The sequence below is a fragment of the Paraglaciecola sp. genome, from assembly GCF_039942875.1.
Taxonomy (GTDB): domain Bacteria; phylum Pseudomonadota; class Gammaproteobacteria; order Enterobacterales; family Alteromonadaceae; genus Paraglaciecola.
Genome location: NZ_JBDVBQ010000015.1, coordinates 1 through 57,671, shown reverse-complemented (window position 1 = coordinate 57,671; position 57,671 = coordinate 1). Strand labels below are relative to the sequence as shown.

The following is a 57,671-nucleotide window of genomic DNA, read 5'->3' as shown; positions in this document are numbered from 1 at the left end:
CCCGCAGATACACAGGGGGCGAAGTTGACTCACCTAGCCGTAACTTAGCCCGTTACATAGATTTAATGGCTGACCGCTATATTCCTAATTTAGATACTATGGTGATATATCGTTTAGATAGATTTAGGCGCGGCGGTCATCACCGCCCTTTTAACGACTTAGGTTATCCTGGTGTGCGTATTATGGAAACCAACGAGCACTATGACAGACAACACCAAGACTTAAAAATAGCGAATGGGGTTACCTACGGGGATACCATTGATGGAGTAGACTTTGATTATGCAGCCAAACTCACCTCTTTAAACGCCGTATCTCTAGCGGGCATGGCGTGGGCTCCCTCTCCACCGGCACAGGTAAACATTGGGGGCGCAGTACAACCTAGCACCAGCTTAGGTTGGCAAGCACTAGATAAAACACAAAACTCCCAGTTAGCAGGATATAAAATTTACTGGCGTTATACTGACGCGCCCCAATGGCAATTTAGTAAATATGTGGGGAATGTAAATGAATACACCTTAGAAAATGTGGTGATAGACAACTACTTCTTTGGTGTGGCAAGTGTCAGTAAAGACGGGTTTGAAAGCCCTGTAGTCTTCCCTGGTCCTGCGGGAGCATTCGGAGAATAATTGAATGTAGTACAAAAATCAAAGTTAGTAGAGAAGTCTATTATCTTGTTTTTTAACGATTTGTAACGAAGAAACAGCGCCTAAGTAAAAATTGAAAAACATATGAAAATAGTATTAAGTTTAATTATTTTATTTATCTCTCAATATAGCTATGCAATGAAAATTGTTATGGTAGTGCCAGTCAAAAAGCACGATGTATTTTGGGAAACAGTACACCAAGTCAGTGTAGTCTCAGCAAAAAGCTTAGGAGTAGAACTAGAAGTAATCTCTGGAGGCATCGATCGTTTTTCTACATTAGAATTGATTGATAAAATTACCTCACGACAAGATAAACCCGACTATATTATTTTTCGTCCTTTTCACGGCAACGCCATACCAACCTTTAATAAAATTGAAGCGAGTGGGATATCATTTATTACCTTAGAACAGCCAGTTTATGGGGATGAAGCCCTACAATTAAAAAAGCCACAACAAAAATATAAACACTGGATTGGAGAGGTCGTTTATAATAATAGTAAAGCAGGTCAACAATTACTTGATGCACTGTTTAGTGAATTTGCATCGAACGACGCTAATGCAATGCCCTCGCTAATAGGTATTGGAGGGAACCTTGATAATTTATCTGCATCTAGAGAATTTGCACTAACTAATTTAGCAAGTAAGCATGATAGTCGTATAAATCAAATTTTTCCTACCTATTGGGTACACCAAAATGTAGCAGTAAATTTTAAAGCCATGATGGCTCGTTACCCTAAAACAAACATCTTTTGGTGTGCGAGTGATAAATTAGCACTTGAAGTGCTTAAACAGCATCAATTGCAATTTGGGAAATCAGCGATCATCGGTGGCTTTGATTGGCTACCAGAGGCGTTGGAAAAAATTAAACAAGGTCAACTCACTGCGTCTATGGGTGGCCACTTTTTAATGGGGGCCATATCCATAACCAAAGCTTTCGACCACCACCACGGTATTGATAGATTTGATCATCCTCCTTATGATTTTGAGTTAATAACAAAGCACAATGTTGAAAATCATTTAGATTTCATGCAAAAGAAACAATGGCATAATGTTGATTACAATCAGTTCTCAGCCTTTAAATCAGGAAAAGAACCTATTAAATTAACAATGAAAAACCTACTCAAAGCAACGACCGAGTAGTGAGAGCAACATTTCAGTAGCTCTCACTAATATAATAAGACCAAGGTTAAATTATTACTTCACTTCCATATTAGGTGAGCGATACACCAAGTCATCATTCAACTCTATACCTATTCCCGGCGTCTCAGATACCTCAAAGAAGCCATTTACAGGCTGTGGATCTTGAATACACAACTCTCTATTCCACTCTTTAATGGCGTAGGTATGGTGTTCATGTATTAAAAAGTTAGGAATTGCGGTTTCTAAATGTAAGCTTGCGGCTGTCGCCACAGGACCACCACATACATGGGCTTGTACTCTAATGTCGTACACATCTGCATAATCGCAGACTTTTTTGGTTTCAGTAAATCCACCACATAAGCCTACATCAGGTTGTAGTACGTCAATACTTTGATCTTCAAAGTAAGGACGCACATCCCAGCGGTGATAAAGCCTTTCACCACCCGCAATAGGGACACGAACATTTTCAGCTACTTTTTTATGTACTGCAGAGTTCAAGTAGTTTACTGGCTCTTCGTACATCATACAGCCTACTTCTTCGATAACGTCTCCCATTTGAATGGCAGAAGCTGCGCCCATTAGGGAGTGCGATTCAAAAATAATATCGACATCTGCTCCTACTGCACTGCGGATAGCCCTTAACCTATCACCGAATAGTCTCATTTGAGGTTTAGTGAATAACTTAGTGCGATCAAAAGAGGAGTTACCGTCTTTATCATAAACAATAGGGTCAACTTTTACGGCATCATACCCTTCTGCTACTGCTTTTAGCGCAGCTTCAGCATACTGTTCAGGTTGAGTTAGTTTAGTGCACTCTTTATCCCAATCAAACTGTAGTTGGCTAGCATAGGTTCTTAACTTACCGTTGGTTTTACCGCCAAGTAATTGATACACAGGCACGCCAAATACTTTACCTTTGATATCCCAAAGTGCTGTATCTATTGCACTCATAGCAGAGTATAAAACTGGGCCTCCGCCTAGTCCCCAAAAACTTTCACGCAACATACGTGTCCACAGTAATTCTGTGTTCATGGGGTCAAAGCCAATTAACATAGCTTCAGCAATTTCTTTAATCATATGAGCAGCGGCACTATGACCTAAGTCATAAGCGAGCCCCGCCTCACCGACCCCAGTTATTCCTTCATCTGTATGAATACGAATAAATACTGGGTTCCAAGGTGGCCTTTTAGGGCAATGTATGTCGAAAATTTCAACACGAGTAATTTTCATTTATAAGTCCTGTTTTAAATCTCTAGTAATTTGAATAACAAATAATATGACTATTCACAAAAAGTAGGGTCAAGCTTGTAAGCTCGTCTTAGCATAGCTGGCCAGGCTTTTTGACCGCCGGTTTCACCACTATGCACAATATTAGCTTGCTGTTGAATGCCATCAACAATATCTTGGGGGATCTCAATAACAGGCTGGCCACTTTGCAATAAATCCATTTGAATTTCGCATGCTCGTTGTAGATCATAAAAACGCATAAACGCATCTCCCACAGTAGGCCCTACAGTCAAGCCTCCATGGTTATGCAATAACATATGATTAGTAGTGCCCAAATCAGATTGAAGCCGGGCTTTTTCTTCATCGTTTACTGCTAATCCTTCGTAACCGTGATAACTAAGTGAAGCCAACGAGAACATCGCATATTGGCTCCAAGGTTTTAAGCCCCCTTCAACTGTAGCCACACCAATGGTGGCTTTAGTATGCAAATGGATCACGCATTGGGCATCATGACGTACTTCATGGATAGCACTATGAATTGTAAAACCTGCTGGGTTAATAGTGTATGGTGAGCCATCTAATATATTGCCATTTAAGTCTACCTTAACCAAATTTGAGGCCGTCACCTCATCAAAGGTTAACCCGAAAGCGTTGACTAGATAATGGTCGGTATTAGGAATACGAGCCGAAAGATGGGTATAAATCAAATCACCCCATCGGTGGTCTGCAACCAAACGATAACAAGCGGCGAGATCTACTCTGACTTGCCACTCTTGTTCGGACACTTTGCCCTGTAAACTAAATTTTTCTAGCTGAAACACTAAGCCTCCTACTGACTCAACTTTCACTTTTTTGTTTGGGCTCTATTCTACAGAGTTTACCTGTAGTTTTAGGCCCAAAAAGTAACCTCATATAGCCTTAGGTTATTTACCCATGACAGTAAATTACAGTCGACTAGGGGTAGCTTGTAACCAGTTTTCTTTGGCGTATTCAGTATTTCCACAGGTAATATGTAAGGTATAAGCATGCCTAGATTTATCAGATATATTGGGAGCACTATAATGTGGTAACTCGCCATTAAATACCACCAAAGCCCCCTTTTTAACTTCTAAAGGTTTGGCGCAATCATCTTCAGGCCATGGCATATCATGCAATTGCTTTAACTCAGTTTTATCATCGGGGTAACGTAAAAACTGCTCTTTAAGAGGGATAGGCTCACCTCCAGACTGAACTTGTAAACATCCATTTTCGATAGTGGCATCTTCAACCGCAAACCAAAAGGTAATCACAGAGATAGGTTTCGTTAAAAAATAAGTCGCATCTTGATGCCAACGAATGACACCACCAATCTTGGGTTGTTTGAAAATATACATAGATTGATGAATTTGCGGTTGTTGCTGTCCTAAATCCATTGCAATCGCTTTTATGGTGTCGCTATGGCTAAAAGCGTTAAATTCTGGAGAAAGCATATGTAATCCATGACCAATTTTATTGATACTCAATGATTTAGCTTGTTTTAGCTCTCCGTTGTCATCAAAAGCGTCTTCTTCAAAAAAGCATCTGATCTTGTCACCAGAAGATAAAAAGTAGTCATCTCTGGTTTTAGTTTGATCTTGTGTTGAGAAAACAGAACGGGTCGAATTGGGGTCAAAGTCATCGACTATCTGCAGCGCAGCTTGTCTTAACGTGTCCATTTGTGTTGCAGTGAAACAATCTTCTAAAACGAGGTAACCACTTTCTTGATAGGTGGCTTTTTGGGTATTTGTTAACATGCTTAAACGCTCATGAGCTGATATAAAAAAAACGAGCAAGCAAGATGTACGATATGAAAGAAAAATTCAAGGAGGTAGCGCATTAAAGCGCATATTTACGTAGAAACTACGAAATTAATAATAGAAAACACCTGAGCAAGCTCAGGTGTTTTCCACATCAAGTAAATTAACTTTCTCTAATGATGTAATCAAAGGCTGACAACGAAGCTTTAGCCCCCTCGCCCATCGCAATAACAATCTGCTTATATGGAACCGTTGATACATCCCCAGCAGCAAATATTCCAGGCGTGGTAGTGTGACATTTCTCATCAATAATGATTTCACCATGCTTAGTTCTATCAACTACACCGTCTAAAAATCCACTATTTGGTACTAAACCTATTTGAACAAAAATTCCCGATAAAGCTTGCTCTTTCACTTCACCAGTCACTCTGTCTTCGTATGCAAGAGCGACGACTTTCCCATCGTTAGCAATCACTTCTTTAGTCGCTACATTTTTAATAATGGTAATTTTGTCGTGAGCTTCTGCTTTATCAACCAATACTTTATCTGCTTTAAGGTCAGGTAAAAACTCAAATACAGTAACGTGGTTTACCATTCCTGCTAAATCAAGTGCAGCCTCAATACCTGAGTTGCCACCACCCACGACGGCGACATCTTTGCCTTTAAAGAATGGACCGTCACAGTGCGGGCAATACGCTACACCAGAACCTACGTTTTCTTTCTCACCGGGTATGCCTAGCTCTCTCCATTTAGCACCGGTGGCGATGATAACGGTTTTAGACTCGATCACTTCACCACTGGACAAATACAGAGTCTTGGGTGCTTTACTGTTATTTACATCATGTTCGATTTTATCAACACGTAAAAATTCTTTAATATTGATGTCATAGTCGCTCATGTGAGCTTGCATGTTACCCGTTAGCTCTGTACCAGTGGTTTTAGGCACAGATATTAAGTTTTCTATACCTACCGTATCTTTAACTTGCCCCCCGATACGATCTGCAATCATAGTGACATTCAAACCTTTACGAGCCGCATAAATTGCTGATGCCACACCGGCAGGGCCAGCACCAATAACGGTTACATCTTGTAAAGGTAGTTGCTCAGAACTGTCTCCGTTAACTATATCAGGAAAGCGTTCAATTAATTTATCAACCAATTGGGCGGTATCTATTTTACCATTAGCAAATAGCTCGCCGTTCAAGTAAACACTTGGCACACCTTGAATGTTGCGCTCTTCAATTAACTCTTGGAATAAACCGCCGTCTATCATCTCAGAACTAACTTGGTCATTTAACAATGCAAACTGATTTAAAGATTGCACAACATCAGGACAGTTATGACAGCTCAAAGAGATAAATACTTCAAAGTGTAGTTTCTCTTGAATTTTTTCAATCATGCCTCTTAAGGTCTTATCAAGCTTAAGCTCCGTGCCTGAGGATTGTAATATCGCTAAGATAAGCGAGTTAAATTCATGGCCGCTCGGAATACCAGAAAAATGAATACCATTGTTTTTACCCTCTACTTCTAAGTAAAAAGTAATAGGGCTACGTAAATTTTCATCACGCTCAACTAAAGACAAATTATCTGAAACTGAACATAACTGAGTTAAGAACGCTTTAAGCTCTGAACGTTTTTCTTGTTCACCCGTTTGTAAAACAAGTGATACCTTATTCGTCATATTTTGAGTATAAGATTTTAGTGCATTTAAAATATCGTTACTTAACATAGTGCTACCCTTTGATTTTAATTGATGAAAGCTTATGTGCTTTCGATGTAGGTATATTAAGGAACACACTTTGATTAATAAAATTAATAAAATCTAAGTTAACATTCTAAAATACTGAACATTGTGATGAAAGTTACGATATATGAGTGACTTTGAAATAGTAAACTGAAATGTCAAAGTTACTGTTTTGATTTATTACAGGCACAAAAAAAGCGAGTTAATAACTTGCGTTGTCAACTCGCTTTTAAAGGGGTTAAAAATTGTCTAGTTACACTTAGATTTTACCAACTAAATCTAGGCTTGGTGTCAATGTAGCTTCACCTTGTTCCCAAGCAGCTGGACATACTTCACCGTCGTTTTCACGAACATATTGTGCAGCTTTAACATTACGTACCATGTCTTTAGCACTTCGGCCAATACCACCCGCATGAATGTGTGCAACTTGGATAACGCCATCAGGGTCAGCTAAGAAAGTACCACGGTGCGCCATGTGATCTTCTTCTATCATTACGTCAAAACCACGTGTAATAGTACCTGTTTGGTCACCAATCATTGGAAATTGAATTTTTCCAATTGCATCTGAAGAGTCGTGCCATGCTTTATGAGAGAAATGTGTATCAGTCGATACTGCATATACTTCAACACCTAGCTTTTGAAGTTCTTCGTACTGGTTAGCCATATCTTCTAATTCAGTAGGACAAACAAATGTAAAATCTGCTGGGTAGAACAAGAAGATTGACCACTTACCTTTTACGCCTTCTGATGTAACTTCAACAAACTCGCCGTTATGGAATGCTTGAGCAGTGAATTCTGGTATAGTTTTGCCGATTTGAGCCATTTGTATTTCCTCGTTTATTTAGTTTGTTAACTCTATAAGTTAGTCAGTTTCCAAAAGCATGTTTGCTTTCGATGGGGGTATATTAGATGGAAATTATAAATTGGTAAATTTGGTTAAATTGATTATTACGTTCACTTAAATAGAATAATGAAGCGCCCTAATTAGAGTAGCAAACTGAATAAAAAACTAGTCAATTCTAAAATACTGGTTAAAATCAACATTACGTTCGATAAAATAAATAATTAGAAGTATGATTTCACTTAAGCAATTACATTACGCACTAGCCGTTGAAAAAACCCTACACTTCAAAAAAGCGGCAGAAATGTGCAACGTATCCCAGTCAGCACTCAGCACCGCTATTAATGAGTTTGAAAAACAACTTGGTTTCTCAGTATTCGAGCGCAATAACAAGCATGTATTAGTGACTGGAGACGGCCAACCCATACTTGATAAAGCTAAAAAAGTTAAATTAGAATTTGATGAGCTCTTACTGTTGTCACAAAGTAACAAAGAACCTTTTTCTAGACCTATGACGATTGGCGTTATACCTACTATAGGCCCCTACTTGTTACCTAAAGTCTTACCTGAAGTTCGCAAGCAGTACCCCAACTTCAAACTCAGAATTCAAGAAGATCAATCTCACATATTAGTTGATAAGCTCAGAGCAGGTGAAATTGACGCTGCAATACTCGCTCTACCTTACCCAATTGAAGGGCTGATGGGGTTCGATTTTTGGCAAGAAGACTTCTACTGGGTGTGCCATAAGGATGAACGCCCCTCCAAAGTTAATGAGATCACTAGTGAAGAGCTAGAAATTGATAAACTAATGTTGTTAAAAGATGGCCATTGTCTAAAAGAGCATGCTCTAGCGGCTTGTAGTTTACAAAACAAAAAACAGGACACTGATTTTGATTCAGCAAGCTTGCATACCTTGATTCAGATGGTGGCGGGAAAGTTAGGCACGACTCTAGTACCGCAAATGGCTTTAGACCAACTCACACACAATGAATCAGAGTTAACGGCCATTCACCTCAATGAACCAGGCCCTCATAGAACAATTTCATTAGTCATCAGGCCTAATTACGTGCGAACCAATGAACTGAGCATTCTAAAGGATATCTTTACAAAACAGCTCAGCCAAAAATGTGACGGCAATTAGTTCTATTTTTCAGAACAATATAATCAAAACAATTAAATATACTGAACAAAGAATAAAAAGCACAATGGTTTTGTCTTAACTCAACCAGGTAAATACCATGAAAAATATATTCAATAAATTAGGTGTTAGCTTTAGTTTATCTAGAGCAAAAAAAGAAGTGATACAGTGTAACTATTTAAACAACTATTATGGTGATCAATATTGCCAAAAAAAATAACACCTTGAGTGTCTTAATAACCGTATTCAATTAAAAGCCGTCTGTACCGACGGCTTTTAAGATCTAGAGTCTGACCAATTAATTGTGGATCTCGCCAACCTTTTAGGATTTTTTTGCGTCTAAGTATTCAATCGATCGAATAAAACTATAACTATCAGTATCTTATATTATTGGCACAAGCACTGCTTAACATAGTAAATATTGAATTTATCGCTAAACAACAAGGAATAACATGAACATATCCCGTTTAACTCTAGCAGCTGTTTTAAGCACTTTATTGATTTCCACATCGAGTTGTATCATCCACGTCAATGGACATGGTGACAAGCCAGACAAAAGTAGCGTTTTTGGTGGTTTTGATATTGCTGAAGACCGTCAAGTTGGTGATTTGTCCTCAGTAAATGGTGAAATAGAGCTACAAAATGGAGTCATTGCTAATGACGTCAGTACCGTCAATGGTGGGATAAAGTTAGGAAAGAATGTTCAGGTATCAGATGTATCCACAGTTAATGGCAGCATTAAAGTAAAAGAAAACTTAAACGCCCTAGGTGATATCAGCACAGTGAATGGCAGTATTGAGTTGCTAGAAAACAGCAAAGTGAGTGGCGACCTATCCACTGTTAATGGCGACATAGTAATACTAGACACGCAGGTAAGTGGCGATATTGAAACCACCAACGGCGACGTAACACTCACGCTAAATACAATAGTTGCAGGAGATATAATATTTGAATCTACAAATGACAAGAGTTGGTGGGATAAGGAAGACAATAACAATGATCGTACCCCTCCCACTTTAACAATTGATGGCTCATCTGTGGTAGAAGGTAAAATTATTTTAAAACGGAAAGTTATCTTGAATATTGAAAATGCCAACCTACTAAAAAGAGTAGAAGAGCGATTCTAGAGATAAGTGGCCTTAAAGATACATCAGACTCTTAAATAAAAGACAATTTAATACGGCTTAACGACTAAGTCGTATTGTTTTATTTTGTAAAAAGATAACCCACCAAATAGCCAGACTTACCAGCTATTCTGCCTATAACAGGGAAACCACCCAAAGTGCTCCCAATAGTTTCTGATTAAGGCTTGCCTGCTTTTGTAACTGTAATAAGGTGAATTCAGGCCCTGTAGATCGATTTTCAAAAGCTTTACTCAATACCATTACATTATCTTCAGGCAATAAAAAAGCCGCTTAATTACTTAAGCGGCTTTGATATATGGCGTCCCCAAGGGGATTCGAACCCCTGTTACCGCCGTGAAAGGGCGGTGTCCTAGGCCTCTAGACGATGGGGACAAAAACTTCGTGTATCGAAACATGTTTCGATAAGTTTTTGTATGGCAAGATGAGCCTGCGAATCGCGCGACCTAACTTTTGATGCTCTACAAAAACGAAACTTCTATCAAACTATTTATTAACTGGCCTAGGTGGTAGTTAATAATCCTTGTTTTCAAACTTAAGTTAAATCATTTAACTTAATCAATATGGCGTCCCCAAGGGGATTCGAACCCCTGTTACCGCCGTGAAAGGGCGGTGTCCTAGGCCTCTAGACGATGGGGACAAAAAACAGTTTTCGGAAACATGTTTCCGATGCTTTTGTAAGGCAAGATCAGCCTGCGAATTGCGTGACCTAACTTTTGATGCTTTACAAAAACACTAAATTCTTGTCTATCATTCTGTTTACTGGCCTAGGTGGTAGTAAACAACTCCTTGATATTGGTGGAGCCAGGCGGGATCGAACCGCCGACCTCTTGCATGCCATGCAAGCGCTCTCCCAGCTGAGCTATGGCCCCTAACTTATCGTTTGGCTTTCGCCTTTCTTAATAAGTAGGTGTCATTCCGTGACAGCGGGGCGCATTCTAGGCATCTGCCCTTTTCATGTCAACGCTTTTTTTAAGAATTTTCTCTGTTTGCTATATATTCCAGCGCTTTGGTTATACGTTGCTCAATTTGAGTAGGTTTTAACAGGTTTAAAGTTAAATCTAAAGAAGGCGAATTTCCAGAACCGGTAGCCGCAACACGCAATGGCATACCCACTTTCCCCATACCAACCTCTAACTCTTCAGCCGTTTCATTGATTGCATTATGGATAGACTCTGTACTCCACTCAGTCAACGCTGCTAATTTAGATTGAACAAGCACTAGTGCATCTTTTGCAACCGGGCGTAAATGCTTTTTAGCCGCTTTTGCATCAAAAGATTCATACTCTTGATAAAAATAAGCACTTATCTCAGCTAGCTCTTTCAGAGTTTTAACTCTATCGGCTTGAATTTCAATTACCTTTTCTAAAGCAGGACCTTGACTCAAATCGATGTTTTGTTGCTCAAAGTGCCATTTAGCATGCTCTGCTACTTCAGTTGCTGGCATAGTTTTAATGTAATGCTGATTTAACCAAATTAGTTTATCAGTATTAAATGCAGAGGCTGACTGGCCAATCGCATCCAAAGAGAAAAGCTCTATCATTTCTTCTTTTGAGAAAACTTCTTGATCACCGTGAGACCAACCTAACCGCACTAAGTAATTTAATAACGCTTCTGGTAAATAACCATCATCTCTAAATTCCATTACACCTACAGCATTGGTGCGCTTTGATAATTTTTTACCGTCATCACCCAAAATCATAGATACGTGAGCATACTCAGGGATCGGCGCGCCAAGCGCTTGTAATATATTAATTTGTCTAGGGGTATTATTAATATGGTCTTCACCACGTACAACATGGCTAATCCCCATGTCCCAATCATCTACAACCACACAGAAGTTGTAAGTTGGGGCGCCATCGGTGCGACGAATGATTAAATCATCTAATTCATTGTTAGCAATTTCAATATCGCCTCGTATATGGTCCTTAATAACCACACTGCCCTCTTGAGGGGTTTTAAAACGAATTGCATAAGGCTGATCAACAGGGTGATCGGTACGGTCTCTCCACGTGCCTGGATAACGAGGTTTTTCACCATTAGCCATTTGCTGCTCGCGAATCGCATCGAGCTCTTCAGCAGGCATAAAGCACTTATAAGCTTTTCCTTCGGCTAGCAATTGATCAATTAATTCATTGTAACGGTCAAAGCGCTCAGTCTGATAGAAAGGACCTTCATCCCAATCTAAACCTAACCATTGCATTCCTTCTAGAATTGCATCGATTGCAGCTTGGGTTGAACGTTCTATATCTGTATCTTCAATACGAAGTACAAACTTTCCACCTTTGCTTTTTGCGTATAACCAAGAATAAAGCGCAGTTCGTGCGCCGCCAACATGTAAATAGCCTGTAGGGCTAGGAGCAAATCGTGTTACCACTGTCATTGAAAAAACCTATTGAAATAATTGGGCGCATTTTATCAGTCAAAGAATGAAATTTACATAATGATTAAAGTAATTATGTGATTCCCTTCTTTTAACTCTACTCGAAACTAAAATATGATTATTTTTTCATCGACAACAGCAGTTTTCACTATGAAACGAACACTTTTCAGCCATACAAACAATAATTTTCATTTTAATGTTGACAGCTTAAAGCTCATACCTATAATAGCGCTCCACTTACTGACGTCAGGTCAGCAAGTCACTGGTTCAAACCAGTATAAACATATTCGGACGCTTAGCTCAGTTGGGAGAGCATCGCCCTTACAAGGCGAGGGTCACTGGTTCAAGCCCAGTAGCGTCCACCACATTACAATTGTTATTGGTGATTTATCTGTAACATATATTGACGCTTCGCTCAGTTAAAAAAGTCAGAGCATCGCCATTCTTACTACGAGAAACGGCAAAGGTCACTGGTTCAAGCCAGTATAAATATATTCGGACGCTTAGCTCAGTTGGGAGAGCATCGCCCTTACAAGGCGAGGGTCACTGGTTCAAGCCCAGTAGCGTCCACCACATCTAAGCCCTAAGTAATTATTTTACTTAGGGCTTTTTCATTTCTAGTACTCTGTCAAACCTATTTATTTTCAATTACCTCAAAACTTACATCAGCGATACATCGCCGTTCTTTTCAAAGCATGAGCCGAGGTGGTTCAAGCCCAGTAGCGTCCACCACATTAAGCCCAAAGTAACTAGTTTACTTTGGGCTTTTTACTTTCTGTAACTCAGAAAAAGCCTACCCTGTCATTTTGAACACAAGTTCACTTAGCGATGCATCGCCGTTCTTTTCAAAGCATGAGCCTGAGTGGTTCAAGCCCAGTAGCGTCCACCACATCTAAGCCCAGAGTAATCATATTACTTTGGGCTTTTTTATTTCTAGTGAGAAACGTATGCGCCATTATTTATATTATTGATTAACAAATCACTCTGGGCTTATTAATTGTTCTTAAAATATCCTTTTAATTTCCTTATTTATGTTTTTAGGCCTTATTATTTTGGTAAAAAATACGATAACCTTTAAAGATATAAGGAAAATCAGTTTTTAATGAATTTACAACTCGCACAAAATACCAAAGTTCTTATCGTTGATGATCAAGCTTTAGCTAAAGGATATATGAAGTATTCTCTCGAAGAGCTAGGGTTTAACGATATTAGCTATGTAGATAAAATAAATCTTGCACTGACCACCATTCGTAGTCAGCGGTTTGATTTAATTATCTGCTCCTATAATTTAAAACGGGAGCAAGATGGATACTATTTTTACGATGAGATAAAAACTAACGGTGAACTCCCCCTAAGCACGGCCTTCGTTTTTATCAGCGCTGATACCAACTCCGATTTAGTACAAAGTATTATCGAGTTACAACCGGATGACTTTTTAGCTAAGCCCTTCACGGTCAAAGATTTAGATCGCCGATTAAGTCGTGTATTAACTAGAAAAAACGTTTTACACAAAGTGTATTTATGTATCGAGAAGCACGATTATACCCGCGCATTATCTGAAGTAGAATTATTTCTAGCCAATCCTAAGCATTCTGAATTTTTCCCTCTTGCCCTTAAAATTAAAGGTGAAATGCTAACAGCTTCGGGTAAGTTTCTTGAGGCTAAAGAATTTTATCTTGCAGTCTTGAAGGTACAAACATTTACTTGGGCTCAATTAGGTTTAGTGAATAGTCATTTACATTTGGATGAGGATGAGGAGGCTGAAAAACTAGTGTTACGTTTAGCCTTTAAACCCGATTCACAATTAGCCGCATACGACTTATTGACGGCATTGCAGATAAAGCAGAACGATTTTGAAACCGCTTTAGAATGCGTCATCATGGCAACCGAAGTTTCTCCTAGGAGTATTCGCAGACATAAAACGGCTATGGATTTATCTCGAATTACACACGACTATGAAACTCAGTTTGAAGCCGCAAAAAAGATTGTTCGATTTGCCAAAAACTCTATTCATGATAAACCAGAAAATTACCTAAACGTTGCCAGAGCAGGTATTGACTATGCTATGACAACAGATGCCGCTGATACTGAACGTTTAATCAAACAAGCAAATGAGTATGTAAAACAATTTAATCAGGCTTTCCCTAAAGCGGAAATGGACGAGCAAATCAAAGTCATCAACGCTAGATTATTTTACCTTGAGGATGAAAAAGACAATGCCTTAGCGTTACTAGACCAGTTAGATGAAGATAGTTGGGATAACGAAGGGCCTGATGCCTTGTTAGACAAAGCTAAAATTCTCCATGATTTAGGGTTACACGAAAGGTCACAAGCTATTCTTGAGCAAATAGAGGTCCTATGTAAAAGCGACCCTGATCAGGGAGAAATATTTTTACACTATATCAATCAAGAAAAACAAGAAAAGTCGACGATTAAGCATAGTTCTAAAGATTTAAACAACACTGCAGTAGATCATTATCAGAAGGGAGACTTAGAAAAAGCAATAGAAATCTTTACGCAAGCCTTTACTATCATGCCTAAAAACACCTCTATTGCACTAAATCTTATGCAAACTATCTCATCAAAAGCGGCAAAATTTGGTTTACCCTCAGTATCAAGCAAACTATTGAAAAAATGTATTACTGCCATTGAGAACGGTCAATTAAATCAATCTCAACAGGAACGTTACCACAAGATACGCACCAATTTAGATGCGATGGAATAAAGGTGTTCCCTAAGTAACTTTCAAAGAAACATTAAAGCGGGGCGCCCTATAAATTTCGTTCTCGACTATATTCGACAATATATCTATTGCATGCCATACCTCTTCAAAAGAAGTGTAGAGTGGCGTAAAACCAAATCTCAAAATATCAGGTGCTCTAAAATCAGCTATGACCCCCTTTTCAATCAAAGCCTGGCAGATAGCAAACCCATGCTCGTGTGCAAAAGCCAACTGACTCCCCCTATGTTCAGCAGTGTCAGGTGAGCACAACTGAAGCCCTTCTAAGCTTTCTTTCTGCCTTACAAGTTCAAGACAAAGATTACCTAAAGCTTTGGACTTACTTCTGATTTGCAGCATGTCTACAGCTTGCCAAACATCAAGTGCTGCATCTAACGCACTCATACCAATAATATTAGGGGTACCAGATTGAAATTGACTAATATTTTCCGCTGCTTGATACCTGGGGTCAAAATCAAATGGCTTTGCGTGGCCCATCCAACCAGACAAAGGTTGTTTCACTCTAGTTTGATGTCGTTTGGCTACATACAAAAATGCTGGAGATCCAGGGCCACCATTTAAGTACTTATAGCCACAACCAACAGCAAAATCAGCGTTACATTTATCCAATTCAATAGGTAACGCACCTGCACTATGGGCTAAATCCCAAATGACTAAGATACCTTTTTCATGGGCAAGCTTTGTCAGCTTTTCCATGTCCAATAACTTACCGGTTCTAAAATTCACTTGTGTCAATAGCAAAACGGCCACTGATTGATTCAGACTTTGCGCTATTAAATGCTCTTCAACTAATTCAAGCTCACATAAATTTTCACCCAATAAGTCTGTTACCCCCTGAACCATATATAGGTCGGTTGGAAAGTTGTCTTTTGTAGATAATACCTTGGAGCGTTTCTCATTAAGCTGTAATGCGCTACATAATAGCTTGAACAAATTAACAGATATTGAATCACAACAAATCACCTGCCCTACGTCTGCACCAATAAGCGGAGCTATTTTTTCACCAACGGATATCGGTAAATCAATCCAAGCATGATGATTCCAGCTCTTGATTAAATCATTCCCCCATTGTTGGCTAACTACCTCTGATACTCTTTTTTGTACAGACTTTGGCAATGCCCCCAATGAATTACCATCCAAATAAATAGTATGACTTGGGAGGTCGAATTCAAACCGCTTTGAGTAAAGGGGATCTGCTTTATCTAATGCTTTTACTTCTTCAAAAATCATTTACTAAGCTCATTTAAATAAAATGTAAGGGTTTTAAAGGCTTCTGAACCTGGGTGGATCCAATCAAAATGCCCTACTCCATCTAACATTATGACTGTTCGGTTCAGCTTTTCTAAATTAAAAGCAGGCACTATATTGTCTTGAGTACCCTGCAATAAGACAGTAGTAAGATGTAATGGCTGTCTACTTGGGTTGGCTAATATATATTGCTGAGGCTTGTCTTTAGGCATCCCCCCCATAAAATCTTTGGTAACTGTTTGACAGCTATTTGAACCACGGGCGTATTCTTCTATATCGTTAATCGCCGCTAATCCAATCACTCCTTTTAACTCGCTCATTGCTCCACCTGCAAGCAAAGCTAAATGTCCACCAGCTGAGTGCCCAACTAAAACAGAGTTAGCCAGTTCGAACTCTTCGTTTCTATATTGAGCTGAAGCAAGGATCCCTGCTTTAATATCATCATATGTACTCGGCCAACCACCACCTAGATCACCAGTACGACGATATTCTACAGACCAGACATTAAAACCAGCCTGAGCTAACCCCGTACTTAAAGCGTAAGTGTGTTGAATATCGTAAGCACTTAGCCAACAACCACCATGAATCAAAACCACTAAAGGGCGCTTAACAACTTGCCCTGCGACTCTAGCTTCCCAAAATAATGCATATTGCTGAGGATTTGGCCCATAAGATATTTTCGCATCGGCAGTTGAGAAAGGTAACTCCGCGACTTTTGAGTAAGCTAGGTTATTTTCAACCGTTGGGAATGTGATTAGAGGCTTTGATGCAATTGTAAGAAATGAAACTAGCGTTAAGCTAAGACCCGCTAGGGTATTCAATAAAAGTGTCGTCATTAAATATTTGCTCAATCTTTAGATTATTTCAATAATCAATCATTTAGCAAAAGATTAAAAGACTTATACAAGACCTTACTTAAATGAAAGAATTAACTCTTGAAGGAGAATAAGTAATGTAAGAGATTTAAGATTCTGCATAATGCACCGAAAAGGAAATGTGGCGAACTTTATATGCAAAGATATTGGTATAAAACAACCCCCTCTATTTACCAAAATCCATAAAAATATTTCACCACACTCACTAAAAAATCTCCAATAAACATCAAAGCTAGATTAGATTACTTCTACGGCAATGGCAGTAGCCTCACCGCCACCTATGCACAAAGAGGCGATTCCTTTTTTAAAGCCTCGCTGTCTCAACGAGTGTATTAGCGTCACTAAAATTCGCGCCCCAGACGCGCCAATTGGGTGCCCTAAAGCACACGCTCCACCTTTTACATTTACTTTATCAGGATCTAAATCGAGCTTTTTAATTGCTAGCATAGTCACCATGGCAAAGGCCTCATTAATTTCAAACAAATCCACTTCATCTTTTGCCCAACCAGTTTTACTTAATAATTTTTCCATTGCTCCAACGGGTGCAAGGGTAAAATCTTCTGGCTTGATACCGTTACTTGCATGAGCCACTATTTTTGCTAATGGCGTCAGACCTAAAGCCTTTGCTTTAGTATGACTCATAACTAACAAGGCAGCGGCACCATCTGAGATAGAACTTGAGTTAGCGGCAGTAACCGTACCGTCTTTCGTAAAGGCAGGTCTCAAGCTAGGTATTTTTTCAGGCTTAGCTTGCTTAGGGCCCTCATCGCTATCTACTAGCACTTCGAATTTTCGTTTTTTTATAGTGACAGGCGTAATTTCATCCTCGAAGGTCCCTGCAGCTTGTGCTTCATTAGCTTTCTGTAAACTTGATAGTGCGAACTCATCCATCCCTTCGCGAGTCACGCCTTCAAAGTCTGCTGTTTGTTGGGCAAAACAACCCATAGCTTGACCATCATAAGCATTCTCTAAGCCATCTAACATCATGTGATCAATCATTTGTCCGTGGCCCATTCGATAACCACTACGTGCCTTAGGTAACAAATATGGTGCGTTAGACATGCTTTCCATACCCCCCGCAATAATCACCTCCGCAGACTCTGCTTTGATCAAATCATGCGCTAACATAACGGCTTTCATACCTGAGCCACACACTTTATTTATGGTAGTCACACCGATAGAGAGTGGTAATCCAGCACCCAGCGATGCTTGCCTAGTGGGAGACTGCCCTAACCCAGCAGACAATACACACCCCATAATGACCTCATCAACATGGGATGATAGCTTTTCATCTAGCAGGGCTTGAATTGCATATGTTCCAAGCTGAGTTCCGGATATAGCTGACAAACTCCCCATAAAACCGCCCATAGGGGTGCGCTTCGCAGCAACAATAACAATTGATTGATCAGACATAAATACTCCTTAAATTTTAAATGTTTGTAAAAATATCTGCACACTTAGCGCTGTAAATAAGCAGACAATTTTCGAGTTGTCCTAACAGAAAATTTGATTTTACATTATTTAAACCCTACATTAACATTCAGTTTACGCAAACGTTAAGTGAAGTTAGTTTTCGTAAGAACTTCCTTAAAATACAGGGCAAGCATTTATGAAAGAACAGAACTTTAGTATTGGTGAGCTATCAAAAGCTATGGATATTACCCCTAGAACGATTCGGTTCTATGAGGAACAAGGATTATTAAATCCTTCCAGAATTGGGCAAAAGCGTATCTATTCAAATAAAGATTTGGTTAGGTTGAAGCTTATCCTAAGAGGTAAACGCCTGGGGTTTTCATTATCAGAAACCAGAACTCTGTTTGACTTATACGACACACACCATAACTCTCAAGCACAGTTACAAGCCATGTTAAAAATGACAGCTGAGAAAAAATTTCAGATGCAGCTGCAATTACAAGACATAGAAATTTTAATGACTGAGTTACATGAAGTTGAAGCTCGGTGCCAGTCTGAACTAAATGCGCTTACCCAAGCAGCAGTATCATGAATATATACCCTAGCCTAAATTTTGGTCTTGGTGACAATATAGACATACTTCGAGATCAGGTATTCAAATTTGCTCAAGCGGAAATTGCATCGATTGCCGACCTAGCAGACAGCAATAATAGTTTCCCCAATGAGTTATGGTCCAAACTCGGAGAAATGGGACTTTTAGGTATTACTGTTTCAGAACAATATGGTGGGGCAAATATGGGTTATTTAGCCCATGTGATTGCTATGGAAGAAATAAGCAGAGCGTCAGCCGGTATTGGGCTTAGTTATGGAGCCCACTCTAATCTATGTGTTAATCAAATTTTTAAGAATGGAACCTCCCATCAAAAGCAAAAGTATCTGCCAAAGCTTGTAAGCGGTGAGCATATTGGCGCACTGGCAATGAGTGAGCCTAATGCAGGCTCTGATGTGGTCAGTATGAAATTACATGCCCAAAAGCAGGGTAAGGACTATGTGCTTAATGGCAACAAAATGTGGATCACTAATGGGCCCGATGCTGACACTTTTGTGATTTACGGAAAGACTGATAAACATGCTGGCGCCAAAGGATTAACTGCCTTTATTGTAGAACGTAATACCCCTGGATTTTCCCAAGCCACAAAACTAGACAAACTAGGCATGCGCTCTTCAAATACATGTGAGCTTATATTTGAAGACTGCAAAATTTCCCAAGAAAACATTCTTGATGAGGAAGGCCGTGGCGTCAATGTACTAATGAGTGGTTTAGATTATGAACGGGTCGTCTTGGCTGGTGGACCTTTAGGGATCATGCAAGCCTGCATGGATCTGATACTTCCTTATATTCACGATAGAAAACAATTTGGTCAAGCAATAGGAGAGTTTCAACTTATTCAAGGAAAAGTAGCAGACATGTATACACAAATGAATGCGGCAAGAGCGTATGTGTATTCAGTAGCTCGTTCATGCGACCGAGGCGAGACCACCAGAAAAGACTCAGCTGGAGCTATTTTATATGCAGCTGAACTCGCCACAAAAATGGCTTTGGACGCTATCCAACTTCTAGGGGGGAATGGCTACATGAATGAATTTCCAGCAGGTCGGTTATTAAGAGATGCCAAACTCTATGAGATAGGTGCTGGCACTTCTGAAATTCGACGAATGTTAATTGGTAGAGAATTATTTAAAGAATCAGCTTGATTTAATCTTTTACTAAACATTTATTGGAGCCGAATAATGCCCCGTATTATCAGTAAGTTAAACACTAAAAGTCAGGATTTCATTCTTAACAAAAAGCATATGAGTCAACTGGTTAAAGACTTAAAAGATAAAACCGCAGACATCAGACTTGGTGGTGGCACCGAAGCAAATAAAAAACATTTAGCTCGAGGAAAACTACTACCAAGGGAGCGTATTAATTTGCTTCTTGATCCAGGCTCGCCATTTTTGGAGCTATCAACGTTAGCAGCCCACAAGGTCTACAAAGATAAGGTTGCCGCTGCAGGCATTATCACAGGTATCGGAAGAGTGTCTGGTATTGAATGTGTAATTGTTGCAAATGATGCCACAGTTAAAGGAGGCAGCTACTATCCATTAACCGTAAAAAAACATTTACGAGCCCAGACAATAGCTGAACAAAACAACTTGCCATGCATCTATTTAGTTGATTCAGGTGGTGCAAACTTGCCATATCAAGATGAAGTATTCCCAGACCGCGAACACTTTGGTCGTATCTTTTTCAACCAAGCTAGCTTATCCGCACAAAATATTCCACAAATAGCAGTCGTAATGGGTTCGTGCACAGCAGGTGGGGCTTACGTTCCTGCCATGGCTGATGAGTCAATAATAGTTAAACAACAAGGAACCATTTTTTTGGGCGGCCCACCTTTAGTTAAAGCTGCGACAGGTGAACTTGTTAGTGCCGAAGAGCTAGGAGGAGGCGATGTACATTGTCGAATATCAGGGGTAGTCGACCATTTGGCAAACAATGATCAACATGCTCTTAAGATTACTAGAGATATTATTGCAAGATTAAACCGAAAAAAAATAATAGCGCTAGACACACAGTCACCAATTGAACCCAATTACCCAGTAACAGATATGCACGGCGTTATCCCCGCTGACAATCGTCACTCCTATGACGTCAGAGAAGTAATAGCAAGAACCGTTGATGGCTCCGAATTTGATGAATTTAAATCTCTATTTGGACAAACACTTGTCTGTGGCTTTGCCAGAATTTATGGATACCCGGTCGGTATAGTGGCAAATAACGGCATATTATTTTCAGAGTCGGCACAAAAAGGAGCTCATTTTATTGAGCTATGCGCTCAGCGTAAGATCCCCTTAGTGTTTCTACAAAATATCACCGGGTTTATGGTAGGTAAACAATATGAAACAGGTGGCATTGCAAAACACGGAGCAAAAATGGTTACTGCTGTAGCCTGTGCGAAAGTCCCCAAGTTTACAGTGTTAATAGGTGGAAGTTTTGGCGCTGGAAATTATGGAATGTGTGGTCGCTCCTATGATCCAAGGTTTATGTTCATGTGGCCAAACGCCAGAATATCAGTCATGGGTGGAGAACAGGCTGCCAGCGTTTTAGCTCAAGTCAAACGAGAGCAAATAGAACGAAATAATGAACAATGGAGCCACAAGCAAGAGGCTAATTTTAAACAGCCTATTATCGATACCTACGAAACCCAAGGTCATCCTTATTACGCATCTGCACGGTTATGGGATGACGGCGTAATAGACCCTGCTGACACTCGCCAAGTTTTAGGGTTAGCTATTTCTGCAAGTCTAAATAAACCTATAGAAGAAAGCCGTTTCGGCGTCTTTAGAATGTAAGGATAAATCATAATGACCTTATCAAACTTAGAGCAACTTGATCAAAAATCCGATACGTCTGAGCCGTCTGTTTTACTTGAAATAAATGCTCAAGGAGTGGCGACCGTGACATTAAACCGCCCAAATGTTCACAATGCATTTGACCACCACCTGATTAATCAACTTACCCTGATATTTCAAAGTCTAGAGTCTAAGAATTCAGTAAGAGTTATGGTGCTTGCGGCTAATGGTAAAAGCTTTAGCGCAGGTGCTGACATTAATTGGATGCAAGGTATGGCGTCATACACCTATCAGGAAAACTTAGCCGATGCGAATGCACTAGCAAAGATGTTACAGCTACTCAACACGCTAAAAGTACCTACCATTGCCAGAGTTCAAGGTGCTGCATTTGGGGGTGCCATTGGCTTGATTGCCTGTTGTGATATGGCAATAGGAAGTAAATTAAGTAAGTTTTGCCTGAGTGAAGTAAAACTTGGCTTAATTCCGGCGACTATATCTCCTTATGTAATTGAAGCCATAGGAGCCAGACAAGCAAGGCGATACTTCAGCACTGCTGAAGTATTTTCAGCAAGAAGAGCCCGTCGAATTGGGCTATTAAATGAAGCAGTCGCTGAAGAAGAGCTAGACAGAACTATTGAAAATATCATTGAACATATACTAAAGAACTCTCCTCTTGCGATTACGGCCGCTAAGCAATTAATACAGGAAGTTCAGCACTTAAATAAATCTGAAGACATCATCTCTATCACTAGTCAGAAAATAGCCAAGGTTAGAGTGTCAGAGCAAGGGCAAGAAGGTTTAAATGCTTTTTTACAAAAACGCCCTGCCAATTGGAAGCCTACCAATGTTTAACAAATTATTAATTGCCAATCGAGGGGAAATCAGTTGCCGCATTATCAAAACAGCCCGGAAGATGGGAATACTTACCGTAGCTATATATTCAGATGCTGACGAAAATTCATTACATGTGAAAATGGCTGATGAGGCGGTTTATATTGGTGCTTCACCTTCTAAAGAGAGTTATTTACAGGGTGAAAGGATCATTCAAGCAGCACTAAATGTGCAGGCAGATGCCATTCACCCTGGCTATGGTTTTTTATCAGAAAACTCCGATTTCGCCACTTTATGCTCAAAAAACAAGATTACCTTTATTGGTCCCTCCCCTTCCGCCATTCAAGCTATGGGTTCAAAATCTGCAGCTAAACGTATCATGCAACAAGCCAAAGTACCGTTAATAGCCGGTTACCACAGCAGCAATCAAGATCCTGCTCACCTAAAAGCTCAGGCTGAAAAAATAGGTTACCCAGTTTTATTAAAAGCTGCGGCTGGCGGAGGGGGTAAAGGGTTGAGGCAAGTATGGAACAGTGACGAATTTACAGACGCTTTGACAGCGGCAAAACGAGAATCCCTATCCAGTTTCAATGATGATTTAATGTTAGTTGAAAAATACCTTACTCAACCAAGACATATTGAAATTCAAATATTTTGTGATCACCATGGTAATGGTGTGTTTTTATTCGAACGAGATTGCTCTATTCAAAGAAGACACCAAAAAATAGTTGAAGAAGCACCAGCTACTGGCATATCTGAAAAATTAAGAAAGAATATGGGAGAAGCTGCTTTAAAAGCGGCCCAAGCGATTGATTATGTGGGGGCAGGAACGGTTGAGTTTTTGTTAGACACAGATGACCAATTCTACTTTATGGAAATGAACACCCGTCTACAGGTTGAACACCCAATTACTGAAATGATTACTGGTCAAGATTTAGTAGCTTGGCAATTAAGAGTCGCAAATAACGAAGTATTGCCATTAACTCAAAATCAATTGCGTATTCACGGACACGCAATTGAGGCCAGGATTTACGCTGAAGATCCAAGCAATGATTTTTTACCAGAGACGGGCTCATTGTCCTTATTGCAACCGCCTCTAGCGTCCAAATATGTGAGGCTTGATACAGGTGTCTGTCAAGGTGATGAAGTCACTGTTTATTATGACCCCATGATAGCTAAACTTATAGTATGGGATGAAAGTAGAGATAGTGCCCTACAAAGAATCACCAAAGCCTTGACTGAATACCACATCCAAGGAGTGGTAACTAATATTCACTTTTTACATAGGTTAACATCTAGCAAAGAGTTCAAGTCTGCGGCAATAGATACTAACTTTATTCAAAGAAACGAAAGCATCTTGTTTCTAGAAATGACAGAAAAGCCACCCGTATTATACCCATTAGCCGTTCTATTTTTATTATTAGATACTTTACAAAATCAGCCTATCAGGCAAGAAAGTCAAGATAGGTACTCTCCATGGTCGCAAGCCACCTCTTGGCGCAACAATGCAGAACATTCAAAAATTATGATACTCATTGCTGACCAGCTAACGACTGAAGTACACGTAAAGTACACACAACATAATATGCGACAGAGATATATACTGACCATAGCAGGAAATACTTACACCTGTTATGGGACGTTAGCAAATCGCCAATTAAAGGCCACCATAAACGGCCATAAAACCACAACAACTGTGGCATCAGACGATAATCAACATGTGATGTTTTATGCAGGTCATTCACTCTACTTCAATGAGCAACCAATAGATTTAGGAGAGGTGTTGCCCACCAACACTAATGACAATTTTTTAGCCCCTATGAATGGTACAATTGTTACCTTGTTCGTCAAACCTGGTGAACCTGTTAACCAAGGGCAAACCTTAGTTGTCATGGAAGCTATGAAAATGGTGCACAATATCAAAGCACCTCAAGCTGGAATAGTGAAAGAATTTTATTGTACAGCTGGGGACTTAGTCGATGATGGCACTCAATTGCTCAGCTTTGTTGCAACAGAAAACTAATTGCTATGTATCCACCTTATGTAAAAGTTGTAGAAGTGGGACCTAGAGATGGACTGCAAAACGAGCAGTCCATTGTTCCATTACACACAAAAATTACACTTATTGAGCAGTTAGCTGCCGCTGGGTGTCAGTATATTGAATCAGGAAGCTTTGTCTCGCCTAAGTGGGTACCACAAATGGCTGATAGCGGCCTAGTATTTAAACACATAACTCGCCATCCAGGTGTGCACTACTCAGCTCTCACCCCTAATACAGAAGGGTTTAGAGCGGCGTTATCTAGTTCGGTAGACGAAATAGCAGTGTTTGCTTCGGCATCAGAGAGCTTTTCACAAAAAAACATCAATTGCTCAATACAACAAAGCTTAGTTCGCTTTCAACCTGTATTAGACATGGCACGGGCACATCACTTGCCTGTAAGAGGATATGTTTCTTGTGTTTTAGGTTGTCCCTACGAAGGTAACATATCGCCTTCAAAGGTCACAACTGTCAGTAAATCCTTGCTAGATATGGGCTGTTACGAGATATCCTTAGGAGACACTATAGGTGTAGGAACGCCCAACAAAACCGCACAATTGTTAAATAAAATCAGCGAAGAGATAGATTTGAAACATGTGGCGGTTCATTTTCATGACACCTATGGGCAAGCACTAGCTAACGTTTTAATAGCATTACAACAAGGAGTAACTGTTGTAGATAGTGCTATATCGGGGCTTGGCGGTTGTCCGTATGCACGAGGAGCTTCAGGAAATTTGGCTACTGAAGATTTAGTCTATATGCTAAATGGCATGGCAATAAAGACAGGAATTGATTTACATAAATTGACCCAAGCCGGTCTAAATATAATGCAAGCTCTTAATAAGCCCACTCAATCTAAAGTGGCATTAGCCTTCAAAAGTCACATATGAGTATTTATAATTGCCCTTGCACTCTCCACGCTACGGCATTATCGTTTACTCTTAATTCATCAATGTGAGTACTGCTGGTGCAACCACAGACGAGTGTGAAAGCTTCCCTTCCTGCCAATGTCAGAGTCATGATAGCTTTAGTGGCGAGCCCTACTCTGCTGGTTGTAGGTATGTTGATATTCACTTTATTTACCAAAGGTTGGCGCGAAGTTTCTACAAGCATGATCATCTTTACCCTACTGTCGTTTTTTGCTTATTACATCGTTATAGTGGGGAACTTTCCTCAATTTAAGCGCTCTATCAGCACACCTTCCGCTGATAAATAATCCAAATTTTATCAAAACATAGTCTGTTTGCTGCAAGTCAATCAGGTACAATATCGTCACATAATTATCGTAAATTAAAGAATAAAAAAGGCTACATTAAATGGAGTATTTCACTTGGAACGCGAACCCAATCTTGGTTTCTTTTGCAGGCTTAACCATACATTGGTACGGTGCGTTGTTTGCAACAGCTATTTTAGCTGGCCTACAGGTCATGAAAGGAATATTCAAACGAGAAAAAGTTAATCTAGCGCTATTAGACTCTTTATTAATGTACTGTGTTTTGGGAATTATCATTGGCGCACGATTAGCACACTGCCTTTTCTATGACCCTGAATATTACTTGAGCAACCCATTAAAAATATTAGCTATTTGGGAAGGAGGCTTAGCCAGCCATGGCGGTGGCCTAGGCGTCATCATAAGCGTGTATCTTTTCCAAAGAAAATTTAAAGTGGGTTACATCTGGTTATTGGACCGACTAGCCATTGCTACACCATTGTTTGGTTTCTTTGTTCGAGTAGCAAACTTTGTCAATTCAGAAATTATTGGACACCAAACTGATGTCAAATGGGCCGTTATTTTCGAACGCATAGATTTAGTTCCTAGGCATCCAGCACAATTATACGAGGCATTTTCATACCTCGCTATTTTTGCCACCTTATATTGCTTACATCGGTTTACAAAGATCAAACACTACACAGGTGCATTACTAGGGGTATTCTTATGTCTAGTATTCACCGCTAGATTCTTTATTGAATTCGTTAAAGTAAAGCAAGCCGCTTATAACAGTGATATTTGGATAAATACTGGGCAAGCTTTGAGTATTCCATTCTTTGTTTGTGGCGTTTTTCTATTAATACGTGCCATAAAGAATGGTAATCAACTCATAAAGAAATAATAGTAAGGTTCAAAGCAATATTAAATTTGGCAAATTTTTAATATTGATAAATATTTTACTTACCTAAGGTTGGCCTAAAACAGGCCAACCATTACAATTTCATAGGGCTCGAGTAAAAAGCATATATAGTGTGAGTAATGACTCAATTTGATTTAAATTGTGATTGATATTGACTAGGGGCTACTCCCACATATTTATTGAAATTGAACCTTAAAGTAATACCGTTATCGTAACCAACTCTATTAGCCAGTTGTTCGATTGAAAGTGTTTCAACTTCTAGTATTTGTTTCGCTAAATTAATTCTTTGCTGGTTAAGCCAGGCCTTTGGGCTAGTTCCTAATGCTTTTTTAAAGTGACGATCAAAGCTTCTTCTAGACATACATGCTTGCTCAGCCATCTCAGCAACACTGATAGCTTCGCTAATGTTTTCAATCGCCCAATCTAATGTTGCACTGAAAGAGCCTGCATTCTTAACGATAGGTGTTTCTACATATTGAGTCTGTCCGCCACTCCTGTGTGGAGATATAACCAAACGCCTTGCAACTTGGTTAGCAATGCTATGACCAAAGTCTTTACGAATAATATCGATACCTAAATCTAATGCTGCAGCACTACCGGCAGAACAACTAATATTTTGGTCATGGGTGTAAAGTACATCGTTTACAAAGTTTACTTTTGGGAACCTCTCCTGAAACTGGTCACTATAGCGCCAATGTGTGGTCGCTTTTCTGTGTTGCAATAATCCTAATTGCGCCAGTAAAAACGCGCCAGAGCAAAAACAAATAATGCGTTTTCCTTGTTCTGCAAATTCATTAATTTTCTCCGCCATGTCTAAGCGAACATGTTTACTGTTAGTCGTCCAACTTGGAATAACTAAAGTGTCATACCTATACAAACTTTTAATTGGTTTTGCTGTAATTTTTATACCGCCAGTGGCACTCATGGGCGCACGCTCAAAGCAAACCACATCAGTCTGATACCAGGTTTTATATTCTCTTGGTAATGCAAAAATTTCGATAGCACAGGCCAATTCAAATGTGGCTATTTGCTCATATGCCAAGATAGCTACTTTCAACATAAACAGTCCTCTTAAGTTGGCCTATTATTGTCTATTGTCGTACATAAAGCCATTACGCAGAGAGATTATTTTAACTTTTTATTCACATTTACTTATCATTGATTGAATATACTTTTCTGTCGTGTACACTCGATTATGGTACTCGACAAAGGTAGTAATGGATTAAGTACATATTTTACAAACAACCTTAATTTTGATGGAGCACGACTTATGGCAAAACAACCATCTCGCTATATTAGTAATTTAACACGTGACACTTATGCACTTATTTTAGCGGGAGGACGAGGTTCAAGACTCTATGAACTAACCAATTGGCGAGCCAAGCCAGCGCTATACTTTGGTGGTAAATTTCGCATCATCGACTTCCCTCTATCTAATTGTATCAATTCAGGTATCCGCAACGTTGGTGTCGTTACTCAATACAAATCTCACTCACTAATACGCCACCTTGTTCGAGGTTGGGGCCATTTTAAAAAAGAACTTGGGGAGTCTGTTGAAATACTGCCAGCTTCACAACGCTTCTCAGATAACTGGTATGAAGGCACAGCTGACGCTGTTTTTCAAAATATCGATATTATTCGAGACGAGCTACCTAAGTTTGTAATGGTCTTGTCTGGCGACCATATATATAGAATGGATTACGGTAATTTACTGGCTCAACATTCAGAATCAGGGGCGAAAATGACTGTTTGCTGCATGCCAGTCCCCTTAGAAGAAGCTGCCGGGCAGTTTGGCGTTATGTCAGTTGATGAAAATTACAAAATAATTGGCTTTGAAGAAAAACCAGAGCACCCTACTCCACTGCCAGATGATCCAACTAAATGCTTGGCTTCTATGGGCAACTACGTTTTTGATACTGAATTTTTGTTTGACCAACTTAAAGTAGACGCCGACAACTTAGGCTCAGAGCGAGACTTCGGCAAAGATATTATACCTTCTATTCTTGAAGAATATGATGTCTATGCATTTCCATTTAGAAGTGACGAGGATACCGAAGCTTACTGGCGTGATGTTGGCACCATAGACTCTTTCTGGCAAGCTAATATGGAAATGGTGTCTCCGGTTCCTGCACTTAATCTTTATGATAAGAAATGGCCTATATGGACTTATCAGGAACAGCTTCCTCCAGCAAAATTTGTGTGGGAAGACGAGGACAGGTTGGGTGCCGCAATCAATTCGGTAGTTTCAGGTGGCTGTATAATCTCAGGTGCCACACTCAGGCGAAGTCTGTGTTTCTCAAACGTTCGGGTACACTCTTATAGTGAGATTGAAGACTCAGTTATTCTCCCTGAAGTCGTCGTTAACCGTAATTGTAAAATCCGCAAAGCTATCATCGACAGGGGTTGTGAAGTACCTGAAGGTATGGTGATTGGCCATAACCGCGATGATGATTTAGCTAGAGGTTTTAGAGTCTCAGATAAAGGGGTAGTTTTAGTAACCCGAGAGATGCTTGGCCTCAAAGTAGGCTTTTAATCAATGTAAGAAGCCGCTGTCTTAAGTGCCCCCAACTTTATGGGGTCACTTCAATTAGCCGCTTTTGGTTTTGTATTCTTGTTCCCACTGCAAGAGTTTCCCGTTAATGATATTAGCTACCTTCAGAGGTTGTTCTAAAGGAAACATATGGCCTCCTTTTCTCAGTACTTTTTGCTCAGCTCCGGTATTTTTTAAAAATGAAGAAAGGAAAAATGTTGAATTAAGTTCACTTTTTTCACCACTAATAAGTAACGTAGGTACCTTCAACCGTTTGTAATATTTATGAATATTATCAGGCACATTCCGATAAATTTCAGTTTCTATATTTGCATCATAGTTAAGCTGTAACTGGCCCTCTTTTTCTGTAATTACAGACGCCACATAATCCTGAATACATTCTTTTTCAAAATTTTTAAACAAAGCCTTACCTTGAAAGTAAGCTACCAAGTCAGTACCTAATGGCCAACTCTTACAGCGATTTTTAGATTTTCCTGCTGGGGTAAATCGATCCGTTTGGCCAAATAATTTCATTGCCTTAAAAAGTAAACTAGCCATACCCGAGGCAATGGGCGGATCGAGCATGATCAATCCTTTAACCAAATCAGGTCTTTCACATGCAACCATAAAAGACACCACAGCGCCCATTGAATGCCCCACAAGATAAACAGGTTTGCACACATGGCTTTCCAAGTGATGGATTAACTCTAAATTAAGATTTGCGAAGTTTGCATTTACAGGAAAAGATTCAGAGTGAGCAAACTTAGGCAAACCAAACACTTCTATATCATCTGCCAATCCATCAAATAAACGGCTATAACTCCCCACAGGAAAACCGTTTGCATGGGAAAAATGTATTGAAATAGTAGGATCTGAAACCAAGATATAGGCGCCTTTAAATAATTTATGTAATCTGTGCCATGGTAATGCTCTGGCATTGATAATATCAAGCAACTCCAGTATATTTTTGCAAATATAACAATAACTTATGCCTTAACATAACGATATGAAATTGTGACTTCAGCATGAAAAACTATGATAATCACTATAGAGTAGCTAAAACGTTACTTATACAAATCGACTTTCAAACACGGACACATGATGCACATAGACAGCTTCTTTGATTCTATTAAAAATCAAATAGAACAAAACACAACCGAAATACTCCTCACATTAGACAAGTCTTGGACACAAGGGAGAACCATATACGGCGGTATATCAGCCGCCTTAATATATAAGGCTATTCGAGAAAGTATCCCGCTAGAAAATCAAATGAGATCTTTTAACACCGCATTTATTGGCCCGCTAGAAGCGAATAAAGAATTTACAATACAGGTGGAAATATTAAGACAAGGGAAAAATGTCACCCAGGCTATGGGCAGGATCATTCAAAATGGCAACACAGCGGTTCTCAGTCAGGCTAGCTTTGGCGTAAATAGGCAATCAAAGATACGTGTCCACAATAACTTGGAGCATGGTTTAGAAGGCCCAATAAAGGCAAACTTTCTGCCAGCTATTCCTAAAGTGACCCCTAAATTTATTAGTCAGTTTGAATTAGCCAAAACCGATGGAGGTTGGCCCTTTACTGGCAGTAAAAACAACCATACTTTTGGTCGTATGCGGTTTAAGGTCGCTCCTAAAGCGTTTACAGAAGCTCACCTAGTGGGTTTGATTGATGTGTGGCCCCCAACAGTTTTACAGCAGTTAAAATGGCCTGCAGCAGCTAGTACAGTGAATTGGAATGTAGAGTTTATTCACCCACACCAACAATTTAACCCCACCGACTGGTTTGTATACAAAGCTAAAACCCGACATGCTCAAGATGGGTATGCTAATACAGAAGCAGAAATTTGGGATAGTAGTGGAGCTTTAGTTGCATTAAGCAGGCAAACGGTAGCGGTATTCGCCTAACCCGCCTTAAAATAATGCGAATGACGAAGGACTAAACAAGGCTAAAGCACTCATAAGCTGTAAATTACTAAAATCTACAGCATTATCTATGCTTTCTTTATCCAAGTTTAAAACACCATACATTTCAGGGGTTATGCCATCAAATCTAGAGAAATGCTCATTATTAATGTTATTTATTGCCAACAAGTATCCTAGTTGGATGACTTGTTGTTCTAGAGTCATAGGTTCCTGCTGGCCACCATGTGTAGACGCAACTATGCAAACTATGTCTGAGGGTATTCCCCAAAGTTCGAGCAAACGACTAGAGATATCAACATAAGAAAACCCTAGATGTTGTTTTTGCTGTTGCAATGGACGTTTAGAAGAAATATCCATGCATTTCTTGGCGTTCTCTGGATTTAATTGCACCATTACCAGCTCACCTAAATTATGCAATAACCCACACACAAATAGTTTTTCCGGCTCTTTTAGTCCAAGTTCATCCGCTAAGTATTTACACAACAACCCACAAAAAACTGACTCTTCCCAATACTTATCTAAATCGATCACATCAGTTGCGATATCTTTAAAGGCGCTAGCAACACCATAAGCTAGCACCAAATCATAAATAGAGTGAGTGCCAATTACCTGAATGGCTTTAGATACAGTCGTTATAGTATTTGGAAACTTATAAAGAGCACTATTCGATATTTTCAAGACTTGGGTCATTATGGCAGGATCATAATTTATGACCTCTGCAATATCATCCAAAGAAGCAGCGTCATCATCGATTAATTGTTTAATTTTAATAACCGCTTCGGGCAAAACAAATATATCACCAGCATTGTCTACGTAATCTTGTAAATCCATCTATCTTCTTCGTTGCAAAGTGTCCGATCAATTGTAAATGAAGAATGCTTCAAGTTCATGTATAAACAATAAAAACATGTATATTAGTTAATACTAGTCAAATATTTATAGAGAATAATAGTTACCAACATAAAAACCTAATTAAAGAATACTCTAACAAACCAAATAGAGTTACAAAGTGTCAGAATGCTCAAGCTATTTGGCATTTTCTTCTAGACGCTTTAGTTCTCTCATACTCAGCCAGTGTTACAAAACTATAATTAGATTCAGATAGAAAACTGCATAGAGTGCTAAAAGTCGCTTAATCATGCTATCTAATAAGTAATAAAACTTTAAAAATGATGTGGGCAAAGCGGGAGTTTTAAGAACGAAGTTCCGCTCCGCTTTGAAATAAGTCAAGGATGTCTTATTTGGGTGCCGAACATAATGGGCGCATGATTGAATTGCCTGAAAGTGAATTTACCACCTTGATTCTTATCTAACACGACTTAATTAAAATATTGAGATAAATTTGGATTTTGAAGTGTTAGGTAACGTTAGGAATAAACTAAGAAGATGGTGGGTCGTGCTGGATTCGAACCAGCGACCAATTGATTAAAAGTCAACTGCTCTACCAACTGAGCTAACGACCCATCTAATTGAAAACTTTACATAAACGCGGTGAGATTTGGAAATTGGTGGGTCGTGCTGGATTCGAACCAGCGACCAATTGATTAAAAGTCAACTGCTCTACCAACTGAGCTAACGACCCTTTTCCGTTCGCCTCACTGCGAAGGCGGCATATAATACTCAATTGAAAATTCTGTGCAAGCTTAAAATTAATTTATTTTAATAATTTCAACTGTTTGCTGAAAAAGCGAACGATACTTGTATAAAGAATGAAACATTGGCGCTAATTAATAATTTAGCGCACAATTTTTATAGGCTATTTAATCTCTTACTCGCCAACTTTGCCGAAGAAGAGTCTGGGAATTCGCTCAATAATTGTTCCCATAATTGTTTAGCTCTAGCTGCATTTGATCTTTCTAGTTCCGTAATCCCAAGTTTTAATAAAGCATCCGCTCTTTTATTAGAATCTGGATAATTACTTACTAGCGACTGAAATTGCTCACCGGCCCCTACCCAATCTTGTTTATTAAACAATACTTGACCTAACCAATATCGAGCATTTGGAACATAGTCAGAAGTAGGATAATTTTGTAAAAATGCCTCAAACTCTAAAATAGCTTGATCATACAACCTGTCTTTTAATATTAGGTTAACCGCTTTATCGTAGGCCTCGTTATCACTTCCAGATATCGGAGTAGCAACACTAGGCGTATCGAGCTGCGTGGGCACAGTGGCAACCTGTGCACTTGGCTGGGCCTTTACTTCTTCAATACGTTTATCAATTTCAAGGTACAACTCACGCTGTCGCTCTAAAATTTTCTCTAATTGATAACTTTGAACTTCAATTGCACCACGAAGCTCACTCACTTCACTTTGTAACAGGTCCAATTGTTCTTGTTGACGATGTTGAGCCTGAGTACGAGACGCAAACTTCCTTTCTAGTTCCACAAGACGTTCTTTATCACTACTGTCATTTACATCTGCCACAGGCGCAGGAGCCGCAATAACTGCGGCTCCATATAGCCCTAGCAAACTTAGCGCTAAGGTGCGTTTTATCATGTTTAAAATCTACTATTGGTAAACTAATACACCACGACGGTTTTCTGCGAAAGCCGCTGCAGTACTGTAATAATTAACTGGCTTTTCTTCACCATAAGAAACAACAGAAATTTGCGAAGAGCTGACACCAGCATTTAATAGATAAGTCTGCACTGATTTGGCTCGAGACTCACCTAAAGCAATATTGTACTCTGGTGTTCCACGGCTATCAGTATGGCCTTCGATAACAACAGTCTGGCTGCTATTTTTTACTAAAAATGCAGCATGTAAATCTAATACTGAATAAAACTCAGGCTTGATGCTAGCGCGGTCAAAGTCAAAATAAACGGTTTGACTTTCTTGCAACTCATCCAATTGCTTTTTCATTTCTTCTTCTGGTGACATTAAAGGTGCAACAGTTCCAGTTTGAACATTTGCATCTTCTGCAGCTTGGGCATCAGCTGCTGCTTGTTCTTGCGCAATTCTCGCTTGCTCAGCGGCTAAAGCTTCGTCTTCACTTGTAGATGAACAAGCCATTAAGGTCACAACTGGCAAAGCTATGAATAAACCTTTAAAAATTTTATTAAGCTGCATTCTTTTTTTCCTATTTTTATCGAATTTAAATTAAATATCTCAAAGCTACAGTAAAAATGGCGACCAACTTGGTGCCTTTACTTGTCCATCGGCTGCTGGTAGACGAGCCTTAAATCTTCCATCAAGGGAGACCAAAGACAAAACTTGTTTTCCTTGATGCAATGTACTGTATATGATCATACTTCCATTTGGAGCAATACTTGGCGATTCATCTAAATAAGTTTTAGTTAAAACCATTAGATTACCATTATCAAGATCTTGCCTTGCAATATGATAGTTACCTCGGGTCCGATTCACCATCACCATCTGCTCGCCATTAGGGGTTACCGTACCACCTAAATTCATTTCGCCATCAAACGTTAGGCGTCGAACCTTGTTCGTAGCTAAATTTACTCGATATATCTGAGGTTTACCACCCCGTTCTGAACTAAATATCAATCCTTTACTATCTGGCATCCAACTAGGTTCAGTATCTATCGCTCTATTATTTGTGAGTCTACGAATTTGTTTACTCGCTATATCCATAACATATAATTCGGGATTCCCATCTTTCGACAACACCAGAGCTAATTTTTTACCGTCTGGTGAAAACTTAGGTGAACCATTTATACCAGGAAAGCTTGTCATTTGAGTGCGGCTCATAGTGTAAATATCTTGGATATAAATCTGTGGACGTTTATTCTCAAAACTAACATAAGCTAGCTTTGTGCCATCAGGAGACCAAGAAGGTGACATCAATGGCTCTTTTGAACGTAACAATACAGTCTCATTTACACCATCATAGTCAGATACTACCAACTGATATGGAAACTCATAAGCTTGCCTATCACGTACTAGCACATAGGCAATCCGGGTCATAAATGCCCCTTTTTCACCCGTAAGCTTTTCATAAACCACATCACTAATTCTATGGGAGTATTGTCTAAATTCGTTTCCTGAAATAGTTGATCTTCTGGTTTCTAATATGTGCTCACTACTACTAACTAATTTACCACCCACTAGAACTTGTGAATCACCACCGGTAATTTGTCCACGCAGTACATCAATTAACTCATAAGATACGGTATATCTATCAATGCCAGCGAGTTCGATAGTCCCCACTAAAACGGCTTCAACACCTTTTGCGGCCCAAGCACTATAATCGACCTCTGCATCAGTAGCAGGATACTGAGGCATATCTATTGCCTTAATAGGATTAAATTTACCACTACGGCGCAAATCGGCACCAATTACTTCAGTAAGTTTTTCAGGCATTACACCGTCGCCAACCCACTTAAATGGCACAATACCAATAGGTCTTGATGTATCCACCCCTTCAGTAATGACAATTTCTAGGGCAGAGAAACTTTTAAAACTCATTAGGGACAATAATAAAGGAAGGAGTACAACTCTAAGTTTGGGCATTACAATTTTGGCTCTACAGTTAAGTTAATATCACGTAATTGTTGATTTACGTCTGCTTCTTTTGAAACTGGCAATGTATCTGATTTATATACAGCTGCTTTAGCGGCACGGCATAAAATAGCATTACCACCTAATTCAGTAACTTGTATGACTAATCCATTCGATGCTAAACGGATATTTAAGCGGCAAGATTTACCTTTCATAGCATCATCTACTATTAGGTTTCGTTCAATAGTCTGTTTGATTAACGCTTGGTACTTTTGAACCTCAGACAAGACTTGTTTATTTCGTCTCTGCTGCCTTGCAGCTTGTTCTGCTTGTAGCTGCTCTTCTAAAAGCTTCTGTTGCTGTGCTTGTTCTTTTTCTTGTTGCCGCTTTCTCTCTAACTCTTTTAAGGCGGCTTCTTCTTTATCCCGTTTTTCTTTTGCTTGACGAGCAAGTTCATCCGCTTTTTTCTTTTCTAATTCTTTGCGCTTGCGCTCAGCTTCGAGCTTTTCAGCTTTGGCTTTTTCTTGTTTCTGTCTTTCACGGGCGGCAGCGGCAGCTTGTTCTGCTTTCTTTTTATTTTGCTCTTGTTGACGGGCCTGCTTCTTCAATTCAGATACTTCAGACTCTTGCTGTTTTCGCCTTCTTTCAGCCTCAGCAGCTCTGCGTTCTAAATCTTTAACCCTTTGCTCTTCTTTTTGTTGCAGGGCTTTCTTCTGGTCTTTTATTTTTTGAACCTGTTGTTGTAATTGCTGCTCATCTACTGCTTTAGCTTCAATAATGGGGGCGGGGGCAGAATACTCTGGCGTCTCCTTAGATGAAGAAAAGTCAGCACTCAGCCACACCATAACCAACACAGCTAAGTGCAGCAAAAAAGACAATGAAAAACTAGTGGAAAGGTTCATTGCTAGCCTAATTCTCCGGTGGAGTCGTCATTAATCCCACTGACGGCGCGCCAGCTCTTTGTAACAACACCATTAATTGCACCACCTCACTATAGGGCACAGCACCGTCACCTCTAACAACTACAGGAATATCGGGTTCAACTTGTAATTGTGCAGCCACTAACGTCGCTAAATCGACTGCAGACATGGGTTCGTCTTGGGTATCTCCCACATTTAAGAAATATTGACCTTCGGCATCTACCGACGCTACAATCGGGGGCTTAGCTTCTTCATCTAAAGGTTGCGAGTCAGCTTTCGGTAAATCTACCTTTACACCTTGGGTAATTAAGGGAGCGGTTACCATAAAGATAATCAACAATACCAACATTACATCGATATAAGGAACAACATTAATCTCAGAGACAGGACGTCTACGTTTTCTTACATACATAGTTTAACTACCTATCCAGCAGCTTGGTTAGTTTCGGCACTAGATGACAAGGCTTGTCTATGCAAAATACTTGAAAATTCTTCCATAAAATTGCCATAGCTATTTTCTAACTTCTCTACTTGATGACTGAAACGGTTGTACGCTATAACAGCTGGAATGGCTGCAAATAAGCCCATTGCAGTAGCGATTAGCGCTTCAGCAATACCTGGGGCAACCATAGCTAAAGTAGCTTGTTGTTGGCCACCTAATGCAATAAACGAATTCATTATGCCCCAAACGGTCCCAAACAAACCAATATAAGGACTAATTGAACCTGTTGTTGCCAAAAACGGTAGGCGACTTTCTAAACTGTCTATTTCTCTCGATAAAGAAACACGCATGGCACGGGATGTACCTTCCATAATGGCATCAGCTGGAGTGGATGAACTCTTTCGCAATTTCACAAACTCTTTAAAGCCAGAACAGAACATACTAGCCATCCCCCCTAAAGATTCTCGGGCAGCTAGCTCTTGATAAAATTTATTTAAATCAACGCCAGACCAAAATTTGTCTTCAAATTTCTTCATTTCACTACGAGCAGCATTCAAAGCTCGGCTACGTTCAATGATGAAAGCCCAAGAAGCGATAGATGCAGTGATCAACAACAACATAACCAGTTGAACTAGTAAACTAGCTTCTAAAATCAGATCGATAAAAGATAACTCAGATGACACGTGAAAATTCCCCTAATATTTTTTCTGGAATGGCTTGTGGTTTCATATTTGATATATTTACACAGGCGACTCGTATTAAAGCACTAACCAAAGGTTTATTGGCTGGGCTGATGATGACTTGTTTAAACACTAAACTGGCACGCTTCAATTCTACTATTTCGGTTTGAATACTCAACAATTCATTGAACCTTGCAGGGGCGTGATTATCCATTTCGACCCGTTTGACGACAAAACCCACAGAATGTTCCAAAAGAATATCTTGTTCTGTCCCCATTGCTCTCAACCACTCTGTTCTCGCCCTTTCCATAAACTTTAAATAGTTAGCATAATAAACAATGCCACCAGCATCTGTATCTTCGTAATAAACACGAATTTTATGTTCAAAGCTCATTTTATTTTCAACTTTTTAATGTCAATAATCTAGCAACTAAAAAAACTTTTCGAATCGAGATTAACCATCAATATTTAATAGTTATGCTACCAACTAATAAATATACAACCCCTTAAAATCACCTTTCAGTAACTTAAAAAACCATATTAATCAGATAATTACCTATAAAAGCAAAAATTACAGGTTAAAAACATCCATTAATACACAATAACATAGTGAATAAACATTCAAGCTAGGCTAATACCCATTAAGTTTACTAATTTTTTTTTGGAATCAGAAAAAATAATAGAACAATAAACAACCAAAATAAAAAATCCATTATAATCAACAAGATAAAATCAATATACGCCTAAAGTCTAACATCTATTTATTTTGAAAAACCAATTCATTAGTTTTTCTAATGCCTGATATCAATTTTATTCAGTTGTACAAACCTTAATAACTCTTAGAATAGCACCTGTTCCTAGAGCTACAGAGTAATTTAGACGCCAAACGGTTGAAAAGTGAAAATAGTTTTTTGACATGTTCCTTGGATTTATTCCCTTTAACTAATTTTTTAGTTGCTTGCCCACACTTTGTGTGGGCTTTTTTTTGCCTAAAAATAAGCATTAATCTGGAGTGTAATCTATTCCAAAATGCAAGAATGCTCTTTGTGAAGCTATGCGTCCTCTCGGGGTACGCTGCAGAAAACCTTGTTGAATTAAAAACGGCTCAATTACATCTTCTATGGTGTCACGCTCTTCACCAATAGCGGCGGCTAAGTTATCTAAACCTACTGGACCGCCCATAAATTTTTCAATAATGGCCAATAATAATTTTCGGTCCATGTAATCAAACCCTTCTTTATCTACGTCCAACATATCTAAAGCTTCTGCCGCCACGCCAGCGGTGATCTTGCCATCGGCTTTTACTTCAGCAAAATCTCGTACTCGGCGTAATAAACGATTACTGATTCTTGGGGTTCCCCGTGAGCGTTTGGCTACTTCAAAGGCCCCTTCTTCTTCCATAGTTAAATCTAAATAACTGGCAGAACGTTTTACGATTTGGGTGAGGTCTTTCACATTATAAAACTCTAGGCGCTGCACTATGCCAAAACGATCTCTAAGTGGAGACGTCAAAGAGCCCGCTCTTGTGGTTGCACCAATTAAGGTAAAAGGAGGTAACTCTAACTTTATTGAACGTGCGGCTGGCCCTTCACCAATCATAATATCGAGTTGGTAATCTTCCATGGCGGGATACAATATTTCTTCTACTACCGGACTCAAACGATGTATTTCATCAATAAACAACACATCGTTTTCTTCAAGGTTTGTTAATAGCGCCGCTAAATCACCGGCTTTTTCTAAAACAGGGCCAGAGGTGGTTTTAATATTTACCCCCATTTCATTAGCCACTATGTTAGCCAAAGTAGTTTTACCTAAACCGGGGGGACCAAAAATCAATAAATGGTCAAGTGCATCACTACGCTTACGTGCTGCTTGAATAAAGATTTCCATTTGCGAGCAAACATGATCTTGCCCAGTGTAATCAACCAACATTTTAGGTCGAATGGCGCGGTCAACCACTTCATCTTCATGACTAGCGGTGGGTTTTATTATACGGTCGGCTTCAATCATTGTGACTTATTACTAATAGCTTTAGTGTTTTTTTATACAGTATCAAATTTATTGCCAGCCGTCTCTAATTTGCCATCGCTCGTAACGCTTCTCTAATAAGTACTTCGCTACTCATATCTTCTTGATGCACTGAATTAATGACTTTAGTGGCTTGAGGTGCTTTATATCCTAAAGCAATTAACGCACTTAAGGCTTCTTCTTTGGCGTCGGTGCGTTGTACAAAGGTGTTTTCAACAGGTAAATCTGGGGTCAAATGAACGGTTTCAGCATACCCTTGATCTTTCGCTAGTTTGCTTAATCGGTCGCGCATTTCTATGACCAAACGTTCGGCTGTCTTTTTACCTACGCCTGGTAATTTAGTCAATCCAGTGACATCTTCCATACTCACACACTGCATAAACTGTTGGGCATTCATACCCGACAAGATCGTCAACGCCAATTTAGGCCCCACACCACTGGCTTTAATTAACTCTCGAAACACAGCTCGCTCTTGCTTATTGGCAAATCCAAACAACAGTTGTGCATCTTCACGGGTCACAAAGTGAATACAGATATTCGCTTCTTGACCAATTTCTGGTAACTGATAAAAACTGGTCATAGGCACATGCACTTCGTAGCCCACGCCACCGGCTTCGATAAGTATTTCAGGAGGCTGTTTTTCAAGTAAGATACCGCGAAGGTTACCTATCATGGTGTTTCCTTATTTGTTTTTATGACTAACGCAGGCGACCGCGTACGGTTTTTGAGGCTTGACCAGACATTTTAATTAAACTCTGTTGGGTATGATTGTGGCATAAAGCCACCGCTAATGCGTCTGCTGCATCAGCTTGAGGTTTGGCAGCTAGGTTTAATAAGTAGGTCACCATATGCTGTACCTGTGATTTATCAGCGCTCCCTTTACCCACAACCGACTGCTTAATTTGCCTCGCAGAATATTCTGCCACCGGTAAATCAAACGTGGTAGCGGCTACAATAGCTGCTCCTCTAGCTTGCCCTAGCTTAAGAGCTGAATCAGGATTTTTAGCCATAAAGACTTGCTCGATAGCAAACTCAGTTGGCTGAAATTGATGAATTATTTCACTCACGCCATCAAAAATTTGCTTAAGCCTGCCAGCAAGCTCATCTCCCTGTACACGAATACAGCCACTTGCCACATATTCAGACTTTTGCCCTACTTTTTTAATTACCCCATAACCCGTAATACGTGAGCCTGGGTCAATCCCTAAAATTAGTGCCATAAAGCAATCACTCGGAACACGCACCCAGCATAAAAACCGCAGTATGTTAGATGATTAGTTGGCATCTGGCACATACAATGAAATTGCCTCACGGTTAGTCTCAGACCAAACTTTTTCCATGGCCACTTGTTTATCTAACCAAACATAAGCCGAATGCTCAGTCAGTACAACAGCCTCATCATTTGCCACTTCAACGGCAAATACATACTCAGTGTTAAAAGGGGTGTTTGGCGGATAGCGGTGTTTCCACATATCGCGAATTTCGTAGGTATTAACTTTTTGGCAGTCTTGTAATTGATAACCGTTTTTAGCGATATCAATTCCGGTTTCTTCTAGTACTTCACGCATAGAAGTATCAAATGGTTCTTCGCCAAGTTCGAGGGTTCCGGTCACCGATTGCCAAAATGCAGGGTCATCATTACGCTGCATCACCAATACCTGCCCTGCTTGGTTGTATACAACCGTAAGGGCAGATTTTGGAATGCGATATTTCGAAGTCATTACAGCGAAAACTTAATCGTCTTTCTTCTCTGTGTCTTTTTTCTCAATCACAGTACGAATAGAAAGTTCTTTAAGTTGGTCTGGGTTTGCTTCACCTGGGGCATCAGTCAAAGGACATGCTGCTGTTGTCGTTTTAGGGAACGCCATAACATCACGAATAGAGGTTGCACCCGTCATTAACATCACCATACGGTCTAAACCAAAGGCTAACCCAGCATGAGGCGGCGCACCAAATTTGAGGGCTTCGAGTAAGAAACCAAATTTCATTTCGGCTTCTTCATCACTAATGCCTAACAATTTAAACACACACGCTTGCATCTCTTGATTATGAATACGAACCGAACCACCACCTAACTCACAGCCATTTAAGACCATGTCATAGGCATTAGATAATGCGCCAGCAGGATTAGCGGCTAACTCTTGTGGGGTCATATCTCTTGGCGCTGTAAACGGGTGATGCAACGCATAAAATTGGCCATCAACTTCCTCAAACATTGGGAAGTCAACCACCCATAGTGGTTTCCACTCGCCTTCTAGCAGCTCTAAATCTTCACCTAGTTTTAATCTAAGTGCACCTAGTGCTTCAGTGACGACTGTATTGGTGTCGGCACCAAACAATAAAATATCGCCACTTTGCGCGCCTGCACGCTCGACAATGCCTTTTGCTACGTCTTCATTTAAGAACTTAAGAATTGGCGACTGTAGACCTTCCATGCCCGCATCAAGGTCGTTGATTTTCATCCACGCTAGGCCTTTAGCACCATAAATACCCACAAACTTACCGTAGTCATCAATTTGCTTACGAGACAACTTAGCCCCGCCCGGAACGCGTATTACTGCAACACGACCTTTCGCATCGTTTGCTGGGCCAGAAAACACCTTAAACTCAACGTCTTTGAGCAAATCTGCAACATCGGTTAATTCTAATGGGTTACGTAAATCTGGCTTATCGCTACCAAAACGACTCATGGCATCAGCGTAAGTCATACTAGGGAAATCACCTAAGTCGACGTTCAGCATTTTTTGAAATAAATCGCGCACTAACCCTTCGGTAATAGACATCACACCATCGGCATCTAAAAAGGTGGTTTCGATATCTATCTGCGTAAATTCTGGTTGACGGTCAGCACGTAAATCTTCATCACGGAAACACTTTACGATTTGATAATATTTATCCATGCCCGACATCATCAACAATTGCTTAAACAACTGCGGTGATTGTGGTAACGCAAAAAACTGACCTTTATGAGTACGGCTAGGTACCAAATAATCACGAGCACCTTCTGGCGTAGCCTTAGTCAAAATAGGCGTTTCGATATCCAAGAAGCCATCGTTTTCTAAATAGTTACGTACACTACTGGTGACTTTTGCTCTGAACTTAAGGCGGTCGCTCATCAAAGGACGGCGTAAATCTAAATAACGGTACTTTAAACGCTGCTCTTCAGAGTTTTCTTGATTCCAATCTAACGGCAAAGGCGCAGCTTTATTTAAGATAGTCAAAGACTTACCTAGCATTTCAATTTCGCCGGTAGACATATCTTTGTTCACTTGTCCTGCTGGGCGAGCTCGTACTAACCCTGTTAACTGCACACAGAATTCATTACGTAAACTATTGGCTACGTCAAATACGTCAGCTAAATCTGGGTCGAATACTACTTGCACCACACCTTCGCGGTCACGTAAATCAAGAAAAATCACACCGCCTAAATCACGGCTACGGTTTACCCATCCACATAAAGTGACAGTTTGTCCAATATAAGAAGAATTGATGTTGCCACAATAGTCTGTGCGCATGAAAAACGACCTCTAAAAAGCGTAAAAATTGATAAAATTTAAGGCCGCGTAGTATATACCGAATACGGCACCCTCTAAAATAAAATATTGGTTTTCGTAAGAAAATGTTGCATCTGTAGACTAATGCTTAGTATTTCGTCATATTTAAATTAATAAAAAACAATAACAGGGAACACGACATGCTAAAAATCACTAACGTAACCAAAACCTACGACAACGGCGTAAAAGCCCTTAATGGTGTCAATCTAGATATTCCCAATGGCATGTTTGGATTACTTGGCCCAAATGGTGCTGGCAAGTCTAGTTTAATGCGAACCATATCTACCCTACAGCAGCCAGACACAGGCACAATTCAATTTGATGGTACCGATGTGCTTAGTCAACCTAACGAATTACGTAAACGTTTAGGCTATTTACCCCAAGACTTTGGAGTTTACCCCCGCGTTAGCGCTTACGATTTATTAGATCACCTCGCCATTTTGAAAGGTATTGCCAACAAAGGAGAGCGTAAAGAAGCCGTAGATGGACTACTAGCTCACACCAATTTGTTTCAACACCGTAAAAAAGCAGTAAGCGGGTTTTCTGGAGGTATGCGCCAACGATTTGGCATTGCCCAAGCCCTACTAGGCGACCCAGATTTAATTATTGTTGATGAGCCCACCGCAGGCCTAGACCCTGAAGAACGTAACCGTTTTCATAATCTCTTAGTCACCTTAGGAGAAGAGAAAGTCATTATTTTATCAACCCATATTGTGGATGACGTGTCAGAGCTTTGTTCAAACATGGCAGTATTGGGCAGCGGTCAAATATTATTACAAGGTAACCCAATTGAGGTTACCGACAAGCTAACAGGGCAAATTTGGCGCAAAACTGTATCAATAGAAGAAGCGGCTGAACTTGAAAGTACCCTACCTGTTATTTCAAAACGCCTATTTGCTGGCCGCACGGTATTAAATGTAATGGCACCAGAAGCACCAGAAGGGTTTGAAGCGACCCCAGCGACTTTAGAAGACGTGTACTTTTCTACTTTGCACAGCTCTCGTTCAAACCAAGCAGCATAAGGAAGCGCAATCATGTTTAGCAAAATGTTAGGTTTTGAATGGCGTTACTTTACCCGCCAACCCTCGTTTATTGTGACCTGTTTAGTGTTTTTTCTGTTACCTTTTTTAGCCATTACCATAGACCAAGTACAAATTGGCTCAGGTGGTAATGTATTGTTTAACAGCCCCTTTGCTGTGACTCAGATTCTATTAATTTTAAGTGTATTTGGCATGTTTATGGTGGTGAATTTTGTATCGGGTACCGCTACCCGTAATCACACATCACTCATGTCAGAAATCATTTATACCAAACCTATTAAACCCTTAAGTTACAACCTAGGGCGTTTTTTAGGGGCGTATCTTATATGCCTAACGGTATTTGCTATGGTGCCTTTAGGCACATTTATTGGCACATTAATGCCATGGGTAGACGGCGAACGCATTGGCCCGAATAGCCTAATGATGTACCTACAGCCTTTTTTAATATTTTCTACGACCACCATTTTTGTTGTTGCTGCTTTGTTTTACGCAGTAACTAACCTGTTTAGAAATATGATGGCGGGATATATCTGCGCACTAGGATTATTTATACTTTATGTAGTTGCTGGGCAGGTATTTAATGAACCCGAACAGCGTACTATACGTGCCTTACTTGACCCATTTGGGCTCAACTCGTTTCGTGAATACGCTAGATATTGGACTGCCTTTGAAAAGAACGCCTTAATGGTATCTTTAGATGGTGCAGTATTACAAAATAGGCTGTTATGGGTCGCTGTAGGCGGTTTTATATTGCTAGTGGGAGGCGGTTTGTTTAAACCCTTAAACTTAACGCCAAACAAAGCCAGTAAAAAAGCACGCAAAGAAAACGCCAGTGTTATTCCAAAAACCATTAATATTGCCATTAAGTCTACGGCAAACAATGGATTTTCACAGTTTATCACTCGTACTAAATTTGAGATAAAACAAGTGATGTTCAGCCCTGCATTTGCGGTGTTATTACTATTTTCTGCATTTCAATTAGTGGCGAGCTTTTTCAATATAAATGGTATTTATGGCACCCCTAATTGGCCCTTAACTCAAACCTTAGTGCAAATCATCATAGGTGCATTTTCGCTTATGACCATAATTGTAATTACATACTACACAGCAGAAGTAGTATGGCGTGAACGCAACGTGGGCATGGGCGATATTGTAGACAGCATGCCTGTGCACAATGTCACCTTTTGGTTATCTAAACTCATCGCTGTAATGCTAGTGATTGTGTCTTTACATTTTGTAGGTATGGCCTTAGCCATCATCAAACAACTGTTAAGTGGTTACGAAAACATCGAGTTTGGTCAATACCTTATAAGCCTTTTATATTTTGGCGTATTACCATTTTGTTTAACCGTAGTATTGGCATTTTTGATTCAAGTACTCAGCCCCAATAAATACGTGGGTATGCTAATTTTTGTTGGCTACATATTTGTGTCTATTGTGTTTCCGCAAATAGGCATAGAACATAATATGTTCAATTTTGCCGCCGCCCCTACCCTGCAATACTCAGGATTAAACGGCTATGGCTGGTTTATGCAAACCCAAAATTGGTACATGTTGTACTGGTCTGCCCTAGCCATAGTGCTAAGTGTGCTGAGTTATGGCTTGTGGAAGCGAGGCCCGCAAACCTCGTTAAAACAACGATTTAGCTTGTTAAATTATCAACTAGGCACTCAAGGTAAGAGCATTGCTGCAGTAGCTTTAGTGGTATTTATTAGTAGCGGTGCTTACATTCATTACAACACCAAAGTATTGAATACCTTTTATAGCCAAGACGACACCTTAAGTACCCAAGCAGATTACGAAAAAGACTTCGCTGAGTTTCGTGATGCACCCATACCCACCATAGTGAGTGTTGATGCCGCTATTGATATATTCCCTGAAAGTAGGCGCATAGATGCCAACGCCAAGGTAAAAGTCATTAACCGCACGAATACACCTATCACGCGATTTTTAGTGAATATTCCCCAGCACACTAAAGCCTATACAGTAGACATACCCGGTGGCACCTTAGGTGAAATCGACAGTAAATATAATGTGGGTTGGTATGAACTCAGCGAGCCCCTTGCCCCTAACGAAGAGAGGCAAGGCACTATAACGGTATCTAGGTACCACAATGGCTTTAAAGACAGAGGTGAAGACAGCACCTTAGCCAAAAACGGCACCTTTATTGATAACTTTACTTTGTTCCCGTCTTTTGGTTTCAATGAGGGTTACCGCATAACCGATCAGCATGAAAGACGTAAACGGGATTTACCGCCATTGCAGCGAGCCTATAAACTAGAAGACACCTCACGTTATACCGAAAGCTTTTTTGGTAAGGGAGTCGAGTTTATTGACTTTAGCGCGACTGTATCCACCAGCGCCGATCAATTTGCTATTGTGCCTGGATATTTACAAAAAGAATGGCAGGAAAATGGACGCAACTATTATCGATACGAAATGGATGCCCCTATGGTTAACTTCTTCAGTATTATGTCAGCCAAACTTGAAAGTAAAAAGGTTGAACATAAAGGCATCAATATTGAAGTTTACTACCATAAAGATCATCACTGGAACATAGACCGAATGATAGAGTCTAGCCAAGACTCACTGGATTATTTTCAACACGCATTTGGGCCCTACCAGCACAAACAATTGAGGATCATTGAATTTCCGGGTTATCGTAGTTTTGCACAAAGCTTTGCGAATACTGTGCCTTACTCAGAAAACATAGGCTTTATAACCGACCTGCGCGATCCCGAAAATATAGATCCAGTATATTACGTTACCGCACACGAAGTCGCTCACCAATGGTGGGGCCATCAGCTTAATGCGGCCAATGTTCAAGGTAGCGCTATTTTGTCTGAAAGCCTATCTCAGTACAGCGCGTTAATGGTGATGAAACAAAAATACGGTGAAACCAAACTCCGTAAATTTTTAACCCACGAGCTAGACCGGTACCTACAAGGGCGCAGCGCTGAACGTATAGAAGAAATGCCACTTCTGCGGTCAGAAGGTCAGCAGTATATACATTATCAAAAAGGCTCAATTGTGATGATGGCGCTAGTCAACAAGCTAGGTGAAACACGACTTAATCAAGCACTACAAGCCTTGCTAAATGAATATAAATTTAGAGAAGACTTGTACCCCACCACACTTGATTTAGTGAGGCACTTAGATGCGGTATCTACACCCGAAGAACAAGCCTATATTCAAGACTTGTTTTCGCAAATCACCATCTACGACCTACAAGCCAAAGAAATATCACAGGCAACCGATGAAAACGGTCAAACCACAGTAATATTCACCGTATCGGCCCAGCAGTTTGCAGCAGATGGCAAAGGTAAAGAAACCGAACAGCCCTTCTCACAAGAAGTCGAGATAGTGCTATTTAGTGACGACCCAAACAACTTTGCCGCCGACAACAAGATAATTTACAAAGGTCTACATGCCATCGAAAGTGGTGACACCACCATTGAATTAACGGTAGACCAAATACCTAATTACGCAGGTATAGACCCGTTCGTACGCTTTATTGACCGCGACACAGGTAACAACATCATTAAGTTGTAACGGTAACTAAGCTCAAAAAACAAAGCCCTCAAAGTTGAGGGCTTTTTTGTATACTAGGCATTAATATAAGTGAGAATCTACAAGAGGCCTCCTTGCCGTGAATATAATAGTAATTCAACTATAAAATCGATCCCTAGACAAATAATGGCAAAGTGATTATTCGAATCGTTTAAGGGAAATGCTAGACAATTAGCTTGGGTAATAATAGATTAGACTTAGGCACATAAATATATGATTTATAAAGGAATGAAAGCTTGATAGAAATCCCTCCTCAAAAACATTGGAGTAATCTAAACGTATTAATTATAGATGGACAAGCATTAGTTCATACAACAATCCAGGCAGCATTAATTGATGCGAATATTAAAAACGTACAAAGTGCTTTCAACTCATATAGTGCTTTGCGTTTATGTGAGTCTTGTACGTTTGACATGGTACTTGTCGCTTTCGATGTAAAAAGTGACAAAGATGGCTTTAACCTTTTAGAAGAAATGAAATTTAAAGGTCATATCACAAACACTACATGTGTAGTGTTTTTAAGTGCAGATACCAGCAAAAGCTTAGTTAATTGTGTGGTTGAGATGGAGCCTACAGATTTTTGGGTGAAACCTTTAGATAAGTCAAAAGTCGAACATCGTATAAAACAAATTTTACTGATAGAGAAGAAGCTTTATGACTTAAGGTTTTGCTTTGATAAAGAAGAATATGCCACAGCAATCTATTACGCTGAAAGACAATTAAAAGATGAATCTTTAGTTCTATATCACCCCCATATCAATCGCTTAATCGGTCGTAGTTTATTTAACTTGCGAGAATATAAAGAAGCACAAGTTTTTTATGAAAAATTAGCCGAAGCCTACTCTTACGCTTGGGTTCAGGTTGGCCTTGCCGCTACGCTATTGCAACAAGATAAGATGGATGAAGCGACTACTTTAACCAATGAGTTACTACAGCGAGAAGATACAAAGTTTGCAACTTACGACTTGTTAGCCGAATACCATATTGCTAAAGAAAACTTTCAAATGGGTTACGAGATTATTCAAGAAGCCACAAAATTAGCCCCTCGTAGTATTGAACGAAATAGAAAATCTTGGAATTTAGCACGGCTGAATCACGACCGTTTAGGCCAGTATATGGCAACTAAAAACATGTCTAAGTATGCTAAAAATTCTATTCATGACTCCCCGGTTCTGCAACTTAACGTTATTCGTTCGTCTATAGATCTTGCTGCAACGTTACCCGAGGCTGAATCTAATAAACTTCTTGCAAATACCGAAAGAAGTATCGAGCGGCTTAAATCAGACTTCACGGTAGCGAATGAACTTAAAGAGCAACTAACCATAATAGACATTAGGTTAATGAGCTTAAGAAGAAATAAAAAAGTGGCAGAAGCCCTTATAGAAGAGAGTGCAGCCTCAGACAATCACAGCAGTTTTGAAGATGATTTAGATAAAGTAAAAGCCTATCACGAAGCCGGTATGTGGGAAAAATCTATGCAAATACTCGATAGAATGAAAGACGAGGTCGCTCAAGATTCATTTACGGGTAAAGTGTTAACTGCATATTTAGAGCAAGAGTCTGAAGAACGTGAAAATATTCGTTACAACCCAAAAGAGTTGGGCGAAATGGCATCATCCCATTATAAAAACAAGCGCTACAAACCATCTTATAACTTTCTATGCCAAGCCAATAAATTGTCTCCAAACAATAAAAATATAGTGATTACTATACTCAAAGTGTTGGCAATAATTGCTGAAGAGTCGGGATTAACTGAAGCTGAAAGTATACACGCTGAAGAGAGTATTAAGTTTTTAGTTGATGTGAAATTATCTGAGCAGCAACAAGCCCTATTCGATGAATATAAAGTGCGTATTGATAAAGTACTTAGGGATATAGAAGAATAAACTTTAGTTGATGTAACTATTACCCCTTCCCCCTTAAAAATCTCTATATTGCTAATTTATATGCCTTTTGGAGAGCTTTTATTTTTATCGATTGATATGATCCCTAGCAGATTGATTAAGGCTATGTCGTCAATAATGTTTACGGGCAATTAGGTCGATTTTTATAGAGAAAAGAATCTAAACCTCAAGGATACCTTCCCCAATTTATACCTAACGGTTAAAAACACTGATTCCAACTGCTTTAACGTATAAAAACTAGACTTTAGCTGTATAGGATAATAAATTAATTACCTATAGATAAATATTTGATTTTAAAGGAATGAAAGCTTGATAGAAATCCCTGATCAAAAGCCTTGGAATGAATTAAATGTGCTGATTATTGATGGGCAGGCGTTGGTACATACGGTAGTAAAAGCAGCCCTAATTGATGCGGGTATCAAAAAAATTCAAAGTGCCCATAACGCCTATGCTGCGTTACGTTTATGTAACTCAACTAAGTTTGATATGGTATTAATTGCCTTTGACGTTAAAAGCGATAAAGACGGTTTTAACCTTTTAGAAGAGATGAAGTTTAAGGGTTATATAAAAAAAACTACCTGTGTCATTTTTCTCAGCGCTGATACCAGTGAAGGCTTAGTTAATTGCGTTGTAGAAATGGAGCCCACAGATTTTTGGGTAAAACCGTTAGATCAGTCCAAAGTTGAACATCGTATACAACAACTATTAATGATCGAGCAAAAACTCTATGCATTGCGATACTGCTTCGAGCAGGAAGAGTATGCAACGGCAATCTATTACGCTGAAAGACAATTACAAGACGAAACCTTAGTTTTATATCATCCGCACATAAACCGTTTAATTGGCCGTAGTTTAATCAATTTACGTGAGTATAAAGAGGCCCAGCGTTTTTATGAAAAATTACTGGATACCTATGATTATGCATGGGTCCATGTAGGCTTGGCCAATTCACTTTTAAAGCAAGATATGATTACAGAAGCGTCTGAATTAACAGATAAACTGCTTGAACGTGAAGACACTAAGTTTGCAACCTTCGATTTACTGGCTGAATACTATATTGGTAAAGAAGACTTTCAAATGGGTTACCAAATCATTCAAGAAGCGACTAAATTAGCGCCCCGCAGTATCGAACGTAATAAAAACTCTTGGAATTTGGCTAGGTTAAATCACGATAGGTTAGGCCAATATGTTGCCACGAGAAACATGTTAAAATATGCTAAAAACTCTATTCATGATACGCCGTTACTGCAGCTTAACGTAATACGTTCTGCTATCGATCTTGCGCCAACCCTGTCTAACCCAGAAGCGAACAAATTAATAGCTAGAACAGAAAGAAATATAAAAGAGCTAAAGTCAGACTTTGGTGCTGCTAATGAATTAGGTGAACAGATAAGTATCATTGAAATTCGAATAATGAATTCTAGGCAAAATAAAAGAGAAGCAGAAAAAGCTTTACATAGACATTTTCAAAAAAACTTACCGGTAAAGGCACAAAAGTACTTTGAAGATAACTTAGATAAAGTTAAGGCTTATCATGAAGTAGGCATGTGGGAACAATCGATGTTATTACTTGAACAAATGAAGGAGTTTATGTCTCATGACTCTTTCACAGGTAAGGTGTTAACCGCGTATATAGACCAAGAATCTAGGGAGCGAAAAGATATTCGTTATAATCCTAGAGAAATCGCCGAAATGGCTTCTTCTTATTACAAAAATCAACGTTATCAACCAGCCTATAATTTGTTGTGTCAGGCCACACAGTTATCACCAAATAACAAAAGTATTATGGTGAGTATTTTAAAGGTACTCGCAATTATTGCTGAAGAAGATGGCTTAACCGAGCAAGAAACTGAGCACGCAAAAGGGTGCATAGAAACTTTAGAGACTTCCACTCTAACTGAAACTCAACAAGCGGACTTTGAGGAGTATAAAAGCCGTATTTCTAAAGCGCTAACAAAAGCTGCTTTAGGTATTTAAATTACTTTTGTAGGCTAATAAATATGGGACGAATGTGATTTAGCTTAACCGCAGCTTGGTAGCACTTACCTTCGCTTACTAACCCAATAACATCTTGGTTCTGAATAATTATCAAAGTGTTATCACGTATCCATGGAGGCACCTTCCATAGCTTAAACCATTGTTTGATGGGTTTGCTATATTGACTACCTTTGGGTTTAAACTTTGACGAATAACCACCTAGGCGCACGGTTAATGGCCCTAAATTTGGGTTAATGGTTAAGTATGCTTGGGAGCTATCCAATTGGTTATGACTTTGGCTAAAACATAAAGCACCTAAGCCCCCTGGCAGGTTCATAGTGCTTTCGCCTTGCCATACTGTTTCAAACTTAGGTAAATCAACGGGCTCGGGGATCACGTAAAGTTGCTGATTAAAACGTCTAAATTGCCAACTTTGCCATTGCAGTATAGGGGTTGCATCTTCTGCGGCTAACAGCACTTGTGGTAATAGTTGCTGTAGCACTGCTAATGATGGGCTCGAAACACCTTGCTGAGATAGCCAATAACGCACCACTTGATGTAGCCACTTTTCATTTAACTTGAGCAGCTCATTGAGGTCTAAGCAATTTTTATCGGTTTGAATATGGACTAGTTTTTCTGCACAGATTTCGTCTAGCATTTCTTGCTGTTGGGCGCATAACTGAGCACTACGTGACACTGAGCTTGCTAATTCTGGCCACCGACTTTGCAAAATAGGTAACACATCGAGTCGCAAAAAGTTTCTGTCAAATTGAGCATTTTGATTTGATTCGTCTTCAACCCATTTCAGCTTTTGCTGCTGTGCATACTCTAAAATGCTTTGTTGGCTAACCTCTAACAGCGGTCGATAAAAGTTAACAGTTTTAGACTCTGTCCCTATTGCCGTTGCCACAGACCAATGTTGATTCATGGCAGACAAACCTTTAGGGCCCGCCCCTCTTTTTAACTGCAATAAAAAGGTTTCTAACTGATCATCTTGGTGTTGCCCCAGTAAAATGTGGCTATCAGCTGGCGCTAGCTCCACTAACTTTTGATAGCGAGCATCGCGAGCTTGTGCTTCTAGGCTTTGCCTAGCTTGTGCTTCAACGGCTACATTGGCAGTTTGAAAAGCAACATTTAGGTCACTGCAGACTTGCTGGCAGTGGGTTTGCCAAATATCGGCATTTTGGCTGAGACCATGATGGATATGGATTGCGTGTAAATTAAATACGTACTCTTGGCTTTGCTTGAGCTCGCTAAGCGCATGTAGTAACACATGTGAATCAACCCCACCACTATAGGCGACCACAATATCATGAGCTTCACCTAAGGGAGAGGCTGACAAATGTATGTTTAATGCGTTAAGTAGTGACATTAGATCCCAAAAACAAAAAAGCCATCTGCCTTAAACCAGCAAATGGCTTTGTAGTATAGCGTGAGTCTATGGCTTAACAGTAGCCAAAAGACATTAAACGTTGATAACGTTCTTCTAGCAGCTCTTCTGTAGATAAACTACTTAGCTGTGCTAACTGTTGTTTAATTGTGGCTTTTAAGTTTGCCGCCATGCTGCCGTGGTCACGATGGGCCCCCCCTAATGGCTCTTCAACAATATGATTGATAAGGCCCAGCTCTTTAATTTGACCTGCACTTACACCCATTGCTTCTGCGGCTTGTGGGGCTTTTTCAGCACTTTTCCACAAAATTGATGCGCAACCTTCAGGAGAAATAACCGAGTAAGTACTGTATTGCAGCATGTTTACTCTGTCACCCACACCAATAGCGAGTGCACCACCAGAACCGCCTTCACCGATTACGGTACAAATTACTGGTACTTTCAGGCCAGCCATCACTTTTAGGTTTTTGGCAATGGCTTCACTTTGACCACGCTCTTCAGCGCCCACTCCTGGGTATGCACCTGGGGTATCAATAAAGGTGATGATTGGTAAATTGAAACGTTCTGCCATTTCCATTAAACGTAATGCCTTGCGGTAACCTTCTGGTTTAGGCATACCAAAGTTACGTTTGATTTTTTCTTTAGTGTCACGGCCTTTTTGGTGGCCAATTATCATTACTGGCTGCCCATCAATTTTAGCTAAACCGCCAACTATTGCTTTGTCGTCTGCAAAGGCGCGATCCCCTGCCAATTCATCAAAGTCAGTACAAATAAGCTCAATGTAATCATAGGTATAAGGGCGCATGGGATGACGGGCTATTTGCTGTACCTGCCACGCACCTAAATCTGCAAAGATTTTACGACTTAATTCTGCACTTTTTTCTCGAAGTTTAGTTATTTCTTCTTCAAGGCTAACATCGAACTCTCCCCCTTGATTGACCAATCTTAACTCTTCAATCTTCGCTTCTAAATCAGCGATGGGCTTTTCGAATTCCAAAAAATTTACACTCATTGAACACCTAATAATAATTTGTTGCTTATTTCATTCTTCATTTACTGGCTAGACTAATGAAATTCTAAATTAACCTGCGGCTTACCTAACAACTGTTGTAGGTCGTATATTAACTCATCTTGTGGCGTAACATACCACTGAGCGCCCAAGGTTAAGTCTGCTTTTGCATCCGGATGTACATAATGTACCTGTACCGGGCAACTTCCACCTTGATATGGCTGAAATATTGTCTGTAGTTTACCCACGGTTGATGAATTGCACCAGCTAGATTGCATTTGTAACTGCAAACACTTGGCATTTTTCTCTCTAGCCTGAACTAAGTCCATGGCGTCGCGGGCCGACATTGTATTGCCACCGGAGAATTCATCAAAGCTGACCTGTCCAGTTATGACCAATATTTTATCCGTTTGCAGCAATTCTTCGTATTGTTCTAACATATCGGGGAAAAACCTAACGTCGATTCTGGCACTCTTGTCGTCTAAAGTCACTAGAGCCCAACGTCTTCCCCGTTTGTTAGTCATGACTCTTACACCAAGCACTAACCCAACCGCATAAGCAGTTTGATCTCTGTGAGTTGGTTTTAAATCAACTAAGCGCGTAGGTGCATAATGCTTAATTTCGTTTACGTATTGATTAATAGGGTGACCCGTTAGGTATAAACCTAAGGTGGTTTTCTCACCCTCTAGCCACACCTTTTCAGGCCACTCTGGCACGTCTGCAAAGGCTTGCTGTACTTGCTCAGGCTCTGTGGTCAGTAACCCAAACATATCTGACTGACCAGATGTTTGGTCTTTGGCGTGCTGGCCTGCTGCTGCTAAAGCATCGGGCAAAGAAGCCATTAATGACGCACGGTGCGGACCGAGATTATCTAAGGCCCCTGCCAGTACCAATTTTTCTAGTATGCGTTTATTAATGCGCTTAACATCAATTTTGGCGCAAAAATCGAATAAGTCGCTAAATTTACCTTGCTGCTCTCTAGCTTCGATAATGGCTTCGATTGGACCTTCACCTACACCTTTCACCGCGCCTATGCCGTATACAATGCGACCTTCTTCATCAACTGTGAACTTGTGACTACCTGCATTCACATCAGGAGGTAAAATGGTTAATCCCATGCGATCACATTCGTCTACTAAGGTTACAATTTTATCTGAATTGTCCATATCAGCAGACATTACAGCGGCCATAAACTCGGCTGGATAATGGGTTTTAAGCCATAAGGTTTGATAAGACACCAAAGCATAGGCAGCTGAGTGAGATTTGTTAAAACCATAGCCCGCAAATTTTTCAACCAAATCGAAAATTTTACCTGCAAGACTGGGATCAATGCCGTTGGCTTGGGCGCCATCTTCAAAGGAGCCCCGCTGCTTTTCCATCTCTTCAGCTTTTTTCTTACCCATAGCTCGACGTAATAAATCAGCGCCACCTAAGCTATAACCCGACATTTCTTGGGCTATCTGCATTACCTGTTCTTGATACAAAATAATGCCGTAGGTAGGTTGCAGAATAGTTTTTAAACATTCATGCTGATATTCGGCATCTGGGTAAGACACTTCTTCACGGCCATGTTTACGGTCGATAAAGTTATCAACCATGCCCGATTGCAAAGGCCCGGGTCTAAACAGTGCAACCAGTGCGATGATATCTTCAAATGAATCGGGCTTAAGGCGCTTAATCAGTTCCTTCATACCCCGTGATTCTAATTGGAATACAGCCGTGGTTTCGGCATTTTGTAATATTTTAAATGAGCGTGGATCTTCTAACGGGATAGAGGCGATATCAACATCGATATTTTTACCCAGTTTAATCATATCAATTGCCCATTGAATAATGGTCAAGGTACGTAAACCAAGGAAATCGAATTTTACTAGCCCAGCTGTTTCCACGTCATTTTTATCAAATTGTGTAACCGGATTTTTACCTTCGTCATCACAATATAGCGGTGCAAAATCGGTGATAACTGTAGGTGCGATAACCACACCACCAGCATGTTTACCAGCATTACGGGTAACCCCTTCTAAGATACGACACATGTCGATGAGTTCTTTTACTTCTTCATCTTCGTCATAAGCTTCTTGTAGCCTGGGCTCTTCTAAGAAGGCTTTTTCTAGGGTCATACCTGGTGTGGGGGGGATTAATTTAGAGAGACGATCAACAAAACCGTAAGGATGCCCTAATACCCTACCTACATCGCGTACCACGGCTTTTGCCGCCATGGTTCCAAAGGTAATAATTTGTGATACCGCATCACGGCCATACATTTCAGCCACGTGGTCGATAACTTCGTCGCGTCTATCCATACAGAAATCTACGTCAAAGTCAGGCATAGATACCCGTTCTGGGTTCAAGAAACGTTCGAATAGTAAATCATATTCGAGCGGATCTAAGTCGGTAATATCTAAAGCATAAGCCACTAAAGAACCAGCACCTGACCCTCGCCCCGGGCCAACAGGAATATTGTTGTCTTTACTCCACTGGATAAACTCCATCACGATCAAAAAGTAACCAGGGAATCCCATTTGGTTGATAACGCCTAATTCGATTTCAAGTCGCTCATCGTACTCAGGGCGCTTCCCTATTCGTTCTTGTTCGTCAGGAAATAAAAACGCTAAACGTCTTTCTAGACCTTCTCTGGATACCTTAACTAAAAAGTCTTTGATATCCATACCTTCTGTCGGAAAGTCAGGTAAAAAGTAAGTACCTAACTGCACAGTCACGTTACATCGCTTAGCAATTTCTACTGTGTTTTGTAATGCTTCTGGTATATCGGCAAAAAGCTCTGCCATTTCTTCTGCAGAGCGTAAATATTGTTGCTCACTGTATTCTTTTGGTCTGCGGGGATCGACCAATGTAAAGCCATCATGAATAGCAACGCGAATCTCGTGCGCGTCGAATCCTTCTTTTTTGATGAAGCAAACTTCGTTGGTGGCCACTACGGGTAAGTCATGTTGACCTGCCCACTCAACCGCCCGGTGAATATAATCCTCTTCACCGAGTCTTGCGGTTCGCGTTAACTCAATATAATAACGGTCTGCAAAGTACTCTTGATAGAACTGAGTAATTGCCAAAGCTGTAGTGTGGTTACCTTTGGTTAAAGCAATGCCTAAGTCACCCGCTTTACCGCCTGAGATTATCAACACGCCTTGGTTATGCTCTGCTAACCATTGCTTGTCAATGACAGGTTTATCTTGCAGGTTTCCTCGTAAGTAAGCTTTTGAGATAAGCAAGGTAATGTTTTTGTAACCATGGTTATCTAGGGCAAGTAATGTGAGACGAAAAATTCGCCCTTCCATTTCGTCACTTTGCACCCAAAAATCAGTGCCAATAATAGGTTTTATACCATTACCATGGGCTTGCCCATAAAACTTAACCAAACCGCACATATTCATTTGGTCGGTAATGGCTACCGCGGGCATATTTAACTCTTTAACCCGAGCCATTATAGGCTTCACTTTGTTCAGCCCGTCTACCATAGAAAAATCACTATGCACACGTAAGTGCACAAAGCTAGGGGAAGGGGAAGGT

The 57,671-nt window shown here is 40.0% G+C and carries 46 protein-coding genes and 7 tRNA genes (1 of these 53 running past the window's edge); 20 read left to right on the top strand and 33 right to left on the bottom strand.

The genetic code is table 11. From position 1 onward, the window contains the following. Positions 1-626, top strand: partial view of a M28 family metallopeptidase gene (locus ABJE44_RS04225; protein WP_348111313.1) — the end only. 736 nt of this gene lie to the left of the window's left edge; the window shows 626 of its 1,362 coding nt (coding positions 737-1,362); its start codon lies beyond the left edge, outside the window; its stop codon occupies positions 624-626. Between the two features lie 102 nt (positions 627-728). Continuing rightward, positions 729-1,784 (top strand): ABC transporter substrate-binding protein, encoded by a 1,056-nt coding sequence (locus ABJE44_RS04220; protein WP_348111153.1) that lies wholly within the window; start codon positions 729-731, stop codon positions 1,782-1,784. Positions 1,785-1,838: 54 nt separating this feature from the next. On the opposite strand, the gene ABJE44_RS04215 is transcribed toward ABJE44_RS04220, so the two are convergent. The 5 genes from ABJE44_RS04215 to ahpC all read right to left on the bottom strand — a co-directional run bounded on the left by ABJE44_RS04215 (position 1,839) and on the right by ahpC (position 7,353). Continuing rightward, the gene (locus ABJE44_RS04215; RefSeq protein WP_348111154.1) at positions 1,839-3,014 is read right to left on the bottom strand and encodes a mandelate racemase/muconate lactonizing enzyme family protein; all 1,176 of its coding nucleotides are present in this window, start codon (positions 3,012-3,014) and stop codon (positions 1,839-1,841) included. Positions 3,015-3,064: 50 nt separating this feature from the next. Next, positions 3,065-3,832, bottom strand: a complete 768-nt coding sequence (locus ABJE44_RS04210) for a class II aldolase/adducin family protein (protein ID WP_348111155.1) — start codon at positions 3,830-3,832, stop codon at positions 3,065-3,067. A 123-nt stretch (positions 3,833-3,955) separates the two neighbouring features. Beyond that, positions 3,956-4,783 carry a phytanoyl-CoA dioxygenase family protein gene (locus ABJE44_RS04205; protein ID WP_348111156.1) on the bottom strand — a complete coding sequence of 276 codons (828 nt, stop codon included), beginning with the start codon at positions 4,781-4,783 and terminating at the stop codon, positions 3,956-3,958. A gap of 166 nt (positions 4,784-4,949) precedes the next feature. Beyond that, on the bottom strand, positions 4,950-6,515 hold the full coding sequence (gene ahpF / locus ABJE44_RS04200; RefSeq protein WP_348111157.1) for an alkyl hydroperoxide reductase subunit F: 1,566 nt from the start codon (positions 6,513-6,515) through the stop codon (positions 4,950-4,952). Positions 6,516-6,789: 274 nt separating this feature from the next. Then, entirely contained in the window at positions 6,790-7,353 is a 564-nt protein-coding gene (ahpC, locus tag ABJE44_RS04195) for an alkyl hydroperoxide reductase subunit C (RefSeq protein ID WP_133468597.1), read from the bottom strand. Between the two features lie 250 nt (positions 7,354-7,603). On the opposite strand from ahpC, the gene ABJE44_RS04190 reads away from it, so the two are divergent. Continuing rightward, positions 7,604-8,512, top strand: coding sequence for a LysR substrate-binding domain-containing protein (locus ABJE44_RS04190; protein ID WP_348111158.1), 909 nt, complete (start codon positions 7,604-7,606; stop codon positions 8,510-8,512). A gap of 449 nt (positions 8,513-8,961) precedes the next feature. Next, positions 8,962-9,636 (top strand): hypothetical protein, encoded by a 675-nt coding sequence (locus tag ABJE44_RS04185; RefSeq protein ID WP_348111159.1) that lies wholly within the window; start codon positions 8,962-8,964, stop codon positions 9,634-9,636. Positions 9,637-9,950: 314 nt separating this feature from the next. On the opposite strand, the gene ABJE44_RS04180 is transcribed toward ABJE44_RS04185, so the two are convergent. From ABJE44_RS04180 to gltX, 4 genes are all read right to left on the bottom strand, one after another. Further along, positions 9,951-10,026, bottom strand: a tRNA-Glu gene (locus tag ABJE44_RS04180). Between the two features lie 189 nt (positions 10,027-10,215). Next, positions 10,216-10,291: transfer RNA gene (locus ABJE44_RS04175), tRNA-Glu, on the bottom strand. A gap of 156 nt (positions 10,292-10,447) precedes the next feature. Then, positions 10,448-10,523, bottom strand: a tRNA-Ala gene (locus ABJE44_RS04170). Positions 10,524-10,623: 100 nt separating this feature from the next. Beyond that, the gene (gltX, locus tag ABJE44_RS04165; RefSeq protein WP_348111160.1) at positions 10,624-12,033 is read right to left on the bottom strand and encodes a glutamate--tRNA ligase; all 1,410 of its coding nucleotides are present in this window, start codon (positions 12,031-12,033) and stop codon (positions 10,624-10,626) included. Between the two features lie 289 nt (positions 12,034-12,322). Here gltX and ABJE44_RS04160 point away from each other — a divergent pair. From ABJE44_RS04160 to ABJE44_RS04150, 3 genes are all read left to right on the top strand, one after another. Next, positions 12,323-12,398 (top strand) — tRNA-Val (locus ABJE44_RS04160). A 132-nt stretch (positions 12,399-12,530) separates the two neighbouring features. Continuing rightward, positions 12,531-12,606, top strand: a tRNA-Val gene (locus ABJE44_RS04155). 529 nt (positions 12,607-13,135) lie between these two features. After that, complete coding sequence (locus tag ABJE44_RS04150) at positions 13,136-14,758, top strand: response regulator (protein ID WP_348111161.1); 1,623 nt, start codon at positions 13,136-13,138, stop codon at positions 14,756-14,758. A gap of 9 nt (positions 14,759-14,767) precedes the next feature. Here the strand turns inward: ABJE44_RS04150 and kynU are convergent, their stop codons facing one another. From kynU to ABJE44_RS04135, 3 genes are all read right to left on the bottom strand, one after another. After that, on the bottom strand, positions 14,768-16,003 hold the full coding sequence (kynU, locus tag ABJE44_RS04145; RefSeq protein ID WP_348111162.1) for a kynureninase: 1,236 nt from the start codon (positions 16,001-16,003) through the stop codon (positions 14,768-14,770). Then, a complete protein-coding gene (locus tag ABJE44_RS04140) occupies positions 16,000-16,857 on the bottom strand; it encodes an alpha/beta hydrolase (RefSeq protein ID WP_348111163.1) in 858 nt (285 codons plus the stop codon). The genes kynU and ABJE44_RS04140 overlap by 4 nt, the downstream gene beginning before the upstream one ends. 276 nt (positions 16,858-17,133) lie before the next feature. Next, positions 17,134-18,309 (bottom strand): thiolase family protein, encoded by a 1,176-nt coding sequence (locus ABJE44_RS04135; RefSeq protein ID WP_348111164.1) that lies wholly within the window; start codon positions 18,307-18,309, stop codon positions 17,134-17,136. Between the two features lie 196 nt (positions 18,310-18,505). On the opposite strand from ABJE44_RS04135, the gene ABJE44_RS04130 reads away from it, so the two are divergent. The 6 genes from ABJE44_RS04130 to ABJE44_RS04105 are packed head-to-tail and all read left to right on the top strand — an operon-like array spanning position 18,506 to position 25,467. Continuing rightward, on the top strand, positions 18,506-18,901 hold the full coding sequence (locus ABJE44_RS04130; protein ID WP_348111165.1) for a MerR family DNA-binding transcriptional regulator: 396 nt from the start codon (positions 18,506-18,508) through the stop codon (positions 18,899-18,901). Further along, positions 18,898-20,064, top strand: coding sequence for an isovaleryl-CoA dehydrogenase (locus ABJE44_RS04125; RefSeq protein ID WP_348111166.1), 1,167 nt, complete (start codon positions 18,898-18,900; stop codon positions 20,062-20,064). Before ABJE44_RS04130 ends, ABJE44_RS04125 begins: the two co-directional genes overlap by 4 nt. A gap of 36 nt (positions 20,065-20,100) precedes the next feature. After that, the gene (locus tag ABJE44_RS04120; protein ID WP_348111167.1) at positions 20,101-21,708 is read left to right on the top strand and encodes a carboxyl transferase domain-containing protein; all 1,608 of its coding nucleotides are present in this window, start codon (positions 20,101-20,103) and stop codon (positions 21,706-21,708) included. A gap of 12 nt (positions 21,709-21,720) precedes the next feature. Then, on the top strand, positions 21,721-22,560 hold the full coding sequence (locus ABJE44_RS04115) for an enoyl-CoA hydratase/isomerase family protein (protein WP_348111168.1): 840 nt from the start codon (positions 21,721-21,723) through the stop codon (positions 22,558-22,560). Continuing rightward, a complete protein-coding gene (locus ABJE44_RS04110) occupies positions 22,553-24,562 on the top strand; it encodes an acetyl/propionyl/methylcrotonyl-CoA carboxylase subunit alpha (RefSeq protein WP_348111169.1) in 2,010 nt (669 codons plus the stop codon). The genes ABJE44_RS04115 and ABJE44_RS04110 overlap by 8 nt, the downstream gene beginning before the upstream one ends. 5 nt (positions 24,563-24,567) lie before the next feature. Further along, positions 24,568-25,467, top strand: a complete 900-nt coding sequence (locus ABJE44_RS04105; protein WP_348111170.1) for a hydroxymethylglutaryl-CoA lyase — start codon at positions 24,568-24,570, stop codon at positions 25,465-25,467. A gap of 4 nt (positions 25,468-25,471) precedes the next feature. On the opposite strand, the gene ABJE44_RS04100 is transcribed toward ABJE44_RS04105, so the two are convergent. Next, a complete protein-coding gene (locus ABJE44_RS04100; protein WP_348111171.1) occupies positions 25,472-25,690 on the bottom strand; it encodes a hypothetical protein in 219 nt (72 codons plus the stop codon). A gap of 203 nt (positions 25,691-25,893) precedes the next feature. On the opposite strand from ABJE44_RS04100, the gene lgt reads away from it, so the two are divergent. Continuing rightward, the gene (lgt, locus tag ABJE44_RS04095; protein WP_348111172.1) at positions 25,894-26,688 is read left to right on the top strand and encodes a prolipoprotein diacylglyceryl transferase; all 795 of its coding nucleotides are present in this window, start codon (positions 25,894-25,896) and stop codon (positions 26,686-26,688) included. Positions 26,689-26,830: 142 nt separating this feature from the next. Here the strand turns inward: lgt and ABJE44_RS04090 are convergent, their stop codons facing one another. Continuing rightward, complete coding sequence (locus ABJE44_RS04090; RefSeq protein WP_348111173.1) at positions 26,831-27,766, bottom strand: helix-turn-helix domain-containing protein; 936 nt, start codon at positions 27,764-27,766, stop codon at positions 26,831-26,833. Positions 27,767-27,976: 210 nt separating this feature from the next. Between ABJE44_RS04090 and glgC the strand changes: the two genes are divergently transcribed. Continuing rightward, positions 27,977-29,239 (top strand): glucose-1-phosphate adenylyltransferase, encoded by a 1,263-nt coding sequence (gene glgC / locus ABJE44_RS04085; protein WP_348111174.1) that lies wholly within the window; start codon positions 27,977-27,979, stop codon positions 29,237-29,239. A 54-nt stretch (positions 29,240-29,293) separates the two neighbouring features. Here glgC and ABJE44_RS04080 read toward each other — a convergent pair whose 3' ends face one another. Then, positions 29,294-30,118, bottom strand: coding sequence for an alpha/beta hydrolase (locus ABJE44_RS04080; protein ID WP_348111175.1), 825 nt, complete (start codon positions 30,116-30,118; stop codon positions 29,294-29,296). A 216-nt stretch (positions 30,119-30,334) separates the two neighbouring features. Between ABJE44_RS04080 and ABJE44_RS04075 the strand changes: the two genes are divergently transcribed. Continuing rightward, positions 30,335-31,147, top strand: coding sequence for a thioesterase family protein (locus ABJE44_RS04075; protein ID WP_348111176.1), 813 nt, complete (start codon positions 30,335-30,337; stop codon positions 31,145-31,147). 6 nt (positions 31,148-31,153) lie between these two features. On the opposite strand, the gene ABJE44_RS04070 is transcribed toward ABJE44_RS04075, so the two are convergent. The 15 genes from ABJE44_RS04070 to aspS form a co-directional block, all read right to left on the bottom strand. Next, entirely contained in the window at positions 31,154-31,996 is an 843-nt protein-coding gene (locus ABJE44_RS04070; RefSeq protein ID WP_348111178.1) for an HDOD domain-containing protein, read from the bottom strand. A gap of 556 nt (positions 31,997-32,552) precedes the next feature. Continuing rightward, positions 32,553-32,628, bottom strand: a tRNA-Lys gene (locus tag ABJE44_RS04065). A gap of 43 nt (positions 32,629-32,671) precedes the next feature. After that, positions 32,672-32,747, bottom strand: a tRNA-Lys gene (locus ABJE44_RS04060). Between the two features lie 167 nt (positions 32,748-32,914). After that, on the bottom strand, positions 32,915-33,664 hold the full coding sequence (ybgF, locus tag ABJE44_RS04055) for a tol-pal system protein YbgF (RefSeq protein WP_348111179.1): 750 nt from the start codon (positions 33,662-33,664) through the stop codon (positions 32,915-32,917). Positions 33,665-33,676: 12 nt separating this feature from the next. Continuing rightward, positions 33,677-34,237 carry a peptidoglycan-associated lipoprotein Pal gene (gene pal / locus ABJE44_RS04050; RefSeq protein WP_348111180.1) on the bottom strand — a complete coding sequence of 187 codons (561 nt, stop codon included), beginning with the start codon at positions 34,235-34,237 and terminating at the stop codon, positions 33,677-33,679. Between the two features lie 45 nt (positions 34,238-34,282). Then, positions 34,283-35,641 (bottom strand): Tol-Pal system beta propeller repeat protein TolB, encoded by a 1,359-nt coding sequence (tolB, locus tag ABJE44_RS04045; RefSeq protein ID WP_348111181.1) that lies wholly within the window; start codon positions 35,639-35,641, stop codon positions 34,283-34,285. After that, positions 35,641-36,531: a cell envelope integrity protein TolA gene (gene tolA / locus ABJE44_RS04040; RefSeq protein ID WP_348111183.1), complete on the bottom strand. Its 891-nt coding sequence runs from the start codon at positions 36,529-36,531 to the stop codon at positions 35,641-35,643. The genes tolB and tolA overlap by 1 nt, the downstream gene beginning before the upstream one ends. Positions 36,532-36,538: 7 nt before the next feature. Beyond that, positions 36,539-36,961, bottom strand: a complete 423-nt coding sequence (gene tolR, locus ABJE44_RS04035; protein WP_348111184.1) for a protein TolR — start codon at positions 36,959-36,961, stop codon at positions 36,539-36,541. An 11-nt stretch (positions 36,962-36,972) separates the two neighbouring features. Then, a complete protein-coding gene (tolQ, locus tag ABJE44_RS04030; RefSeq protein WP_348111185.1) occupies positions 36,973-37,674 on the bottom strand; it encodes a protein TolQ in 702 nt (233 codons plus the stop codon). Continuing rightward, the gene (gene ybgC / locus ABJE44_RS04025; RefSeq protein ID WP_348111186.1) at positions 37,664-38,065 is read right to left on the bottom strand and encodes a tol-pal system-associated acyl-CoA thioesterase; all 402 of its coding nucleotides are present in this window, start codon (positions 38,063-38,065) and stop codon (positions 37,664-37,666) included. Before ybgC ends, tolQ begins: the two co-directional genes overlap by 11 nt. A 608-nt stretch (positions 38,066-38,673) precedes the next feature. After that, entirely contained in the window at positions 38,674-39,681 is a 1,008-nt protein-coding gene (gene ruvB / locus ABJE44_RS04020) for a Holliday junction branch migration DNA helicase RuvB (protein WP_348111187.1), read from the bottom strand. Between the two features lie 64 nt (positions 39,682-39,745). Beyond that, a complete protein-coding gene (ruvA, locus tag ABJE44_RS04015; RefSeq protein ID WP_348111188.1) occupies positions 39,746-40,372 on the bottom strand; it encodes a Holliday junction branch migration protein RuvA in 627 nt (208 codons plus the stop codon). A gap of 25 nt (positions 40,373-40,397) precedes the next feature. After that, a complete protein-coding gene (gene ruvC, locus ABJE44_RS04010) occupies positions 40,398-40,919 on the bottom strand; it encodes a crossover junction endodeoxyribonuclease RuvC (RefSeq protein ID WP_348111189.1) in 522 nt (173 codons plus the stop codon). Positions 40,920-40,973: 54 nt separating this feature from the next. Then, positions 40,974-41,420 (bottom strand): dihydroneopterin triphosphate diphosphatase, encoded by a 447-nt coding sequence (gene nudB / locus ABJE44_RS04005; RefSeq protein WP_348111190.1) that lies wholly within the window; start codon positions 41,418-41,420, stop codon positions 40,974-40,976. Between the two features lie 12 nt (positions 41,421-41,432). After that, on the bottom strand, positions 41,433-43,214 hold the full coding sequence (aspS, locus tag ABJE44_RS04000; protein ID WP_348111191.1) for an aspartate--tRNA ligase: 1,782 nt from the start codon (positions 43,212-43,214) through the stop codon (positions 41,433-41,435). A 179-nt stretch (positions 43,215-43,393) separates the two neighbouring features. Between aspS and ABJE44_RS03995 the strand changes: the two genes are divergently transcribed. From ABJE44_RS03995 to ABJE44_RS03980, 4 genes are all read left to right on the top strand, one after another. Beyond that, on the top strand, positions 43,394-44,275 hold the full coding sequence (locus ABJE44_RS03995; protein ID WP_348111192.1) for an ABC transporter ATP-binding protein: 882 nt from the start codon (positions 43,394-43,396) through the stop codon (positions 44,273-44,275). A 12-nt stretch (positions 44,276-44,287) separates the two neighbouring features. Further along, on the top strand, positions 44,288-47,845 hold the full coding sequence (locus tag ABJE44_RS03990) for a M1 family aminopeptidase (RefSeq protein WP_348111193.1): 3,558 nt from the start codon (positions 44,288-44,290) through the stop codon (positions 47,843-47,845). Positions 47,846-48,099: 254 nt separating this feature from the next. Beyond that, positions 48,100-49,749 carry a response regulator gene (locus tag ABJE44_RS03985; RefSeq protein ID WP_348111194.1) on the top strand — a complete coding sequence of 550 codons (1,650 nt, stop codon included), beginning with the start codon at positions 48,100-48,102 and terminating at the stop codon, positions 49,747-49,749. Between the two features lie 327 nt (positions 49,750-50,076). Continuing rightward, entirely contained in the window at positions 50,077-51,744 is a 1,668-nt protein-coding gene (locus ABJE44_RS03980) for a response regulator (RefSeq protein ID WP_348111195.1), read from the top strand. A gap of 1 nt (position 51,745) precedes the next feature. On the opposite strand, the gene tilS is transcribed toward ABJE44_RS03980, so the two are convergent. The 3 genes from tilS to dnaE form a co-directional block, all read right to left on the bottom strand. Further along, a complete protein-coding gene (gene tilS, locus ABJE44_RS03975; RefSeq protein WP_348111196.1) occupies positions 51,746-53,116 on the bottom strand; it encodes a tRNA lysidine(34) synthetase TilS in 1,371 nt (456 codons plus the stop codon). A 73-nt stretch (positions 53,117-53,189) separates the two neighbouring features. After that, positions 53,190-54,146 (bottom strand): acetyl-CoA carboxylase carboxyl transferase subunit alpha, encoded by a 957-nt coding sequence (accA, locus tag ABJE44_RS03970; protein ID WP_348111197.1) that lies wholly within the window; start codon positions 54,144-54,146, stop codon positions 53,190-53,192. A gap of 53 nt (positions 54,147-54,199) precedes the next feature. Next, entirely contained in the window at positions 54,200-57,649 is a 3,450-nt protein-coding gene (gene dnaE, locus ABJE44_RS03965; RefSeq protein ID WP_348120657.1) for a DNA polymerase III subunit alpha, read from the bottom strand. Positions 57,650-57,671: the final 22 nt, after the last annotated feature.

Coding starts and splice junctions, on each gene's coding strand:
- ABJE44_RS04220 (WP_348111153.1), top strand. CDS start 729: ATGAAAATAGTATTAAGTTTAATTATTTTATTTATCTCTCAATATAGC.
- ABJE44_RS04215 (WP_348111154.1), bottom strand. CDS start 3,014: ATGAAAATTACTCGTGTTGAAATTTTCGACATACATTGCCCTAAAAGG.
- ABJE44_RS04205 (WP_348111156.1), bottom strand. CDS start 4,783: ATGTTAACAAATACCCAAAAAGCCACCTATCAAGAAAGTGGTTACCTC.
- ahpF (WP_348111157.1), bottom strand. CDS start 6,515: ATGTTAAGTAACGATATTTTAAATGCACTAAAATCTTATACTCAAAAT.
- ahpC (WP_133468597.1), bottom strand. CDS start 7,353: ATGGCTCAAATCGGCAAAACTATACCAGAATTCACTGCTCAAGCATTC.
- ABJE44_RS04190 (WP_348111158.1), top strand. CDS start 7,604: ATGATTTCACTTAAGCAATTACATTACGCACTAGCCGTTGAAAAAACC.
- ABJE44_RS04185 (WP_348111159.1), top strand. CDS start 8,962: ATGAACATATCCCGTTTAACTCTAGCAGCTGTTTTAAGCACTTTATTG.
- gltX (WP_348111160.1), bottom strand. CDS start 12,033: ATGACAGTGGTAACACGATTTGCTCCTAGCCCTACAGGCTATTTACAT.
- ABJE44_RS04150 (WP_348111161.1), top strand. CDS start 13,136: ATGAATTTACAACTCGCACAAAATACCAAAGTTCTTATCGTTGATGAT.
- kynU (WP_348111162.1), bottom strand. CDS start 16,003: ATGATTTTTGAAGAAGTAAAAGCATTAGATAAAGCAGATCCCCTTTAC.
- ABJE44_RS04140 (WP_348111163.1), bottom strand. CDS start 16,857: ATGACGACACTTTTATTGAATACCCTAGCGGGTCTTAGCTTAACGCTA.
- ABJE44_RS04135 (WP_348111164.1), bottom strand. CDS start 18,309: ATGTCTGATCAATCAATTGTTATTGTTGCTGCGAAGCGCACCCCTATG.
- ABJE44_RS04130 (WP_348111165.1), top strand. CDS start 18,506: ATGAAAGAACAGAACTTTAGTATTGGTGAGCTATCAAAAGCTATGGAT.
- ABJE44_RS04125 (WP_348111166.1), top strand. CDS start 18,898: ATGAATATATACCCTAGCCTAAATTTTGGTCTTGGTGACAATATAGAC.
- ABJE44_RS04120 (WP_348111167.1), top strand. CDS start 20,101: ATGCCCCGTATTATCAGTAAGTTAAACACTAAAAGTCAGGATTTCATT.
- ABJE44_RS04115 (WP_348111168.1), top strand. CDS start 21,721: ATGACCTTATCAAACTTAGAGCAACTTGATCAAAAATCCGATACGTCT.
- ABJE44_RS04110 (WP_348111169.1), top strand. CDS start 22,553: ATGTTTAACAAATTATTAATTGCCAATCGAGGGGAAATCAGTTGCCGC.
- ABJE44_RS04105 (WP_348111170.1), top strand. CDS start 24,568: ATGTATCCACCTTATGTAAAAGTTGTAGAAGTGGGACCTAGAGATGGA.
- ABJE44_RS04100 (WP_348111171.1), bottom strand. CDS start 25,690: ATGCTTGTAGAAACTTCGCGCCAACCTTTGGTAAATAAAGTGAATATC.
- lgt (WP_348111172.1), top strand. CDS start 25,894: ATGGAGTATTTCACTTGGAACGCGAACCCAATCTTGGTTTCTTTTGCA.
- ABJE44_RS04090 (WP_348111173.1), bottom strand. CDS start 27,766: ATGTTGAAAGTAGCTATCTTGGCATATGAGCAAATAGCCACATTTGAA.
- glgC (WP_348111174.1), top strand. CDS start 27,977: ATGGCAAAACAACCATCTCGCTATATTAGTAATTTAACACGTGACACT.
- ABJE44_RS04075 (WP_348111176.1), top strand. CDS start 30,335: ATGATGCACATAGACAGCTTCTTTGATTCTATTAAAAATCAAATAGAA.
- ABJE44_RS04070 (WP_348111178.1), bottom strand. CDS start 31,996: ATGGATTTACAAGATTACGTAGACAATGCTGGTGATATATTTGTTTTG.
- ybgF (WP_348111179.1), bottom strand. CDS start 33,664: ATGATAAAACGCACCTTAGCGCTAAGTTTGCTAGGGCTATATGGAGCC.
- pal (WP_348111180.1), bottom strand. CDS start 34,237: ATGCAGCTTAATAAAATTTTTAAAGGTTTATTCATAGCTTTGCCAGTT.
- tolB (WP_348111181.1), bottom strand. CDS start 35,641: ATGCCCAAACTTAGAGTTGTACTCCTTCCTTTATTATTGTCCCTAATG.
- tolA (WP_348111183.1), bottom strand. CDS start 36,531: ATGAACCTTTCCACTAGTTTTTCATTGTCTTTTTTGCTGCACTTAGCT.
- tolR (WP_348111184.1), bottom strand. CDS start 36,961: ATGTATGTAAGAAAACGTAGACGTCCTGTCTCTGAGATTAATGTTGTT.
- ybgC (WP_348111186.1), bottom strand. CDS start 38,065: ATGAGCTTTGAACATAAAATTCGTGTTTATTACGAAGATACAGATGCT.
- ruvB (WP_348111187.1), bottom strand. CDS start 39,681: ATGATTGAAGCCGACCGTATAATAAAACCCACCGCTAGTCATGAAGAT.
- ruvA (WP_348111188.1), bottom strand. CDS start 40,372: ATGATAGGTAACCTTCGCGGTATCTTACTTGAAAAACAGCCTCCTGAA.
- ruvC (WP_348111189.1), bottom strand. CDS start 40,919: ATGGCACTAATTTTAGGGATTGACCCAGGCTCACGTATTACGGGTTAT.
- nudB (WP_348111190.1), bottom strand. CDS start 41,420: ATGACTTCGAAATATCGCATTCCAAAATCTGCCCTTACGGTTGTATAC.
- aspS (WP_348111191.1), bottom strand. CDS start 43,214: ATGCGCACAGACTATTGTGGCAACATCAATTCTTCTTATATTGGACAA.
- ABJE44_RS03995 (WP_348111192.1), top strand. CDS start 43,394: ATGCTAAAAATCACTAACGTAACCAAAACCTACGACAACGGCGTAAAA.
- ABJE44_RS03990 (WP_348111193.1), top strand. CDS start 44,288: ATGTTTAGCAAAATGTTAGGTTTTGAATGGCGTTACTTTACCCGCCAA.
- tilS (WP_348111196.1), bottom strand. CDS start 53,116: ATGTCACTACTTAACGCATTAAACATACATTTGTCAGCCTCTCCCTTA.
- accA (WP_348111197.1), bottom strand. CDS start 54,146: ATGAGTGTAAATTTTTTGGAATTCGAAAAGCCCATCGCTGATTTAGAA.